Origin of the sequence: Nitrincola sp. (genome assembly GCF_048264025.1) — a bacterium.
GTDB lineage: Bacteria > Pseudomonadota > Gammaproteobacteria > Pseudomonadales > Balneatricaceae > Nitrincola.
Genome location: NZ_JBLXDN010000006.1, coordinates 115344 through 173014, shown reverse-complemented (window position 1 = coordinate 173014; position 57671 = coordinate 115344). Strand labels below are relative to the sequence as shown.

The following is a 57671-nucleotide window of genomic DNA, read 5'->3' as shown; positions in this document are numbered from 1 at the left end:
GACAGCCGGAATGACCTGCCAGCCATAAGCTTCAAAACGTGCCGGGGTGTTATCCGTAAACCAGCCTTCAACTTCGCCATCAATAGAGATGCCGTTATCATCCCAGAAGGCAATCAGCTTACCCAGCCCTAATGTACCGGCCAGTGAACAGGCTTCATGTGAAATACCCTCCATCAGACAACCATCGCCCAAAAACGCATAGGTATGGTGATCAATGATGTCATGTCCATCGCGATTGAATTGAGCGGCCAACACTTTTTCGGCCAATGCCATACCTACAGCATTGGTGATCCCCTGTCCAAGCGGACCGGTGGTTGTTTCAACACCCGGGCAGTAGCTGTATTCCGGATGGCCAGCGGTTTTGCTGTGTAACTGGCGGAAGTTTTTCAAATCCTCAATGCTGACGTCATAACCTGTCAGATGCAGCAGGGAGTAGATCAGCATGGAACCATGGCCGTTGGACAGCACAAAGCGGTCACGGTCGAACCAGTATGGGTTAGCAGGATTGTGCTTCATGAAGTCATTCCATAAGACTTCAGCAATATCCGCCATTCCCATTGGCGCTCCGGGATGCCCGGATTTGGCTTTCTGGACGGCATCCATGCTCAACGCCCGAATGGCATTGGCAAGTTCACGACGAGAGGACATTAATCAACTCCTGGGGCTGGCCCGATTCTGATTTAAGTTCGTAAAAGTTACAGGCGGTGATTTTCGCGCAGATAGCCACGCGCATCAAATGCAATTCCACATAAAGTGGAAATTTCATGTAAAAACACCCGGATTTCACCCTCAACCTCAAATTCAGTTATGAAAAACCTCGACCAAACCGGTAAAATGGCTTGAACAGGGTCATTGACTGACGACAACTTCTCAAGCTATAGGAATTTTCCTGACATGAGCGAATACACCCTCTTCACTTCTGAATCCGTTTCTGAAGGTCACCCGGACAAAATAGCCGATCAGATCTCCGATGCGGTTCTCGACGCCATTATTGCGCGTGACAAGCAAGCGCGCGTAGCCTGCGAGACGCTGGTTAAAACCGGTGTCGCAATTGTAGCTGGTGAGATTTCCACCTCAGCTTGGGTTGACCTGGAAGATCTGGTACGTAGCGTGATCAATGCCATAGGTTATACCTCTTCACACGTTGGCTATGACGGCGCCACCTGCGGCGTAATCAACCTGATCGGCAAACAAAGCATGGATATTGCCCAGGGTGTCGATCGCAGCAACCCGGAAGACCAGGGCGCTGGCGATCAAGGGCTGATGTTTGGCTACGCCACCAATGAAACCGAATCCTTAATGCCCGCGCCCATCCACTACGCTCACCGCCTGGTAGAGCGCCAGGCCGAGCTGCGCAAAAGCGGCATGCTGCCCTGGTTGCGCCCAGACGCCAAGAGCCAGGTAACCATCCGCTACAACGACGCAGGCCAGCCCTGCGGTGTTGACGCCGTTGTACTCTCCACCCAGCATGACCCAGAGATCAATCAAGATGATCTGCGTCGCATGGTGAAGCGGGAAATTATTGAAGCGGTTATTCCCGCAGAATGGCTGTCAGACACCACCCGCTACCATATCAATCCAACCGGCAAGTTTGTGATTGGCGGTCCGGTAGGCGACTGTGGTCTGACTGGACGCAAAATCATTGTCGATACCTATGGGGGTATGGCACGTCATGGTGGCGGTGCCTTCTCAGGTAAGGATCCATCAAAAGTCGATCGTTCCGCCGCTTATGCCGGACGCTATGTTGCCAAGAATATTGTTGCAGCGGGCCTTGCTGATCGTTGCGAAATCCAGGTGTCCTATGCGATTGGTGTGGCCGAACCAACCTCCGTGTCAGTCAACACCTTTGGTACCGGTAAGATCAGTGATGAACAGATTATCCAACTGATTCTGCGTGAGTTCGATCTGCGCCCTTATGCCATCACCACCATGCTGGATCTGCTGCATCCTATGTATCAAATGACCGCCGCCTACGGACACTTTGGGCGTGAGCCTTTTGAAACCAGCTATGAGTGGATTGATCAGGATGGGAAAAAGCAGAGCGAGACCTTCACCGCCTTCCCTTGGGAAAAGACCGATCGAGCTGAGTCACTCCGACAGGCCGCAGGCCTCTGATCAGGCGCACCGATGAGAGTACCACGCTTTTATGAGGCCCAGCCGCTGGCAGGCCTCTCTGAGTTGACGCTCAGCGACAGCAGCTTTCAGCATGCTGGCAAAGCCTTGCGCCTGCGAGAAGGGGATCGGCTCTGTCTATTTAATGGTGATGGCCAGGAATACGATGCGCAGATCACCAGCGCCAGTAAACGCAGCATTCAGGTCAACATCACCGGCGCGCGCGCCGCTGCCACGGAGTCAGCGTTAAACATCGAGATAGGTCAGGCGCTGTCCCGAGGCGAGCGCATGGACTATGCGGTACAGAAAGCCACCGAAATGGGCTGCCACACCCTCACTCCGCTGTTTACCGAGCGCTGTGAGGTTAAGCTCACAGCAGAGCGACAGGATAAGCGTCAGCGCCACTGGCAACAGATCGCCATCAGCGCCTGTGAACAGTCATTACGTAACCGCTTGCCTGAAATCGCCACACCGCAGCCACTGCAGACATGGCTTGAAACCTGCCAGGCGGAGGTTAAGCTGGTATTGCACCATCACAGTGCTACTGCGCTGACCAACATGCCACCACCAACATCGGTAGCGCTGTTGATCGGCCCCGAAGGGGGGTTAACCGAGACTGAGGTAGCACAGGCAATAGCACAAGGTTTTCAACCCCTGGCGCTCGGACCACGGGTAATGCGCACCGAAACAGCGCCGGTGGCTGCCTGCGCAGTTTTACAGTATCTCTGGGGTGATCTAGGTTAAGATAGTCATCCTCACCAGACCAACGACAGGACACATGAATGAGTATTAAAATCGGTATCGTCATGGATCCCATTGAGGCGATCAGTTATAAGAAAGACTCCAGTCTGGCCATGCTCTGGGCCGCACAACGCAAAGGCTGGGAAATCTGGTACATGGAACAATCCGATCTCAGCCTTGTTCAGGGTCAAGCGATGGGCCGCATGGCACCACTACAAGTCGCTATGAACCCAGACCAGTGGTTCAGCCGTGGTGTCTATCAACAGCTGCCACTCAGCACGCTCGACGTTATCCTGATGCGCAAGGATCCGCCGTTTGATAATGAGTTTCTCTACTCTACGCAGCTACTGGCATTGGCCGAGCAGCAGGGCACACTGATCGTCAACCGCACCCAGGGCCTGCGGGATTACAATGAAAAGCTCTTCGCCACTCATTTCCCCCAATGCTGCCCACCGGTACTGGTATCACGTCGTGATGACGCACTACGCGCCTTCCATAGCGAACATCAGGATGTCATTTTCAAACCCCTGGACGGTATGGGCGGCGCATCGATCTTCCGGGTACGCGAAGATGGCTTGAACCTGGGCGTTATCATTGAAACCTTGACTGCTCACGGTACCCAGATGTGCATGGTACAAAAGTATTTGCCAGAAATCAGTGCTGGTGACAAACGTATTCTGATGATCAACGGTGAACCCCTGCCCTATGCACTAGCCCGCATACCGTCAGCCGGAGAAACGCGCGGCAACCTGGCCGCTGGCGGACGAGGTGAAGGGCAGCCTCTGAGTGATCGTGATCGGTGGATCTGCGAACAGGTAGGCCCGACCTTGAAGGCACAAGGACTGTTGTTTGTTGGACTGGATGTCATAGGTGACTATCTCACTGAGATCAATGTCACCAGCCCGACCTGTATTCGCGAACTGGATACGCAGTTTGATCTGGATATCGGCATGCAGCTGATGTATACACTAGAGCAAATCCTTGCTGAACAATGATATCTACGCCGGATCAACGCCACTCCTGGTATAAAACCGCGGCAGACCGCCTTGGCCTTAACTTGTTTCTGGCACTGGCACTGCACGGTTTTTTGATCCTGGCCATTAGCTTCAAACTACCGGAAACACCGCCACCACAGCATACGCTGGACATCACCCTGGTCCAGCAAACCAGTGAAACACCACCAGTAGACGCGGATTTTTTTGCCCAGGCAGACCAACTCGGCAGTGGCGAGAGTGACGAAAAACTGCTTCCCAGCGTCACCGAAGAATCCATCCTGGAAGATGAAGTGGTGGCAGAACAAGCACCCATGCCGCAACCAATCACTCTACCAGACCCCGAGCCAGAGCCAGAGATAGCTGAACCGACACCCGCTCCGCCGGCCCCCGTGGAACCGGAAATCGCTGCACCAGAGCAATCAGGCGCAGAGCAAACACCGGTGGTGACTCAGGCTCCAGCAGCAGAGCAAGCACCCGCTCAACAACAGCGCCAACCAGCAGCCAGCCAGCCACAACCAACCCCTGGACAGTCTGGCTCACTCATGGCTCGCAGCATGGAAATCGCCAGCATCCAGGCGCAGCTTTCAGCTCAACAACAAACACAAGCACGACAACCCAGAGTACGCCGACTCACATCAGCACCCTCCACCATGGCGCACGATGATGCCATTTACCTGGATAACTGGCGCCGACGTATTGAGACCGTCGGCAACATGAACTACCCGGAAGAAGCCCGCCGCAATGATATCAACGGCAGCTTGCGCTTGCTGGTAGCCATCCTGCCAGATGGCAGCGTAACCGATATTGAAGTCTTACAATCTTCAGGCCATGCCATACTGGATGATGCCGCGATACGTATCGTGCAAATGGCTTCGCCCTTCCAGCCTTTCACCAATGAAATGCGACGTGACACCGACCGTCTTGAAATAATTCGTACCTGGAAGTTTGAGAAACGCGCCAGTGTGTACTAAGCCTAAGAAAAGACTTTTTGTTTTGAGTCCGTCGGTAACTTTCTATCCAAGGTGACTCGCATGTCCGATTCAACTTCATTACGCGATCAATTTCTCATCTCCATGCCACATCTGGATGATCGCCACTTTTCCCGCACACTGACGTATATCTGTGATCACAGTGAATATGGCGCCATGGGTATTATCATCAACCGCCCAGCCGGCATTCTGGTGCATGACCTGTTTGATCATATCCAACTTGACTATACCCAAGTAGCTATCGACCCTATGCCGGTATTCAAGGGCGGGCCCATCCACCCGGATCGGGGCTTTGTGTTACATGGCGATGATGGACGGCGCTGGCTATCCAGTCATTCCGTTACCAATGAAATCCAGTTGACTACCTCCATGGATATCCTTGAAGCCATGGCTGTGGGTGAAGGTCCCAAAGACTGTCTGGTCGCACTTGGCTATGCCGGTTGGAGCCCGGGTCAACTGGAACACGAGATATATGAAAACACCTGGTTAAGCTGTCCGGCAAATTCAGATATAATGTTCCGGTTACCAGCTGAGGAGCGACTTCAGGCAGCTGCGGCATCACTGGGCGTCAACCTTCAACTTCTGACGACTCATGCCGGACATGCCTGACCGAAAACTGCATGCAGTCATCTTTTAAAACGGCACTGGGTTTTGATTTTGGCACAGGGCGCATCGGCGTTGCGGCCGGACAAACCGTGACCGCTACGGCAAAACCACTGAACACGGTCAATGCCCGCGACGGCATACCCGACTGGGATGCACTGGCCGCCATCATTGAAACCTGGCAACCAGACTGCCTGGTGGTTGGTATTCCGGTCAATATGGATGGTAGCATCAGCGACATGGCCCGCCGAGCACGTAAATTCGCCAACCGTATGCATGAACGCTTCGGCCACCCCTGCTTCCTTATGGATGAACGCCTCACCACCCGAGAAGCCAAGCAGATCCATTACGCCGCCGGTGGCGGCAGTAATTTTCGCAAAGAACCAGTCGACAGTATTGCCGCACGTCTGATTCTGGAAGACTGGTTTTCCACCACCCAACTCATTCCCAGCCACACCCCACTGGAGACCCTTTATGGTATCGGGCAACCTGAACGTTGAACGCCTGCTTGACTCTATCAGCCAGGATCTCAAAACCCTGATCGCCTATCGAGATATCGACGACCCATTAATGATAGGTATCCGAACCGGTGGTGTCTGGGTAGCGGAACGACTACACCAGCAACTGGGTATTACCAGCCCGCTGGGCATACTGGATATTTCCTTTTACCGCGATGATTTCACCCACTCTGGCCTGAACCCTAAAGTTATGCCATCTAAATTGCCCTGCCCAACAGAAGACCGACACATCCTGCTGGTGGATGATGTCATCATGTCTGGGCGCACCATTCGTGCGGCAATGAATGAGCTATTTGATTACGGCAGACCCGCTTCGATTTCACTGATCACCCTGATCGACCTGCAGCGCCGTGAACTGCCTATTCAGCCGGATGTGTGTGGCGACACCCTGAGCCTGCGCCCGGATCAGCAGATTAAACTCTCCGGCCCTGAGCCGCTGCTACTGGATATTCGTCAACGTCAATCCTGACCCTGAAGACATGAGTATTTTATTATGCTGAGCCAGAACCACTACGATAGTATTCAACTGACTCCCGAAGGACAGCTGAAACACTTCCTGACCATTGAGGGACTCTCGGCCCCTCTGCTCACGGAAATTCTGGACACGGCCGACTCATTTGTCGACATGGGTGCCCAACAGGTTAAGAAAGTCCCGCTGCTGCGCGGCAAAACCGTAGCCAATCTGTTCTTTGAATCCAGCACCCGTACGCTATCTACGTTTGAGCTGGCCGCCAAACGCTTGTCTGCCGATGTTCTCAACCTCAACATCAGCACGTCGTCGACCTCCAAAGGGGAAACCCTGAAGGATACCCTGATGACGTTACGCGCCATGCATTGCGATATGTTTGTCGTGCGCCACTCAGCCAGTGGAGCCGCACACTTCATTGCCGAGCATGTCACCCCCGATGTTGCCGTGATTAATGCCGGTGATGGCCGCCATGCGCACCCCACCCAAGCAATGCTGGACATGCTCACCATACGCCAGCACAAAGGGGACTTTTCCGCCCTGAAAGTCGCCATCGTCGGTGATATATTGCACTCCCGCGTTGCCCGATCCCAGATTCATGCGCTGCGCGTACTTGGGGTGGATGAAATCCGGGTCATTGCCCCCTTGACCCTGCTACCACGCCATATTGAAGCCATGGGCGTCAAGGTATTTACCGAAATGTCGCGTGGACTGCGTGATGTCGACGTCATCATTATGCTGAGGCTGCAAAAGGAGCGGATGCAGTCCGCACTACTGCCGAGTGAATCCGAATTCTACAAGCTCTACGGCCTTACCGAAGCCAAGCTGGCCTATGCCCGTGCGGATGCCATCGTAATGCATCCAGGGCCGATTAACCGCGGCGTAGAAATCGAATCCAGCGTAGCCGATGGTGAACGCTCAGTCATTCTGAATCAGGTCACCAATGGCATTGCCGTACGCATGGCCGTTATGTCGATGGCCATGAGTGGTCAGTTGAAAGATAACCAGCCAAGCGCAAAGGCTTAAGGATACCAGACGATGAACATTATAATTGAAGGCGGCCGCGTTATAGATCCAGCCAGCGCTGTGGACCAGATTACCGACCTGTACATCTCTAATGGAGAAATTCTGGCTCTAGGCGAGGCACCGGCTGGTTTCATCAGCGATGAACGCATTGATGCCCATGGCCAAATTGTCTGCCCCGGCCTGATTGATCTTTGCGCCCACTTGCGCGAGCCAGGCGAAACCCATAAAGGCACCATTGCCAGTGAAACGGCAGCAGCGGCCGCGGGTGGTATCACTACCCTGATCACTCCTCCGACAACCCGACCGGTTGTCGACACACCAGCCGTTGCTGAGCTGATACAGGATCGTGCGGCGGATGCTGGTTTTACCCGTGTGCTGCCAATGGGAGCATTGACTCAAGGCCTGCTGGGTGAGCAACTGGCACCATTGCACGCCTTAGCAAGCTCTGGCTGTGTTGCGTTTACCAATGCCCGCTCTCCAGTGACCAGCTCACTGAGCCTGCTGCGCTGCCTGGAATATGCAGCAACCTTTGATTTACTGGTTATTTTTCAGGCCCAGGATCATAGCCTGGCAGCCAGCGGCTGCATGCATGAAGGCGCCAATGCGACACGCATGGGTCTCAGCGGTATTCCGGAAGCGGCAGAAACCATTGAAGTCGCCCGCTGCCTGCTCTTGGTTGAGCAAACTGGAGTACGTGCTCACTTTGGCCAGATCACCTGCGAGCGCTCAGTTCAGCTGATCAGTGCCGCGCAACAACGTGGACTAAAAGTCACAACAGATGTTGCTGTGCACCACCTGATCCTCAGTGACGAGCAGGTCAACGAATTTAATTCGGCGCTGCATCTGCAACCCCCCTTGCGCAGCGCACTCGATCGAGCCGGACTGTTGCAGGGCTTACTAAGCCAGACCATTACTGCTATCTGCTCTGATCACCAACCTCAGGATTTGATTTCGAAACAAGCGCCCTTCGCGGAAACGGCACCCGGACTGAGTGGACTGGAAACACTACTGCCACTATGTCTGACACTGGTGGAGCGCAAACTGATGGAACTGCCGCAACTGATCGAGAAACTCACCCTGGCCCCCGCCCGTATTCTGGGATTGGACAGCGGTAGTCTGATGCCGGGTCAACAAGCTGATATCTGTATTTTCGATCCGCAGGAAAACTGGACTGTGAGTGCTGAAAATTTGCACTCAGCCGGTAAAAATTCACCGTTTAACGGACAGACACTCACTGGCCGCGTCACTACCACGCTGATCGGTGGCAAGGTGGTATTTCGGCGCCACTAATGACGGCAGCGCTCCTGCAACTGGAATAAATACCCACCTGTAGGAGGCTGCACGAAACGCGCTTTTACATATTTTTGACGTCAGCCACACCACCCAAATTCATGTTGTCATCCTCTTCCTGAAGGGTAAAGGATGGCATGGAGTCATCTCTGACCGGTGCTGTTTTTGACTTACCATGGGTTTCTTCATTGAGCTTGATCATCAGGCGCAGATCGTTGGTGGAGTCAGCATGGCTCAGTGCCACATCGTAGCTAATAACACCTTGTTTATAAAGATTAAATAGCGCCTGATCGAAGGTTTGCATGCCCAGATTAGTGGATTTTTTGATAACATCCTTGATCTCATGTACCGCACCCTTACGAATCATATCCTGAATTAACGGGGTATTGATCAGTACTTCAATGGCTGCCCGACGCCCGGTACCGTCGACGGTAGGCAGGAGTTGCTGCGCCACTATCGCTTTAAGGTTGAGCGAAAGATCCATCCACACCTGCGCATGATGATCTGGTCCAAAGAAGGAAATAATACGATCCAGTGCCTGGTTGGCATTATTGGCATGCAGGGTTGCCATACACAGGTGTCCGGTTTCCGCAAAGCTCAGACCATACTTCATGGTTTCAGCATCACGTATCTCACCCATCAAAATCACATCCGGCGCCTGACGCAGAGTGTTCTTCAGCGCGATTTCGTAGGAGTCTGTATCCAAACCAACTTCACGCTGAGTCACAATGCTCTTACGATGGTTATGGATGTACTCTATCGGATCTTCAATGGTAATGATGTGACCGGCGTGATGCTCATTACGGTAATCAATCATCGACGCGAGTGAAGTGGACTTACCGGTTGAGGTACCCCCCACGAACAAAATGAGACCCCGCTTCGTCATCGATAAATCTTTTAGCACAGCGGGCAAATGCAGCTCTTCCAGGCTGGGAATATAGGTGTTGATCCGCCGCATCACCATGCCGGGCGTATTTCGCTGTACGAAAGCACTGACACGAAAACGGCCAATACCCTGAGCACTGATGGCAAAGTTACACTCATGGGTGCCCTCAAACTCTGCCAGTTGTTTATCGTTCATGGTGCTGTACACCAGTTTTCTGGCCTGCTCCGGCTTCAGCACCTCTTTGGTTAATGGCTTGATGGTGCCATCTACCTTGATTGCGGGTGCGGCCCCAGCGGTGACAAATAAGTCAGAAGCACCGCGATCCGACATCACCTTAAGCAGTTGTGTAAAATCCATAGCCCAATCCTTATAGGTTAGCCATCAAAAGGATGACGGTGTCTTCGATTTTTCGCGCGCCGCATCTCTGGAGATCAAGCCTTTGGACACCAGTTCGGTCAGTGATTGATCCAGTGTTTTCATACCAAAGGATGCACCTGTCTGTATTGCAGAATACATCTGTGCGACCTTGTCTTCACGGATCAGGTTACGTATCGCCGGTGTACCGATCATAATCTCATGGGCCGCTACACGTCCGCCTTTGAGTTTTTTCATCAACATTTGGGAGATAACGCCCTGCAGCGACTCGGACAGCATGGAACGCACCATATCCTTTTCAGCCGCCGGAAATACGTCAATAATACGGTCAATCGTTTTAGCCGCGGAGGTGGTATGCAAGGTGCCAAACACCAAATGCCCGGTTTCTGCCGCTGTGAGTGCCAAGCGAATGGTTTCCAGATCACGCATCTCACCCACCAGGATAATATCCGGGTCTTCACGTAGCGCTGAGCGCAACGCATTGGCGAAGCTATGCGTATCACGATGCACTTCACGCTGGTTTACCAGGCACTTTTTACTCTCATGCACAAACTCGATCGGATCCTCTATGGTCAGGATATGTTCCGAACGTGTGTCGTTGATGTAGTCGATCATCGCTGCCAGCGTGGTACTTTTACCTGAACCGGTAGGCCCAGTAACCAACACCAACCCCCTCGCCTTTTCAGATAGATCCTGAAACACCTTGCCCATACCCAGATCATCGAGGGTAAAGACCTTGCTGGGCACCGTACGGAACACAGCCGCCGCACCACGATGCTGATTGAACGCATTGACACGGAAACGAGACAGCTTGGGAACCTCGAAAGAAAAATCGACCTCGAGGTTTTCTTCATATTCTTTACGCTGACGGTCATTCATAATGTCATACACCAGCGTATGTACCTGCTTATGATCCAATGCAGGTAGTTTGATGCGGCGAACATCACCATCCACACGGATCATGGGTGGCATACCGGACGTCAGGTGTAAATCAGAAGCGCCTTGCTGAACAGCAAAGGACAAGAGTTCTGTAATATCCATAGAATTTATGCTCGCAACTTCTTCCCATTGGAGGTTCTGTTAACGCAGAATACCCTGATCCTTAAATGCACGACAACCAGAATATTGCATATGTCTATCATAGCAGAGAAAACCACACAGGTAGTAAGCGAGATCAATCAAGCATGTCTGACAGCAGGCCGTGACCCGATGGAAGTTGCCCTGCTCGCTGTCAGTAAAACGCGTTCGGCTGATGAAGTGCGCACGGCGTATCAACAGGGACTGACTCGCTTTGGTGAAAATTACCTGCAAGAAGCGCTGGATAAAATCCAGGCACTGGCTGATTTGCCGCTGGAGTGGCATTTCATCGGTCCGGTGCAGTCTAATAAAACCCGCCAGATTGCTGAATCTTTTGACTGGGTACACAGTGTCGATCGGCTGAAGATTGCCCGTCGTCTGTCTGAGCAGCGCCCTGCTGGCTTACCGGATCTGAATATTTGCCTGCAGGTTAACATTGATGATGAAAGCAGCAAGTCCGGCTGCTCGCCAGATGAAACCCTGGAACTGGCGCGAGACATAGCCGCGTTGCCACATATTAGCTTACGTGGGCTTATGGCAATTCCTGCACCCAGTGATGATGAGACGGTGCAACGGCTGGCCTTTGCCAAGGTTCGGGCGTTGGCAGAAACCCTGCGTGCCAGCGGCATTCCGATAGATACCCTGTCTATGGGTATGTCAGGTGATCTTGTTTCTGCCATCGCTGAAGGCAGTACCCTGGTTAGAATTGGTACGGCGTTGTTTGGTCCTCGCGCAGCTAGGGGCTAGTACCACTTGGGTCCGGAAGCTTTCGTGCCACGCTCGACTGCCGCCATCCAGGCGGCAGACGGTCACCTCAAAGCGATACCACCACCCCGCCCAAAGCCCTGTGCCAGCGACGAGTCTACACGGTTGTTTTTCGTAGAATACCCTCCAAGCTTGACAAAAAACTAAAAAATAATTAGCGTAAAAATTACTAACGCAACATGTGACTCTCATCGCATGCCGAAACAGCTGTACATGGAATGACGGACGAGCCAAAAAATAAAAGGATTTAGTTATGACAGAAATATCTGCAAGACTCATTGATTCTCAAGGCAAAACCATTTCCGAACTATGCCCTTTCAGTATTGCCGAAGACAGTAACCAAAACCATTGCGCGCATTTTGTCTCTCATATTATGAACTATGAACTTCAAGGCGCGACTTGTAAAAACTTCACATGGAGTGACAAGCAAAGGGACGAAAAAGGTGCTTCGCTGAGAGTTGATGATGTATTTAAAAACTCACCAAAAACAGGTAGATGGGCTGATAAATCAGCAACGTTGACGAAGTGTCTAATTTTCGTGACCCTAGCATCGAATATCCGTGAAGTAGGCGGTAGATTGCAAATGGGCAACCACCCACGGAAACATATTGGAATCCTAACTAGCGGAAGAGTATGGCACTATAGCAACACCACTAATCGAGTGGTATCTCATCCATTAGTGCACTTTAAAAACACCTTTTCATCTATCTATACTACTGCTGATACCACCGTTGAATTTTACTATGGAAAATTTATATGAAACGCTTCGTTTATCTGATTTTCATAGTTGCTTCTTGTACGATTTCTGCAGCAGATCGAAGTATCGATTCGGAAAGCAATGCTAGCACCTTGTCAGGAAAAGCGCTTTTTAGGACGCTGTTAAAAAATTCAAACCACTCCCTGCAAGACGAATTACTGTGCCAGCCTCCCATAACTGCTGAAGATCCAAAAAGCTACACTCTCGGTGACCAACTGTCATTATTGCTAGCGATGGGACATTACGATGAGACTAGTGCAAAACTGGACTCTACTTGCTCTATTGACATATTCGAGACACCATCAGGCGAAACCGTTGATGTATGGGACTGTCAGATCACAGTGGTCGAAACAAATACTGAGAGTGAGTTTGTCTCTAGTTCAATACTTGCCGTAGCGATTAGCCGCCCTCAAAAAATAATGGTGCCAGGCTCGCTCAGATGTTTATGAAGTCGAGCTGTACGCCTGTTGAGGCGTTGGATCTGGCACGTAAAATAGCGGCGTTACTTCATCTTCATTTGCGTGTGCCAAGAACGACCTGCCTTTGACTTCAGATTCAATTAGGCAAATAAATTCCGCAATAATGAAGGTGAGTGCTATTGTTAAAAATTAAACTGAGGAGGAGTGCCACCATGAAGGTTGCTGAACTGGCTTTCGAAGCTCTTCAATTGGATCCTAACGCTCGCAGAGACAATATGGGAGAGCTTAGAAGACCCATTTGTTTCAGGGAAAGACTCATCGGATGAGGGATCAATTCGTTTCGTCATTCAACGGGATGAGGAAATGATGCCCAACAAGGCACTTCAATCAAAGCCCATCCCTCGCAAGTTTGGCGCAGACATGCGATAACACTGAATATCACCGTTAAAAGGTTCATTCGCCGAGTGAAAATCTCTATACTCTAATTTTCGTTTTCAGCACCGGCTTTATCCGGGCAACAGCTGCATCAAGTTTAAGGGTAGATCATGGATCCGCTATTATTAATTATCCGAACGATTGGCGAAATTTTTGCCTTTATTGCCATCCTGCGCTTTCTGCTGCAGACAATGAAGGTGGACTATTACAACCCCATCTCTCAGGCTGTGGTGAAATTTACGCAACCCCCCTTGATGCCTTTGCAGCGCATCATTCCCAAGCTAGGCCGGATTGATATATCACCGCTGGTACTGGCGTTTCTTATCAAGCTGGCCACGTTGTTTATTTTGGTATCGATTACCGGCAGTTCTCTGGGCATAGCATCGATTGTCATGCTGTCGTTTATCGGCGTACTGGATACCCTGCTGACCATTCTGTTCTGGGCGACTATAGGTTCGGTGATTATCAGTTGGGTTGCTCCCGACTCACCTCACCCAGCGCCGCAACTGCTGCAGCAACTTGTTGAGCCTTTGTTTGCCCTGGTTAGGCGAGTGATTCCTCCTATTGGTGGACTTGATCTGTCTCCAATTGCCATTTTTCTGGTAATACAGATCGTACAGTCGCAATTACCACGCTTGATGTGACCTGAAACTCTCAGCTAACGAACGCTTAGATTTCATACATCAACGAAGAGGTTACAAGGTGAGCGAGTTCCCGGAAGATTCCATAGGTCTGGTCACGCCACAGACACTCCATTTTGATGCCCCGCTGACATTAGCCAGTGGTCGTGTACTGCCACACTATGACTTGGTGATCGAAACCTATGGTCAGCTGAATGCTGATGCCAGCAATGCGGTGCTGATTTGCCATGCTTTGTCTGGCCATCACCATGCCGCAGGCTTTCATTCAGCTGATGAGCAAAAACCCGGCTGGTGGGATTCGGCCATAGGCCCAGGTAAAGCCATCGACACTGAGCGCTTCTTTGTGGTGGCGCTGAATAACCTCGGTGGCTGCCATGGTAGTACTGGGCCAAACACACCGAATCCAGAAACTGGCAAGCCCTACGGGCCGGATTTTCCCATTGTCACCGTGCTTGACTGGGTACATAGCCAGGCACGTTTAGCCGACCGACTCGGCATCAGTCAATGGGCGGCGGTTGTCGGTGGCAGCCTGGGTGGTATGCAAGCGATGCAATGGGCAATCAGCTATCCTGAGCGATTACGTCATTGTGTAGTTATTGCGGCTGCACCCAAGCTCAGCACTCAGAACATCGCCTTTAATGAAGTTGCTCGTCAGGCGATCAGTAAGGACCCGCAGTTTTATAATGGACACTATTATGAGCAGGGCGTTGTACCCAAAACCGGCCTGATGCTGGCTCGCATGGTGGGACATATCACCTATCTTTCAGAAGATGGGATGCGTGAGAAATTCGGTCGTGAGCTTCGCTCCGGCAAGCTCAACTTTGATTTTAATCCGCAGTTTGAAATCGAAACCTACCTGCAGTATCAGGGTGAGCGGTTCTCCTCTACGTTTGATGCCAACACCTATCTGCTAATGACCAAGGCACTGGATTATTTTGATCCGGCGGCCGAGTTTGACAATGATCTGGCGGCGGCGTTGAGCAATGTGCGCTGTGAGTTTTTCATTGCCTCCTTCACCACTGACTGGCGTTTCTCACCTGAACGTTCGCGTGAAATTGTCGACGCCTTGATCGAAGCCGAAAAGCAGGTGACTTATACAGAAATCCAGGCCGCTCATGGTCATGATGCCTTCCTGATCCCTATTCCTCGCTACATGGAGGTATTCGGTGCTTATATGAACCGAATTGCTGCCGAACAGGAGAATCAACATGCGTGCTGATCTGGAAATCATTCGTGAGTGGATCAAGCCCGGCTCTCGCGTTATCGACCTGGGCTGTGGTGAAGGTGAATTGCTGGCGCATCTGATCAAGGAAAAACAGGTCAGCGGCTATGGTATTGAAATTCATCCGGACAACATCACCGCCTGTATCGAAAAAGGCGTCAATGTGATTGAAAAAGACATAGACAACGGCCTCAGTGGTATTCGTAGCAACAGTTTCGACACTGTCGTCATGAGTCATGCTCTACAAACCATGCACCGTCCGGATCAAATCGTTGAAGAGATGCTGCGGATCGGCAAGGAGTGCATTGTGACCTTCCCTAACTTTGCTCACTGGCGCGCACGTGGCTATCTGGCGCTGAAGGGACGTATGCCTGTGTCCAAGTTTCTGTCCTACACTTGGTACAATACCCCCAACATCCACTTCTTCACATTTAAGGATTTTGAGGAACTCTGTGTCGAGCGTAATATCTACATAGTGGACCGTACAGTGATAGATCATGAGCACAAACACCGCTGGTGGATACGTTTATGGCCCAACATGCTCGGCGAGATCGCCATTTACCGTATCACCCGCTGAACCTATATAACAGGAAGACACCACCATGTTGACTCGATACAGCCCTCTGATGCTGGCCGCTTTGCTGTCGTTCACCCTGAGCAGTAATCTACAGGCCGAACAGATGTTCAGCGATGAGCATTATGAAATCCATTACAATGCGTTTAATTCCACCTTGATCCCCGCCGAAGTGGCCTCCAGCTATGGACTCACACGCAGTGGCAACCGCGGTCTGATCAACATTGCCGTGCTTGAAAAGCAGCCAGACGGCAGCACCCGTCCAGCCAGCGCACAAGTAACCGGGGTGTCGCGTAACATAGTTCAACAAACTCAACGTATTGAGTTCCAGGAAATTATCGAAACTGAAGCCATTTATTCCATCGGTAGCTTTCAGTTTACCAATGAAGACCTGCTGACCATTCAACTGCAAGTTCAGCCAGACGCCTCACGTCCGGCCTATCAAATTGAATTCCAGCAAACTTTTTACGTGGATTGAGCTTTGAGTAAACAGCAATTTGTATTAGCCAGCGGTAACGCTGGAAAGTTACGTGAATTCAGCCAGATGCTGGCTGAAAAACACATAGAAGTCTTGCCACAATCAGCCTTCAATGTCAGCGAAGCGGAAGAAACCGGGCTGACCTTTGTGGAAAACGCCATTCTCAAGGCTCGGCATGCCTGCGAATCCACCGGACTAGCCGCCCTCTCGGATGACTCAGGGCTGGAAGTCGATGCACTCAATGGCGCTCCGGGGATCTACTCCGCCCGTTATGCGGGTGTTGGTGCTGGTGACGAAGCCAATATCGATAAGTTGCTGCAGGCCTTGGCTGACAAACCTGAAGCTGAACGTCGTGGACGCTACCAATGTGTATTGGTGTATATGCGCCATGCACTGGACCCTACTCCGCTGATCTGTCAGGCCAGTTGGGAAGGTCGGATATTGACCGAGCGACGCGGAGAGGGTGGTTTTGGTTATGATCCGGTATTCTACATTCCTGCGCTGCAATGCTCAGTGGCACAGCTGAGTCCAGCCGAAAAGCAACAGCATTCGCATCGTGGCAAAGCCATGCGAGAGTTCTTTCAGCGCCTGCACAGTTTGTTACCGGTATGACCCCAGCGGCTCTGCCCCCATTATCGCTGTATGTCCATATTCCCTGGTGTGTGCGTAAGTGCCCTTATTGCGACTTCAACTCGCATGCCAAGCCGGATGGATTACCGGAACAAGACTATATCCAGGCGCTGTCTCAGGACTTGAGCGCTGAACTCGAACGCCTGCAAACACCGCGACCGCTACACTCCATCTTTATCGGTGGCGGTACTCCCAGCTTGTTCAGCGCCGAGGCCATAGGCCAGATTCTGGCTGAGGTAGACCGGCAATGGGGTATTGGCGCAAACACCGAAGTGACCCTGGAAGCCAATCCCGGTACCTTTGAACAACAGCGTTTCGAGGGCTTTCGTCACGCAGGGGTCAACCGCCTGTCACTTGGCATCCAAAGTTTCAATGACACTCACCTGCAATCGCTAGGCCGTATTCATAACGCCGACAATGCGCTCACGGCTGCTCGCAGTGCTCGCCGTATTTTTGACAGACTGAATCTGGATCTGATGCATGGCTTGCCGGGTCAACTCACGGCTGAGGCACTGGCCGACCTGCAACAGGCGATAGATCTGTCCCCGGATCATCTATCCTGGTACCAGTTAACCCTGGAGCCAAACACAGAGTTTCATGCCAGGCCGCCTACCCTGCCGGTAGATGAGGCCTTATGGGATATCCAGGAACAGGGGCAGGAATTATTGGATCAGGCGGGTTTTCGGCAGTATGAAATCTCGGCCTATGCCAGAAACGAGCGCTTCAGCCAACATAACCTGAACTACTGGCAGTTCGGTGATTATCTGGGTATAGGGGCCGGGGCCCATGGTAAAACCAGTCAACAGGCAGGTAACAGCGCCTTAGAGTTTGAGCGCCATCATAAACTGCGCCAACCTAAAGCCTATCTAGCCTCATTGAACAAAACCGCAGGGCGCGAACACATTCCAACCGACGAGCTGAGCTTTGAGTTTATGCTCAATGCGCTACGCCTGTCTGACGGGGTAGCCAGTGAGCTTTTCAGTGCACGGACGGGGTTACCGCTCGCCTTGATCACACCTCAGCTTAGCAAAGCCCGTGAAGTGGGTCTGTTAGAAAGGGATACACATATCTTGCGCCCCACCCAACAGGGGCGCTTATTTCTGAACGATCTACTCGGTTTGTTTCTCTGACTAGCACTTTATAAACACAGCTGTTTGGCCGCTTTGGCACGAATGGCTTCAACGGCAGCTGGAATATGTTCAAGACTGGTCACCTCAACGTCCGCAGGCTGACCGCCCGGCCAGGCGCTCACCTCCAGGTTTACCCAGATTGTCCAGATACGCAGTTGCTGAGCCGCCTGCACATCATTCACTGGGTGATCACCGACATGAATAACCTGCTGTGCATCCAACCCACCATGTCTCAGGGCTGTCTCAAACATCAACGGATGAGGCTTGGCCTGACCAACATGATCAGCATTGAACTGAAAATCGAATAGATCCGCCAGCCCGGTACGGCTGACTTCTGCATTGCCATTACTCAAGGCACCTAATCGGTAGCCCTGCTGGTGCAGATTTTCCAGCATGCTACGTGCGTGAGCGAAAAACTCCACCTCATGGCGGGCTTCAATAAAGGCTTCGAAGGCACTCCATGCCAACTCAACCGCCTCCGCCGTCGTGTAGCCACAATGCGTCAGACATTCTTCGAGTAATTTAAGTCGAATTTGAGTCACACTGTGTGCAATTTCAGGGTGGCGTTGCAACAACCCGGCGCGCAACTCAGACCCTTCGTTCAGGTCAGCCAACACATAGCGCTGCGTCAAGAGTGGAGTATGAGTATGTAGCCAATCCCACAGTGTTCGGTTGGCATGCTGTATTACCGGATCTACTGCCCAGAGGGTATCATCCAGATCAAAAGTGATCGCTTTAATCACGAGGTTTTCTCCTGGCACGTGGATGGGCTTGCTCGTACACCTGCATCAGATGCTGAAAATCAAGATGGGTGTAAATTTGTGTAGTACTGATATCCGTGTGGCCCAGCAACTCCTGGACGGCGCGAAGGTCCTGGCTGGACTCCAGCATATGGCTGGCAAAACTGTGGCGCAGGCGATGCGGATATACCCGACCCTGAGTGCCCATATACTCACCCCAGTAAGCCAACCTTAACTCTACCGCTCGGGTAGTCAGGGGCGTACCCCGCTGACTGATAAATAAGGCGGCCGCACCACGACGGTTCCATAACTGGCGTATCGGCAACCAGTGCTGCAAGGCCTGAATCGCTAGCCGACCAATCGGCAGCACCCGTGTTTTACGCCCCTTACCGGTTACCCGTAGCGTTGCATCGGATAAATCCAGCGCCTGGAGCTCTAATTCCACCAATTCTGAAACACGCAATCCAGACGAATAAATCAGTTCCATCATGGCAAAATCACGCCGGGTAATCGGCTGGTCATTCGGAGGGCTGAGCAACTGCTGCATTTGCTCAGGATCAAGCGTACTTGGCAGTCGGCGCCCCGCTTTAGGAGCCTGTACCGCCAGGGCTGGATTACTGTCCATCCAGCCTTCACGGTTCAGGAAACGATAAAAGGTGCGTGTTGCCGATAGCAGGCGATGCAGGCTTCGGCCTGACAGGCCATTACCATGCAACATAGCAATCGCTTGGCGCAGCTTTTTTTCTGTCAACGCCGACCAACTACCCAATTGCAGTAATTCAAGCTGTTCTGACAAACGCTGCAGATCACGACCATAGTGTTGCAAGGTATGTGAAGACAACTGCCTTTCACCTTGCAAGTAACGCATAAACGCCTCAATCCATTGCTGTTCGGCAGGTTGAGGCGTCATATCAGATACGTGGTTGATGCAGAATATGGGTGACAATTCGACTTAGCACTTCGCCGACATAGCTGAGAAACAACGTGCCCTGGCTGCTCTGAAAGTAATCCGGATCAAAGCTGCCGATTGCCAGCAGTCCAAGTGTTTCACCCTTGACCAAAGGCACTACGGCAGCTGACTGAATACGAGCTGCACTGTCCTGGAACAGAAAACGATTCATCGCTTCGCTCAGTTGGCCACAACTGGGCAAGCTGGTTTCAATCAACGGCTGCACAATACTACAATCAGACTTAGTCAAAATACGGAGACTGTTGACATCAAAAGTGACATCGCTGAATAAAATCAGACGCGCATCGTCACCATAAAAATCCTGGCACAGGCTTTCTTCGATGGCTATGGCAACATCATCAAGCGTCTGGGCTTCCAGCAGCGACAACACCATGCGCTTGGTTTTGTCGAACTGTACATCGTTATGACGGGCGATCTCAATTAGTTCTGAAAGGTGCCCGTGCAGCAATTGATTGCGCTCACGCAGCAAGGAGGTCTGCCGTTCAACCAATGACACCGTTGTACCACGCTGATGCGGCACATAGAGTTTCTCCAGCAACCAGGCATGCTGGTCAAAAAAATCAGGGTGGCTAGCCAGGTAGTCAGCAACCTGCACAGCGCTGATCGAATCAGCCGGTACATCCGTCACAATCTGTTTATCAGTTGCTTGCTGCGTCATAAGTAGATCTGCCCTTCATATACTGTTGTTGCCGGCCCAGTCATCAACACCGGGTGGCCCTTTCCTTTCCAACTGATCTGCAATTTACCACCAGTCAGATGCACATCGACCTGCTCATCCAGCAAACCACGAAGCCGCCCAGCCACGACAGCCGCACAGGCACCGGTTCCACAGGCCTGAGTTTCACCCGCACCCCGTTCAAATACACGTAAATGAATCTGAGAACGCGATACCACCTGCATGAAGCCCACATTGACCCGCTGCGGAAAACGCGCATGACGTTCAATCAAGCGACCCAATTGTTTAACCGGCGCCTGAGCTACATCATTGACCAGCAATACACAGTGCGGATTCCCCATAGATACCGCCGAGACATCATGGTATTGCCCTTCGACATCCAACCGATAGATAGCAGCTTCCTGCTCCGCCGCAAAGGGGATCTCGACCGGCTGCAAAACCGGCTCACCCATATTCACTTCAACCTGACGATCAGGCAACAGGGTCAACAAGGCACTGCCTTTGGCGGTTTCAACACGTATCTGATTTTTAACCGTCAGGCGACGTTCACGCACAAAACGGGCAAAACAGCGGGCACCATTACCACAATGCTCTACCTCTGAACCATCAGCATTATAAATACGGTAACGAAAATCCATATCCGGACGTGTCGGCGGTTCCACCAGCAACAACTGGTCAAAGCCTACACCTGTGTGCCGGTCTGCCAAGCGCTTGACAGTATCGGCATTGAGGCGGACACGCTGTGCCACGGCATCAATCACCATGAAGTCATTCCCCAGACCATGCATTTTACTAAATCTTACCAGCATGTATTTCTCCGCTCAGCAATCGCCGGGCAGTAGTTGTTCGCCCTGCATCAGATCACTGATTTTTTCCCGTTCACGAATGACAAACACCTGATTATCATCAACCATCAATTCAACCGGACGCGGACGACTGTTGTAATTGGACGCCATCACAAAACCATAGGCCCCGGCTGAACAAACCGCCAACAGATCCCCAGCTTCCAGATTCAACGCCCGGTCTTTACCCAGAAAATCGCCAGTTTCACAGATAGGTCCAACCAAATCCCAAAGTCTGGACTCCCCCTGCTCACGCAGGCTAAGCGGAATGATTTCCTGGTAGGCACTGTAAAGCGCGGGGCGGATCAGGTCGTTCATAGCCGCATCAATAATGGCAAAATTTTTCTCACCTGTCTGCTTGAGAAACTCAACCCGGGTCAGTAATACACCCGCATTGGCGACAATCGAGCGACCCGGTTCAAATATCAGCTGTAATGGCCGATCGCCCACGCGCTCCAACATGGCGGCAATAAATGCGTCAGCCGCTGGAGGCGTCTCATCGGTATAGCAAACGCCCAAACCACCACCAAGATCCAGATGAGAAATATGAATACCCTCAACCTGCAACCGATCGATCAATTGTAACAAGCGATCCAAAGCATCCAGGAAGGGACTGATTTCGGTTAACTGACTACCAATATGGCAGTCCATACCAACAACTTCCACACCCGGTAACGCCGCCGCACGACGATACACAGCAACAGCCTGGTCGATATCGATGCCAAATTTGTTTTCTTTAAGTCCGGTAGATATATAAGGATGAGTACCCGCATCGACATCCGGATTCACACGGAACGAAACCCGCGCCACCTTACCTGTCTCCAAAGCCACGGCATTGACACGGTCCAGCTCGGCATCGGATTCAATGTTGAAGCAGAAAATTCCTACCTCCAGTGCCCGGCGGATTTCATCTGCCTGCTTGCCAACACCTGAAAAGACTATTTTGCCTGGCTCTCCACCGGCTCGCAGCACCCGCTCCAGCTCACCGCTAGAGACAATATCAAAACCTGCACCCAGGCGAGCCAACAGATTCAGCAAGGCAATATTGGAGTTGGCCTTGACCGCATAACAAATCAGCGCATCACGCCCCTGTAGCGCGTTGGCATACGCCAGGTAAGCACGTTCTATGGCATCACGTGAGTATACATACGCGGGGGTTCCGTGCGTAGCCGCCAGAGTTTCCAGCGCCACCTCTTCACAGAACAAACGACCATTACGGTATTCAAAACTATCCATCGGTTATCTCATTCGCCCTGTTCGGTTGTCGTATCCGGCTGATCCGGCAAATACAGCGGTCCTTTCTGCCCGCAACCACTCAAAAGTAGCAGGCTGGCAAACACCATTGACCAGAGAATTTTCATACGGCACCACCCTCAGGGCTGATTGTCTGATTAAACCGGTGATTATAACCTGATGTCGCGGGTTATTGGCAGAGGCGAGACAATACAAGCGAGGGCAAGCATTTTAAAATTGCGCAATAACAATGGGGTTACTATTATCTAATATACACAGAATAGATCTACAACCCCTCATTACATCTATGTTGAATAGCATTCCATCCTACACTGGAAATAACGGAGAACAACATGCTTAAGCGACTGAAAATGACTCCAAGGCTCATTTTATTCACCAGCTTACCTCTAGCCATTTGTCTTTTCCTGGCCGCCTATGTTGTTATTCAACATACCAGCCGTACAGTGGCTGCGCAGGGTGAGGAGTCGGCAAGCATGGTTGTATCAAGCAGTGCCGATGGTGTCAGCGCCTGGATTAACTCACGTATGGCTGTCCTTCAAACCCTCGCCAGCACGGCGACACTCACCAGCGGGAATACCGATGACATCTTTGCGTTCATACAGGATTTTGGCAAAAAAATGGATGATAGCTTCCAGGTAATGCTATTTATTGATCTCGAAGGTAACGGCTACCACCACAATGGTAACATTGCCGATCGTGCAAACCGAGACTACTTTCAGAAGTTGGTCGTTGAAAAAAGTCAGGCCACGCTTGTCAGCGATCCTCTGGTCTCAGGCTCTACTGGCGATGCCATCGTTGTGATGGCTCAAGCTGTATACAATTCGTCGGGACAAGTCATCGGTTTACTCGCTGCCACTGTGACACTGGATACTCTAACTCAACTCATTGATGAGGTTTCCACCGATCAGGCCAGTGCCTGGCTGATAGACTCACGCGGTATTTACATTGCTCACCCGGACACAGATCGCAGAATGAAAGACAACGCTCTGGATTCACAACTCCCTGAGTACGCAGCTCTGTCTAAACGAATGGTTGCAGGTGAAACCGGCATAGCGGAACTACAGCTTGATGGCCAACAGCGATCCATTGTTGCCTATCACCCTGTAGAGAATACCCCAGGCTGGGCGCTAGCTGTTGCGCTACCCTATAAACACGTGATGGCGGCGGCACTGGATCTGCGCTTATCCTTAATACTGGCTTTTTCCATTACACTGATTATTTTAGTGATTATTATTGCGCTGGTCTCACGCGTGATTGTTAAACCCATCAATGCTACGCGTTTTGCGCTGGATCAGATTGCCGCTGGAGATGGAGACCTCACACAGCGCCTTAGTGAAGAACGCCAGGATGAGCTAGGAGATCTGGCACGTAGCTTCAACAAGTTCGTGGGCGGTGTACAACTGGTGATCAAACAGGTTTCTGATGCATCCATACAGCTCGGAGCCGCAGCTGAAGAGCTGGCCGCATCTAGCCAGGTTACCAACCAGCAGGTTCATCAACAAAGTCACGAAACGACGCTTGCCGCCTCATCGATGACACAAATGGCGGCATCAGTCACCCAGGTTGCAGGCAATGCAGGCCTAGCAGCACAAGCCGCCGAATCGTGTAACCAGTCAGTCAAAGACGGTGAAGCCGTCGTGCAAAAAAGTTCTAACGAGGTAGGACTACTCGCTCAAGAAGTCCAAAAAGCCGTAGAGGTTATGCAACGTTTGCAGGAAGATACTGAGTCCATTGGTACAGTACTGGCAGTAATCCGTGGTATCGCTGAACAAACAAATCTTCTTGCGCTCAATGCCGCTATCGAAGCCGCTCGCGCTGGCGAGTATGGACGAGGGTTTGCTGTGGTAGCCGATGAGGTTAGAACCCTGGCCACTCGCACTCAGACGTCTACGGAAGAGATCCGTAATATCATTGAAAAACTGCAAAACGCCTCACGCCATGCATCCGACGTTATGCAAAACAGCTATTCCAAAGCGCATGTGGCGGTTGAATGTGCCGGACAGGCATCGGATAAACTTCAGGATATAACCGGCGTTATCGCGACCATCAACGATATGAATATGCAAATAGCCAGTGCTACAGAAGAGCAGTCAGCTGTTGCCGATGATGTCAGCCAGACGCTAGTGCGTATCAGCAGTGGCGTTGAGCAACTCTCCAGTGGCTCAAGCAATATTGCCGCTGCCAGTGATGAACTGGCACAGCTGGCTAATCAGTTACAGGCCAGAGTTGGGCGTTTCAAAGTATAAAAGGAGTTTTTTGAGCAATAAATCAATACAGGGCTGGTGTGGATGTCAGGTTGATAGCTTGCTGTTGCAAGCGTGACAGGAAGCTGTCGCTGGACAGATAAGTCAATTCACGCTGACGAGTCAGCGCCAGCCCGGTTGCACTTTTCCCTGTGGCACCTGGATGACACATAATCAAGCCGCCATCGGGTAACTGATTAATCCATCCATGTAACAGACTGGCGAAATCGGCGTCGGGATTCAGTGAATAAAGTCCTGCAAAAGCCTGCGTCAGTGGTAACTGCTGTCGTCGCATCTGTGTAGCAAAACCAGTGCTCATCAAACGTAACACCAGCGCCTTAAACAAGGCGTCATGGCCTGTCAGACCGGGAGCAACCCGACGCACCCAGGGTTGCTGACCGGTATAACGTGCTTGCAGCACTTCGATCAAAACCTGGCGGACGCCAGGAAAAACCTGAACGTGCTGATGGCCATCGACAAAGTCTGGACGACAGCCTAACACGTTTTCAAAATCATCCAACTGACGCTGCAGTTCATCCCTCACCCACGAGTGATCCAGTCGGCCAGTCAAAGACTGCTGCATCAGACGCCCTAACGGCAAAGCACGAGGTAATTCAGTCAGATTAAAATGCAATCCAATGGCTGTTTTCGCCTGGAAAGCATGCAAGACTGAGGCTGACGAGTTCCAGTGTGGCAGGCAAGTCATGCAGCTGACCGCTGACAAACGCTGCTGCTCCAATAACTGCAAAATCCCCTCATTGATGTCAGCAGCTAGACCAAAATCATCGGCACACAGAACCAGGGATTTCATGCCGCAAAAGCCCAGAAACGGCTGAACAAGTAGGTCAACACTGCCACCACACCGAGTACAATGAACAGCGCCAGGTCATAACGTAAAGGCGAAAAGGTCAGCAGCAAGGCATATAGGCTCTCATTCACGGCAAAGCTGCCCAACGCGACCGAAGCAAAGCGCGGCAAGGTGCGTGAATGGCTCAACTCTTCGGCTCTGAAAGTCAACTTACGATGACCGAAATAGCTAACATTGAACGCGACAGCAAAGCCAAATACATTAGCAATCAGCGGTACCAATCCTAACGGCACCAGCAGTCTAACCACTAGCCAATGAACTATCAGCGCGGCGACACCGACCCCAATAAAACGTGAAATCTGAGCTAGCATCAATCAACAGACTCAGATTTTTGATCAATTTTTTTAGGTACTGTCGTAGGATGGTAGTCTGAAATAAGATACACAGGCCGCGCCTTCACCTCAGAGAAGATCCGCGCCACATATTCCCCCAACACTCCGACCGACAGCAATTGCACGCCACCCAGAAAACCAATACCGGCCACCAAGGTTGGCCATCCGGGAACATCCACGCCCCAGATCATTGTTCTAAGTACTACGATGACCGCATAAGTAATTGCCAGGCAGGAGATCCCGGCACCAATAAACATCCAGATGCGCAAAGGCGTACTACTAAAAGCGGTAATGCCCGTCAGGGCCAGTGAGGAAAGACGGCGGATACCGAAGGTTGTTTCACCACTGAAACGAGGGGCGACCTGAAAAGGCACGCCGATGCTACGAAACCCGACCCAGGCAAACAACCCTTTCATCATCCGCTTACGCTCTGGCAAGGCCCGCAAAGCGCGTACCACCTTGGCATCCATCATACGGAAATCACCAGCATCTGCCTGAATTTCAACATCAGCACTCTGACTGAGCATATGGTAGAAAAAACGGGTCATCCGGCGCTTGATAGGATGTTCATCCGACCGGTCTGCACGTATGCCGTAGATCATGTCATAGCCTTCCAGCCAGTGCTGATAAAAGACTTCCAGCATATCTACCGGGTGCTGCATATCCGAGTCCATCAGGATTACCAGATCCGAATCGGCATGATCAAGACCGGCGCTCATAGCCGCCTCTTTACCGAAGTTGCGCGACAGTCGAATCAGCGACACAGGATACTGTTCAGCCAACTGAATCGCCACAGCAGAGGTGGCATCACGGCTGCCATCATCCACTACCAGCACTTCAAAACGGCTGGATAACCGGAGCAGGTATTCACAGAGTAACGGAATCATCTCCTGCAGGTTTTCTGCTTCATTATAAGCTGGCAGAATGCAGGTGATGGACGGGGGCAGCTCCATCTTGCGCGGCGTTAATGATGGATCCGATTCCGAGGTATGTTGTGTTATTTTTTCGGGCATTATTCTATCCAGTTTCAAGTCCTACAGACTTTGAGAGTTAATGGTAAACTATATCTTTGAATTGCGCACCGGATAGCCAGCAAACCCTATGATAAGTCGTTATATTTACACTCTTGTACTGCACCTGTTATTGCCATCCATTCTGATCCGTTTATGGCTTCGTGGCCAGCGCGCACCGGCTTATCGACAACGCTGGACAGAGCGATTGGGTTTTACCCCACGCTTGGCCTCCACCACAGCTCCCCTGTGGATACACGCCGTCTCAGTCGGAGAGGTACAAGCCGTAGCCACCTTGATCCGCCGTTTTTTACAGCAGCACCCAGAGATTCCGGTTCTCATCACTACCATGACCCCCACTGGAGCCGACCGGGTCAAGCAACTATTCGGCGAACAGGTAGCGCACCGCTACTGCCCTTACGATCTACCCTGGGCCATGAGCCGCTTTATTAACATCACCCGACCACGCGCCTGTATCATAGTGGAAACTGAACTCTGGCCTAACTTCTTAAGACAATGCCAGCGCAAACAGATTCCAACTTTATTAGCCAATGCACGTTTATCGGAACGCTCCGCACGCGGTTACGCACGTTTTTCCAGTCTGACCCGCGACATGCTTAATCGACTCAGTCGGGTTGCCGTACAGGATCACACAGATGGTGAACGTTTCAAGGTACTAGGTCTGGACCCGGCCCGACTCAAGGTGATCGGCAGCATCAAATTTGATGTGGAAATTAACCCACAATGGGCCGATGCCGCTCAGCAACTCCGACAGCACTGGGGTACATCACGCCCGGTACTCCTGGCCGCCAGCACCCATGATGATGAAGAATCCCAGCTTCTGGCAAGCCTGCCGGCGCTGCTGGCGGTCTATCCTGATCTATTGATTGTACTGGTGCCCCGTCATCCCGAGCGATTTAATGCAGTTGCCCAGCTCTGCCTGGCGTCCGGCCTGCGCTATGCCAGACGTAGCCAGGATAGTCTTGCCAGCCCCGCTACTCAGATTTATCTGGCTGATACCATGGGGGAACTGATGTCTTTTTGCAGTGCCGCCGATATTGTATTTGTTGGCGGCTCACTGATTGAGCGTGGAGGACACAATCCGCTGGAACCGGCCTTGTTGGGTAAACCGATAATTACCGGCTTACATACCTTTAATTTCGCCGCCATCACCCAAGGACTGGCTTCGGCTGGCGCACTGGTACAAGTTAACAATGCCAAGGCAGTGATGACACAAGTACAGCATTGGCTAAGCAACTCTGAGAGTGCCACTCAGGCTGGACAAGCCGCCCAACACTATGTTGCCAGCCATGCTGGCGCACTCGGTCGACTTGAAACCGAACTGGAAGCACTGCTGAACACACCACCCAATCAGTCACACGAATAGGCCGGTGCCACAACGGCCCAATGTAACTGCAAAGGCGCCGCCGAACCCATCGGCCAGTCCAAGGTTATCGCCCCCTGTGCAGCAATAGCACCCAGCCAAGCCAAATCAGTGGGTACTTCATCACCCTGCTGCCAAATGAGCAGTGCTCCGGATTGCGTCAAACGCGCCTCATCAATCCACGGACTGTAATCCAGACGCCCATCAATCAGCACTGAAGGCTGTGTGGATGCCCGTAACGCCATCAATCCACCCAGCCAGTATTCAGATGCGACAATATCCAGCGGACAGCCTGTCTGGTCAGCCCAGATCTTCTCCAACTCAACCGCCATGGCCTTATCCGGCCAGGCAATACGTGAGGGCTTATCTTTCAGGTAGGGTAGCAGACTCATATCCATCAACCGCAACATCACTAGCAGCAGCACCATCACCAGGGTATTACGCAGCAGTTTTTTCTGCTGCAGTGCTGCTAAGGGTGTAATCAGCCAAGCCGCCAGCAACAGGCCCGAGAGATTCCACATCGGCGTTCCCCACATATCCCGCAACCCAGTCCCAGTCAAACCGGCACCCAATGCGGTCAACAACGCCGGCCCTAAGCCCAAACAAAAAAGGAACCACTTGGCTTGTACATCAGCCTGATCACGACACCAAAGTGAGCTGGTAAAAAACCCGGAAGCGGCCAGCAACAGCACTAACGGCAGATGATCAAGCAACTGCACCAGCAAAAACTTTAACGGGCCCAGCAGGTGAGCCTCAAGCCCAGCCGCACCGCCGGAGCGTTTTCCAGCATAAGACAGCGGTAAGAAGTCATGTTGAATCAACCATAACAGATGGGGTAGAAAAATCGCAGCCATTAACAATACGCCACTCCAGAGCGGCCAGCGTAACAACTGTTTTCTGGCCTCTTGCTGTGTCAGCAAGTGCAGAAACATCGCCGCCAACAACACCACCATGACGTATTTGGTCAGCAAACCCAGACCAGCAAACAGACCGACTAACAGCCAACTGCGATAGCGTCCATCGGTTATAGCACAGTGATAAAAGTAGGTGGCAGCGGCCCAGAAAGGCATTTGAGCGATATTATGATTGTATTCCGGCGTCGGCCAAGTGAAATAGTAAACACCCAGCAGCAACAAGGTTCCTAACGCGGCTTTTTCACCGCCCAGTAAGCGCAAACCCAGCAACCAGACAAACAACAGAGTTGTTAATATAGTCAACTGACTGAGCAAAAAAGGACCCAAATCGGCCAAGGCCAACCAGGACAATTGCACCAGCCAGGACGGCAGTGGTGGGTGTTTATAATAGCCCCACTGCCATTCCTGCCCCCAGAATAACCCTTCGACCACATCCAGTGGCAAGCTGTAGGCGCTCAGCCAAGGCAGCAGCGCCCAGAGCAGCGCATTGATCAGCAGTAACAGCCAGACTTTGCCAGCGGTATCACCCAGCGCTGAAATACCCTTCATCAATCTCATCGCTCAAGGCTGATTAAATTGCATATTATAAAGACGCGCATAACTGCCACCTTGCGCCAGCAGTTCGGTATGGTTGCCCTGCTCGATCACTACACCATTTTCCATAACCAGGATGCGATCGGCGCGTTCTATGGTTGATAGACGATGAGCAATCACTAGCGTGGTCCGGTCCTTAACCACATGCTCAAGTGCTGTTTGAATATAACGCTCTGACTCGGTATCCAGAGCTGAGGTCGCTTCGTCCAATATAAGCAAGGGCGCGTCTTTAAGAATGGCTCGTGCTATGGCAATACGCTGACGCTGCCCACCAGACAGTAACAGCCCATTCTCACCAACCAGGGTATTCAGCCCCAGAGGCAAACGATCCGCAAACTCTAATACCATGGCGGCATCCGCTGCCGCACGAATCGCCTCATCAGAAGCCCCCGCCAACGCCCCATAGGCTATATTTTCAGCGATACTGCCTTCAAATAGCACCACATGCTGATTCACCAAGGCAATCTGACTGCGCAGGCTGTCCAACGTATAGTCGGATAGCGGCCGATCATCCAGCAAAATTTCGCCGTCAACCACATCATAAAAACGTGGTAGCAAACCAGCGAGGGTTGACTTGCCGCTGCCTGAACGCCCCACCAGTGCGACAGTTTCACCTGGCTCAATACAAAAACTGACCTGCTTCAATGCAGGCTCTTCACTCTGTGGGTAAGTAAAGGAAACAGATTTAAATTCAATACGTCCCTGTGCAGCAGTCAGCGTTTGCGAACCGGTATTATGCTCTGGGAGTTCATCAAACAACGAAAAAAAACTTTCTGCCGCCGCGATCCCTTTTTGCACCGTACTATTGATTTCGGTTAGCTGTCGGATCGGCTTGGCCATCAATGATGCCGCCGAGATAAAGGCGATAAATTGCCCTGTCGTCATGGAGGCCACCAAAGCCGGAGACATGGCAATGTAGGTCAATAAGGCTACCACGGCTGCCACCAACATCTGCACCACCGGCGTCGTGATCGATTGAGTGACCACCATCTTCATAAACTGGCGGCGGTTGCGTTCAGATACACGGTTAAAGCGGGTACGCTCAGCCTCAGCGCCACCAAATATGCGCACTACCTGATAGCCTTTGATCGCTTCTGAAGCGGCTGAAGAAATATCGCCCACTGAATCCTGAATACCATGACTGAGACGACGCAGACGTTTGGAAGCCAAGGCAACTACAGCACCCACCAAAGGTGCCACCACCACAAACAGCATGGTCAGCTTCCAGTTAAGAAACAACATATAGCCGAACAAGCCAACCACTGTGAGCCCTTCACGCACAGCCGTTTTCAAGGCGTCGGTCGCCGCACCTGTTACCTGCTCCACATTGTAGGTTAAGCGTGACAACAGCTCCGCCGAGGTATGCTGCTGGTAAAAGGCACAGGGCAGCACTAACAAGTGATCAAACATCTGACACCGCAGACGACTCACCACGGCACGGGCAACATAGGAGAAGCCATAGTTACCCAGCAGCGTTCCTAGACCTCGTATCAAAAAGATAAAAATGATTGCTAAAGCCAGCCAGAAACGGTGATCCAGATTACCCTTCTCCACCGCATCAATGAAGCTTTCCAGCCACTTGGCTGCCGCTGTCTGCGACCCGGCATAAAGCACAAAACCGGTAAATGCGAGTATAAACATTGGCCAATGACCACGCACATAACTGAGCAGTCGCTTATACACGTCCCAACCCGATGCAACCTGGTTATTAGTATTTCTCTGCATACTTCTCTCTCACCGGTGACTCACACAAAAGCCGTAGTATAACTGCACACGCCACAGATATCAGGTTAGAATGTAACACCAGTTGTTCTGAATCAGTGAAAAAACGTGGCGACCCATAAGAAACCCTTACAGTTACTTAAACAACCTAACCTATGGCCAACACTGCTCTGGGTTGGCTTGCTGCGCTTACTTGTACTCCTGCCGTATCGCTGGCAACTGCATATTGGTGCTGGTTTTGGCTGGCTGCTTAGCCACCTGGCCCGTGAACGACGCCATGTCACTCATACAAACCTACACCTGTGCTTTCCTGATCTAAGTGATGCTGAACATCAAAAAATGTTCAAAAAAGTATTTCATCATAACGGCATTGGCCTAATGGAAGCCGCTATGGCCTGGTGGGCTCCGGAGTCATGGTTCAAGCAACGTGTTACCCTGAAAGGCCAGGAACATCTGGATGCCGCACTGGCCAAAGGTAAGGGTGTCATCATGCTTGGAGCACACTTTTCAACCCTCGATCTGGGAGGGTTGTTATTCTCATTTCACTATCCACTCAATACACTTTACCGCCCCAACAACAACCCGCTGCTTGATCGCATCATTTACAATGGACGCGCCCGTTTCACACATAATATTGACCGTTCCGACTTTCGCAGCGTGATCCGTAAATTGAAAAATAATGAGATTATCTGGTATGCACCGGATCAAGACTTTGGCATGAAACAGTCAGTATTTGTACCTTTCTTCGGTGTTCCCGCCGCCACATTAACGGCCACCACTCGGCTGGCGAAGCTGAATGATTCCCCCCTACTCATGTTGGCACAGCATCGTACCGAAAGCGGCCAATATGAACTGGAACTTTACCCCGCCATTGAGCCCTTCCCGACGGGTGACCTGCAAGATGATGCCAGCCTGATCAATCAGGCTATCGAAACCGCCATACGTAAAGACCCAGCCCAATATATGTGGGTACACCGGCGTTTCAAGAGCCACCCGAAGGGTAAGAATTATTTATACCGGTCCCCGTCACAAACTGAGAGTAAGACGTCATGAAGGTCCTCCAGATCTGCGGTGCACAACATGCTGGCGGTGCCGAAGCACACTTTTTGCGCTTCTGTATTGAGCTGAACCGCTTTGAGGGCATTGAAGTGATTGCCTTGGTACGCAAGGGCTCCTGGCTGGAAGAGCAACTGGGCCGTAGCGACATCAAGACCTACCCCCTGGGCTTTCGCTCCAGTTTTGATCTGATTACTCGGTATCGGATCAAAAAAATCTCCTATCTGGAGAAAGCTGACATTATTCAATGCTGGATGAACCGTGCAGCCAGCTTGACCCCCAAAACCGGCCATGGCGCTAAAATAGGTCGACTGGGTGGCTACTATGCCCTGAAATACTACAAAAGCATGGACTGGCTGGTCGGCGCCACAGAGGACCTATGCCAGCACATTAAAGAAGCTGGCTGGAACCCGGCGCATCTTTCATGCATACCTAACTTCGTTAACCTACCGGCAGCAAAAGACCCAATGGAGTCTGAACAACTCAGAAAAACGATGGGATTAACCGGTAAAACAGTTATCATCACGCCGGCCAGGTTACATAGTGTCAAAGGACTGGACACGGCCATTCAAGCTATCAAGCTGCTGCCGGAACACTACGTTTACCTGATCGTCGGTACGGGTCCGGAAGAAAGTCATCTGAAACAGTTAACCGAAACCTTAGGTGTTCAGCATCGCGTTATCTTTACCGGCTGGCAGAACAACATCTCTGACTTCTGTTATGGCAGTGATATTTTCCTGGTACCCTCACGGCATGAACCCTTTGGCAGTGTGTTGCTGGAAGCCTGGTCACATCAGTTACCGCTGATAACCTCTGACTCACAGGGAGCGCTTGCCATCACGGAGCATAATCGAACCTGTTTGATGTATGACAAACACAGCGCCACGGCCTTAAAAGAGGCGGTAATGACACTGGCAGCCGATGACGCACTCATGCAGGCTCTAATCACACAAGGCTATCAAGAACTGCTAGCCCGATACACGGCTAAACCTGTGCTAAACCAATACATTGATACGTACGCAAAAGCCTCACATGCCGAACAAACAGGGAGAGGTGAATAACACTATGAAAAAGCTGCCAATCAGCGTCATTATCATCACTCTGAATGAAGCCGACAGGATAGAAGCGGCCATCCGCAGTGTGATTGACTGGGTAGATGAGGTGGTGTTGATAGACTCGGGTAGTCAGGATAATACGGTTGAGCTGGCTACCGAGCTGGGAGCTCGAGTAATGTTCAATACCTGGCCAGGTTACGGGCAACAAAAACGTTTTGCCGAAGAGCAGGCACGCAATGACTGGCTGCTCAATCTGGATGCCGATGAACGTATCACGGAGCCATTACGCAGTGAGATAGCCGCACATTTTATGCAGCCACAGATGCTAGCTGACGGCTACCAAATTGCCATACACGACATTATCTACCCTACCGATGAGCTGAATCCTAATACGCCCTATAAACCGGTGCGTCTGTATCGAAAATCCAAAGGCCGCTACAGCGATAGTCCTGTACATGATCGTGTGATCATGCAACCTGACAGTAAGGTGGAAAAACTTCGCGGCAAAATAGCCCATGCCTCTATACGCAGTTTTTCCCATCGGGTAGAAAAAATGAACGCCTACTCTGACGCTCAGGTACAGGATTTGGTCGCCAAAGGGCGCAAACCTTCTGTAGCACGAATTCTAATGGAGTTCTGGCTATCGTTCATTAAACGCTATTTTTTCAAAGGCTATTGGCGCAAGGGTTTGATTGGCTATATCTATGCGATGAATTATGCTTACAGCCGGTTTCTAAGGCAGATAAAACTTTATGAGCATTACAAGAAAACACAAAAGTGACCACCAAAACCACGCCCCGCAAAACCCAAACATTTAATCCAGTACATTTTTATTATACAAAGCAAACAGTCTTTTATTTCTCCTCTTAACCTTTAACAACCTAAAGAATCTAACTTTACTTAGAGGAAGCCATTCTTTAATAGTTATAACTTTAGTGTCACAAGAGATCAATTTCTCACCATCAGAGGTTTTTATAATCAATAAATTCTCAGGATTCACAGCACAGGTAAGCAAAGCATCCTTTTCAAGCTGATTCATTATATTTTTAATTTGTAGAATCAAAAAACGTGGTATTTTTTTATCTCGATACTTATCAAACAAATGAATTGGCTCACTACCATCAACACTAGAAATTTTTTTAAATACCAGCCCTTGACCAAAATTTGTTTCTTCCATACCTACTAACGTCGGAAAATAGTCGAGACAACCTGTAATCTTCGAATGAAACTCCAGCTCTCTGTTATGAGGTGAATCAATACAGTTATTATCCGCTCCACTTAAATGCTGAACCTTTATTACACAATCAACATTATTTGGATGCTCATAACATTTCCTGAATCTGCTTTCACCAACAAGCTTAGCTGTACTCAAATCCAACATCCCATCACTCCAATATAACCAACAGACTCAACTATGCTTTGCTTTCATCAAAATTTCTTCAAAATCAAAAAGCCTATTACTCATTAAATAATGCTGTGCACGCAAATAGGCCGCGTTACGTATATCCGGCCATTGCGGCTGGTTTGTTATTGCAGTAACAATTTTTGCAGCCAGACTTTGGGGTGATCCAGGCTCAGCTAGCCAGCCATCCACACCATCACATATCTGACTGGCTGGCCCGGCAACTGTTGTTGAGATTACCGGACAACCATAGGCAGCCGCTTCTAGCACCACAATTCCGAACGGCTCATACCTTGAGGGCAGGACCGCAAGGTCTATTTCCGATAACCATCCTGCAATGTCCTCTATCCAACCTGCGAAATGAACCTTCTCTAAAACGCCCAACTGGCCGGCAAGCTTTTGAATAGCCGACTGGTCTGGCCCACTACCCGCCACATACAATTCCAGAGAACAACTGTCCTTTAGCAATGCCATTGCCTGAAGCAAATCTTCTAACCCTTTCTCTTCATTCAAGCGTCCAATAAATCCCAAGCGCACAGGCGCCGTATCCAGCCGTTCGGTATAGGATGGCAGCTCAGGTATACGCTCTATTACATTTGGAAAAACACTAATCGCTTCAGCTTCGCGTCCTGACGCAACAAAGTGCTGTTTCATCTCCTCGGTGAGCACAACCAGATGATCCGCAGATTTAAATCTATGGGTTTTATTACTATGAGAAAACGCCAAGTGCGGAATATTTAGCCCAAATGAAGCTCTACCCAGTATACAAGTTGCACGGGAATTATGCGTCACAATTAAATCAGGAGCCACTTTCCTCAGCAAAAAATGACATTGCAGCCATGCATTTGGACTGTAGTAGCCAGCCTTTTTGAAGTCATGATGAGGCAGAGGATAATCTAACTCATGTAGAAATGGCGCTTGCCTCGGAACTAATAACTCAACCTGATGACCCAAATCCAACATAGCTTTAGTCGCATTGATAAATGCACGTTCCAGGCCACCTTTTCTATCTGAATATAAAGCATGCAATATTTTCATATTTTCAACATCGCTTTAATTGCTTAACCAAGCACCCATTGTTATTCACAAAGCCTTCTCATACAAAGCAAGTGTCTCTGCTATCATCCTGCCCTTTAAAAAAATCGTATTTTCTTGGATTTCATCTGAGCCATTGCGCTTAAAATCAACAATTTTTTGTACAAGCTTTTCGATATCTAGCGTATTAACTCTTCCAAAAGGAAACAGCTCACCAAGGGTTTCACTCACCGCCCCATGGGCATACCCCACTACGGGGGTTCCAATCGACAGGCACTCAACAACGGTTCGGCCAAAGGCTTCGGCTGTTGTACTGGTCAGCGATAGCATTACATCGCTGATAGCATAGAGCTCTTTCATATCGGAGCGGGTACCAAGAAAGGTAAAGTATTCACTCAGTGATCGCGCGTCTATTGCGGCCTTAACTTCTGTCAGAAAGGATCCTTTTGGGTCGCTACCTACCACCAGAACATGCACATTGGGCAGATGCACCTTAAGCTGGTCTATCACCTCCACCAGATCCAGGTGCCCTTTCCAGCGGGTAATGCGACCTGGGAAGCAGATCAGATATTTATCCCGCGCTTGCGGGTTGTCAGCATAGAACTGCTCCAGCCAAGTATCGGTTGGGCGGTAACCTCGCGGGAACTCCTCGGGATCAATCCCCCGATGGATGACCGTCACTTTCGCCGGATCGACGTCTGGAAAATTATCTAACAAATAGCGTTTAGCCGTTTCAGAAACAGCGATTACTCGCTCGCCCTTACCCATAATGGCGCTGTAGCGATTGACGGAATGCATTCCGTGCAGGGTGGTAACGAAATGAGGCCGGGTAGCCGGGTCCATGCGCCGCCAGGCCAGCCAGACTATCCAGGCCGGCATTCTAGAGCGCACATGGACAATATCTGGCCGCTCCTGCTCCAGCCAGCGTCGAAAAGGACGTACCTGCAACAATGTCAGCAGAGACTTTTTTCCCAGATCCCAGTGATGGTGACGGCTACCGGCACGCTCAAGCTCAGTGACTAAACGACCACCTGCCGATACCACCACAGATTCATGACCGGCGTCAACTAGCCCCTTGGCAATTTCCAGGGTGCCACGTTCTACTCCACCCAGCTCCAGTGCCGGCAGAACTTGTACGACTTTCATAACCAGCCTCTATCTATAATCATCTGCGCACAGCGCTGTGCTTCATTGAACACTTCAGCCGGACGCGGCAAGCTCAAATCATCCGTATTACTGTAGACACTTACCTGCCCCTGCTCCACCAATGTATTTAAGCCTCGCACCAGGCGATTGGGTTTACCCGCGGCTGCACGCGGCACATTGAGTATCCCTACAGCACAGCCTGCGGTCAGCGCTTCATAAATCATTGACACACTGTCTTCTGTTACCCAAACATACTCAGCGCTAGCCAGTTGCTCTGCCACCCACCCAGGAGCAGTAGACTCAAAAGGAATAAATTCGACAGTGTTAAGTGCGCCAAGCCGGTTTTGTGTCGATTCAGGTGTTCGCCGGGAAGTGGTCAGGGTCCAGTGCACGTCGGTTGCTTGGATAATTTTCCCAAGTTGCTGCATTAGGCTGTGCTCATCCCAACGGTGATGCTTTGATGGCCCACCAATAAGAATAACGCCCTGCCCCGATTTTTTTAGACCAGGACGCATGGGGTTCAATGCGCCCTGAGTACAAATAATATTATCGGCTTCGGCAGGTTGGTCATGTGCCGGTATCAGGCAAAGATCGAACAGCTGGCAAGGCAAGCTGGGCTTCATCAGTAACAGGGTCTTCGCTCCCAACACCCACCCCAACACCAACAGCGTAAAATGGGTTGCATGGCCCGCTGCAATCAACAGATCTGGAGCACCTCGGTGCCGAAGAGACGCCATTTCCGGCGGCACGTTACGCGTCAGCAGAATTTTTAGCAGTTGAGCCGCGGGCAGCCTGTCGAGGGTTTCAACCTTCAACTCAGGAACGAGTTCAAGCAGCGCGTTCGACAGGCCTTCACACTGACTGAAATGCCCGGGCTTAGCGTCACGAATTATCCAAACTACGCTCACAGCATTGTCCATTTTGCTTTTAATTTGTATCTAATCATAACAGCCCGGCCTAAAAAGCCCCAGAGTCAACGTAAATTTAGTCATAAGGACATTCAGGCAATTCCCTTTAGTGGGCGGTATGATTACAATCGATAGCTTCTTTGTTCGGTTTTTTTCCGCACTCATCCAGTAACACGTTCTTGAGGATTTATTCATGGCTGCTGCATTCGGTACCGTTTTCATGCCTGAGATGGCGATCACCTGGTTTGATGGATCAGACTGGAGTGTGCCGGAAATGGTCAGCAGTGACAGCATTACCCTGCACCCAGGCGCACATGTGCTGCATTACTCCAGCACCTGCTTTGAAGGTTTAAAGGCCTTTCGTCATACCGACGGTTCGGTGAATATTTTCCGCATGGACCGCAACATTGCACGTTTGTCTCAGAGCTCTCGCCTGTTGGGCTTACCTGCTTTAGATGATGCTACGGTTGCTCAGATGATCAAGGATACCGTGGCGCGTTTTGCCGATGAAGTTCCTGCACCACCGGGATCACTGTATATTCGTCCAACGCATTTCGGCACAGAACCCGCCATCGGCAAAGCCGCTGTACCTTCTGTAACCTCGTGCTTTTATGTGCTGGCTTCACCGGTAGGCGATTATTTTGCCGGTGGCGACAAGGCATTACGTTTGCTGCTGGAAGATCAGGGCATGCGCTGCGCACCACACATGGGCATGATCAAAAGCGGCGGTAACTATGCCAGCGCACTCCAACCGATCATGCGGGCACGTGATTCCGTACAGGCCGACCAGGTACTCTTCTGCCCAGGTGGTGATGTACAAGAAACCGGCGCGGCCAACTTTTTGTTGATCGATGGTAATGAAATTATCACCAAAGCCTTGGATGAAAGCTTCCTGCATGGTGTAACCCGTGAGTCCATCCTGACCCTGGCCAAAGACTTGGGTATGCAGGTGAGTGAGCGTGAAATCACCGTCGATGAACTGCTGCAACGTGCCGCCAAGCCCGGCTGTGAAGCCGCACTTTCTGGTACAGCCGCGGTACTGGCACCGGTAGGCACCTTCATCTATCAGGGCAAGGAACACGCTGTAGGCCACGGCGGCGTTGGAGAGACCACGCGTAAACTGCGTCAGGCACTCAACGCTATTCAATGGGGCCAGGCTGAAGACACCCACGGCTGGCTGACACGGGTCTGAGACGCAACCTAATCTACTGAAGTGGACGGATTATCTATCCGTCCACTTCAGCCTGAAATCGCTCAGCACATCACTTCATCCCAGATACCGGCCACCTGCTGCCGGTATTGGGTTAACTCTTCATCGGCTACTACGCTGCTGGATTGCTCCTGCAATGCCTGACGGTGGCCGACAGAGCGCAACACCCGATAAGCATCGCGTAACAATTCGGTCTTTTCTGCTGACATCAACCCATTCGCTTCAATCCCGTCGAGGATACGGATATTGTCGGTATAGGTCAGTAAATCTGGGTATTCACAGGCATGATTCAGTACCATAAACTGCACCATAAACTCGATATCAACAATGCCGCCTCGATCCTGCTTCAGATCAAAACTGCCACTGGTATCCGTCGCTCGACTACCCAGATGTTCACGCATTTTCTCACGCATACTGCACACTTGTTCCAACAACACCGCCCGGTCACGTGGCTGTGACAACAGTTCAGCCCTGGCCTGCTTAAAACGCTTAGCCAAGCTGGGACTTCCGGCAACGACCCGGGCCCTGACAAGCGCTTGATGCTCCCAGGTCCAGGCTTCTTTTTGCTGATACTGTTTAAACGCGCGCAGCCCTGACACCAACAATCCGGAGTTACCCGATGGCCGTAAACGCATGTCAATTTCATACAACTGACCTGACGGGGTGAAGGTGTTGAGGAAGTGAATCATTTTCTGCCCCAAGCGATTGAAAAATACCGGATTGGGTACTGATTTATCACCATTGGTATTCAAGTCCGGGTCAGCATCGTGAATAAATACCAGATCCAGATCCGAGCCATAAGAGAGCTCTATGCCACCCATTTTACCGTAACCCACAACGATAAAATCAGGATCACAAGGCTCTCCAACTACTCGCATTGGCACCCCGTGCTTCTCTGTCAGCATCCGCCAGGCACTTTGCAGCACGGCCTCCAACAGGGTTTCGGCCAGCCAGGTCAGATAGTCGCTGACTTTCATTAGGGGTAGCGCCCCAGTGATATCCGAGGCCGCCACACGCAACACATGCGCATGATGAAAATAGCGCAGCGTTTCCATCAACTGCTCCATATCATCTTCAGGCACACGCAACAGCTGTTGAGCCAGCTCAGCCTGCAGGCGGGCTTTATCGGGAGGAGTAAACAGTGTGCGCGGATCGATCAGTTCGTCCAGCAACACCGGTTGTTTGGACAATTGTGCAGCAAACCAGGCACTGGATGAACACAACCTGACCAACTGCTGCATCGCGCCGGGATTTTCGGCTAGCAACACCAGGTAGGCTGAACGGCGCAAAACGGCTTGAATCAGCAACAACACCCGTTCCAAGGTCACTTCGGCATTGCTGCACTGCCCTGCCGCCTCCAGCAATGCTGGCAAGACATGCAGCAAGCGGGTTTTAGCCACCTGCTGCAACATCTGCATGGCACGGGACTGCTGCAAGGACTGCAATTGCTGCAGTGCCGACGGTGCATCGGCAAAACCTTTTCGAGTCAAGAAACTCAGGGCCTGATCCTGATCCAATTCATCATTGATCAAGGCCTTCCATTCCCCCTCATCGACGGCTTCACTCAGCTCACCTTCGGCTTCAGCAGGGGCAATCACATCGGCAAAATGCTGGGATACTGCCTGGCGGTGCCGTACCAGTTGCTGCTGAAAGCTGTCCCAGTCTGCAAATCCCATCGCCAGAGCAATACGTGCCTGTCCTTGAGGATCATCGGGTAATTCCTGTGTCTGCTTATCCGCGATCGCCTGAATCGCATGTTCGGTATTGCGCAGAAACACATAGGCTTCAACCAGCTCCTGTACAGCACTTTCCGGCATGCCTACATACTCCGGCAGCAACGGCAGGATATTCAACAGTTCTCGCTGCTGCAGCGCCAGATCACGGCCACCCCGGATCAGCTGAAATGCCTGGGCAATAAACTCCACTTCACGTATACCGCCGGAACCCAGCTTCACGTTTTGCTCTAAGCCTTTGCGGCGCACTTCTCGGTTGATCATCAACTTCATTTCCCGCAGCGACTCAAATGCGCTGAAGTCGATGTACTTGCGATAGACAAACGGCCGCAACTGCTGCAACAGTTGCTCACCTGCGACAATATCTCCCGCAACAGGCCGCGCCTTGATCATCGCGTAGCGCTCCCAGTCCCGCCCCTGATCCTGATAATAATGCTCCATGGCGGTAAAACTCACTGCCAATGGACCCGCTGAGCCAAACGGACGCAGTCGCATATCTACCCGAAATACGAAGCCTTCGGCGCTATGGTTATCCAGTGCCTGAATCAGCTTCTGTCCCAGGCGGATAAAGAAATCCTGATTCTCCAGGGACTGTGTCGGGTGGTCTGTTTCACCGCTGGAGGGAAAGCAGAACATCAGATCAATATCCGAAGACAGGTTGAGCTCATTCGCTCCCAGCTTGCCCATACCCATCACCACCAGTTGCTGCGGCTGGGCATCCGCTCCGGATAAAGGCACACCCCAGCGTTTTGTTGCACGCGGGTAAAGCCATTTAAGGGTTTCATCAATACAGGCATCAGCAAGACTGGATAAGTCGCGGGTTGTTTCACGCATATCCGCACGCCGGGTCAGGTCCCGCCAGATAAGGCGCACCATTTCATAATTACGAAAGCGACGCAGCAACAGCTGCATCTGTGTTTCATCATCTACTTCCGACAGCCGTGATGCCAATTTGTCGGCGTAACACCCCTGTGGATAAGAGGTAGTTATATCTCCCTGTTCCACCAGGATTTCCAGCCACTCAGGGCGCCGCGTCAAATGATCCGCGACAAAATCACTGATAGCCAGCACCCGACACAGCTCCTGTGCCAGTGATGAGTCTTGCAGTGAAGGGTGAGACGCCAACTGACTCCAGGGCTCTGCGGCAACTGACTGAAGCCTATCGGGCAACTGAGAAAGTGGATTGTTATCGGACACGTCGCGACTCCCGCTATCAAACGCTTATAAGTAATACACAGCATATCAGACCAACTGCCTTTGCAGCAGCCCGAAAGGTGATCTGACAGAACAACCAACGCATTGCAAATTTATGACGTTTTTACTACAGAATTATGACCACAACCCTTATAATCGGCGTGTCTTTTTACAAATACAGGTGAGCCCCTATGGTGAGCAACAACCCGATCCTGCAAATGTTTGCCCGATCGCCGTTCAAGCCAATGCAGGAACACATAGCCAAAGCGCAGGAAGCCGCCGCTGAACTCAAGCCGTTTTTCGAGGCTGTACTGATTAACGACTGGGATACAGCTGCCGCTGTACAGCATCGTATTGCCGTCATTGAAGGCGAAGCTGATGATATGAAACGTGCCATACGTCAGAATCTGCCCAGCAATCTATTTCTTCCTGTACCCCGCACCGATCTGCTCGACCTGTTACGCATGCAGGATAAAGTCGCCAATCGTGCCAAGGATATCGCTGGCATGATGCTGGGTCGCAAAATGCAGATACCCGAGACCATTCAAGCTGAAATGGTTAATTTTCTCAACACCGCGATTCAAACCACTGAACAAGCTGTTATTGCACTGAATGAGCTGGATGAACTTCTGGCTGCCGGGTTTCGTGGCCATGAAGTCAAAGTGGTTGAAAAGCTGATCGATGAGCTGGACCGCCTTGAGCATGAGAATGACGAGCAGGAACGCAAACTGCGCACGTCGTTATTTGCCGTCGAGAGAGATCTGTATGCTGTTGATGTAATTTTCCTCTACCGCATCATCGATGACATAGGCGATCTCGCCAACTACGCGCAACATGTCGGCAGTCGACTACAACTGCTACTGGCCCGCTAACCTGAATATACGCGAGACGTTATGGACGTATTAGCACAACACGGCACAATTCTGATTGTTCTGGCCTGTATTTTTGCCTTTTTTATGGCCTGGGGCGTCGGTGCCAACGATGTCGCCAATGCCATGGGCACATCGGTCGGCTCTAAAGCCATCACCCTGAAACAGGCGATTATTATCGCCATCATCTTTGAGTTTGCGGGTGCCTATCTGGCGGGTGGTGCAGTCACATCAACCATTCGCAGTGGCATTACTGACGCGGGACTGCTATCTGACTCGCCCGACCTGTTAGTCTTCGGAATGATGTCTGCACTGCTGGCGGCGGGTATCTGGCTGCTGATAGCCACACATTTCGGTTGGCCAGTATCCACTACCCACTCTATTATCGGAGCCATTGTCGGCTTCGCCGCCGTAGGCATCTCGGTTGATGCAGTACAGTGGGACAAGATCTGGACCATTATTGCCAGTTGGGTGATTTCCCCTCTGACCGCCGGGTTCATTTCCTTTTGGCTGTTCCGTAGTGTGCAGTATCTGATTCTGAGCACCGACGATCCTTTTTCCAATGCCAAACGCGTCGTGCCCTTCTATATTTTTCTGGTCGGATTCATCATTTCCATGGTGACCTTCACCAAAGGCTTAAAACATGTCGGCCTTGACCTGAGCTTTATCGAAAGCAGCATGGCCTCAGTTGTTGTAGGGATCATAGCCATGCTGGTTGGGGTGATGATGATCCGTAAGGTCAAGTACTCAGCCGCTGACGATAAAGACTTCCACTTTACCAATGTTGAGAAAATATTTGGCATTTTGATGCTGTTTACTGCCTGCGCCATGGCCTTTGCACATGGCTCCAATGATGTCGCCAATGCCGTGGGTCCATTGGCCGCCGTTGTAGGGGTAGTGCAGTCTGGAGGTGAAGTCGCCGCCCGCTCGGTGATGCCCGCCTGGATACTGCTGCTCGGCGGCATCGGTATAGTGGCTGGACTGATCATGTATGGCCATAAGGTCATTGCTACGGTCGGTCAGAACATTACTGAGCTGACCCCCAGTCGCGGGTTTGCCGCGACGCTGGCGGCAGCGGCTACCGTCGTGGTAGCGTCTGGTACCGGCTTGCCTATCTCAACCACCCATACTCTGGTAGGCGCGGTATTGGGTGTTGGACTTGCCAGAGGCATGGCCGCACTCAATCTGCGTATTATCGGTACCATCTTTATTTCCTGGATCGTTACGCTGCCAGCCGGTGCCTTTCTGTCGATTATTATCTTCTTTATTCTCAGTGCCATCTTCCTTTGAAGCAGCATTTGCGTTTAAGCTGATAGACCTGAAACACAAAAGTCTGCATTATATTTGCAGACTTTTGTGTTTATAAACGACGGATAACAATCAGGTTCCAGTGTGAGCAAAGACAACAGCGACCAGTATATCGATTGGTTCAGACATTCATCCCCTTACATTAATGCCCATCGCGGCAAGACCTTCGTGCTAATGATTGGCGGAGAGGCGCTGGCCGACCCGAACCTGACCAATATTGTCCATGATATTGCCTTGCTCAGCAGTCTCGGTGTTCGCCTGGTACTGGTATTTGGCTCCCGCCCCCAGATAGATGAACGTCTGCAAGCCTTGAGCCTGCCAACACGCTTGCACCACCACCAACGCATAACTGATGCCACCACCTTGCAATGCGCAATAGAAGCCGCAGGTGTACTGCGTACCCGCCTTGAAGCGCTGTTTTCCATGGGCCTTTCCAACACCCCTATGCATGGCGCCAGAATCCGGGTCTGCAGTGGCAATTTTGTCACCGCACGGCCTGCAGGTGTTGTCGATGGCTTCGACTTGGGGCACACAGGTGAACTGCGTCGTGTCGATCAGGTCGCTATTCGTAATCAGCTGGATCTCAATAATATTGTCTTCATCTCCAACCTGGGTTTTTCGCCCACCGGGGAAGTGTTCAATCTATCGGTTGAAGAAGTCGCCACGCGTACAGCCATAGCATTGAATGCGGACAAGCTGATTCTGTTTGGCAGTGAAGCTGGCATCACCGATAGTCATGGTGACCTGCGCAGTGAACTGCTGGCGGCCACAGCCAAACGTTGGGTCAGTCAATATCTGGCCGGACTGGATGACCCCTCCCAGGCCCATACCGAAACCGCTCGTCTGTTACAGGCGGCGGCTGAAGCCTGCGAAGAAGGTGTACCGCGCTGTCACCTGATCAGCTATCAGCGTGATGGTGCGCTGATTGCTGAACTGCTCACACGTGATGGTTCTGGCACCATGGTAGTGCGCGAGTCCTATGAACAGATACGTACGGCGGGCATTGACGATGTGGGCGGCATACTGGAACTGATAGCCCCATTGGAGGCCAAAGGCATCCTGGTGCGTCGTTCAAGAGAACGACTGGAAACCGAAATTGAACGCTTTACCGTGATAGAACGCGATGGTGCCATTATTGGTTGTGCTGCGCTCTATCCCTTTGATGAAGAGCAGGTCGGTGAGCTGGCCTGCGTGGCTATCGATAACAGTTACAGGGGTGGCGAGCGAGGTGACCGCTTACTTGCATCGCTAGAAGCCCACGCACGAGAGAAAGGACTCACACAGCTCTTTGTGTTGACCACGCGGACCGCGCACTGGTTTATTGAGCGTGGTTTTCGTGAGGCCTCGCTGGATGCTCTGCCTAACGAGAAGAAAGCCCTGTACAACTTTCAACGCAACTCCAAGGTGTTCTTTAAGTCACTCTAATTTCAAATGGGCGTAGAATTCAGGCGGGCATAGGCAACAACATCCGGAAGCGCGCACCCTTGAGTTCCGGAGAGCTGTCCACTTCGAGCGCACCACCATAGCTACTGAGTATATCCACCACCACGGCCAGGCCGATCCCCTGGCCAGAAATGGAACTGTCAATACGCTGACCCCGCTCCAGTATCACCTTGGACTGGGTCGGCAGCACACCCGGGCCATCATCTTCGACCATCAACAATAAGCCGCTGCGAGCACCGCATGAGGTGATCTGTACACGGGCCATGCCATACTTACAGGCGTTTTCCATCAGATTACCCAGCAACTCCATCAGATCACGCTCATCACCATAAAATTGCGCGCCCTCCTCGACGCGGTTGTCGATCTGTATCAACTTATCCGCATAAACCTTGTAGAGCACTTCGGATACCCGTTGAACCAAGGGTTTCACCAGTACAGGCTTGGCGGCCAACCCTCCTTTAGATTTAACCGCACGTGATAACTGGTACTGCACTATCTGATTCATGCGCTGGCTTTGCTCTTCCACCAGTTTACGGTACACCTCAGGAGACAGGTTTTCTGAGCTGGCGCCGGTAATTACCGCCAAGGGGGTTTTCAGGCTATGTGCCAAATCGGCCAGGGTGTTGCGATAACGCTCTCGCTGTTGGCGCTCAGTTAAAATCAGCTGATTGAGGTTTTCAGTCACCGGCTGCACTTCTCGCGGATAATTGCCGGAAAGACTATCAGACTCGCCTTTTTCGATGTGACGCAAATCAGCCGCCAGACGACCCAGTGGGCGCAACCCCCAACGTAAGATCAGGTATTGCATACTTAAAGCCAATACCAGCACACCAATTAAGGACCCCCAAAGCCGAGCACTGAAAGCCCGCATTTGCTCGCGAAGACGCTCATCACTACGCAGCACTGAAATCATGAAGAAGCGTTCTTCTCCTGAACCTTCCCAGATGATTGGGTATTGCAGCATATAGAAACGGCTATCAGCCAAATAGCGAAACAGCACCTCACCGGGAGTAGGAACGCTGTCGAGCACCACCGCCATTTGTGTGGCAGGCAAGAGTGCCGATGAATCAGATTGCCACAACAACTCCTTACGCTCATTGCTAATAAAAGCATAAGCACCGGAGCCGGGTTGTGAAAAACTGGGCTCCGGCAACATCTCTGGCAACTTCAACTCACCTGCATCCAGCTCAGCCAAGCCGAGCAACAGATAGACCTGCAGTTGTGCCTGAGAACGCTCAGAAGCCACCAAACTGTCATAATGGGCACGTTGCAATATGACTACCGCCGCCACAATAATCAGCGGCAGCAGCACCAGGGAAGCCACAAACAGGCGGGATTTGAGTGAACGAGGCAAAAACCGACGCATCAGGCGTCTTTCAGATCCGGATTAAATCGATAGCCCAACCCTCGGACTGTCAAAATAGGCTGCAACTGCTGATCCGGATCTAGCTTCTGCCGCAAACGGCGGATAAACACTTCGAGCACATTACTGTCACGATCAAAATCCTGATGATAAAGATGCTCAGTCAATTCAGTTTTGGAGATGGTCTTACCGGCATTCAGCATCAAATACTCAACCGTACGGTATTCATAGCTGGTTAAACGGACTTCCTCACCCTGCAGGCGCACCACTCGACTGACGGTATCCAGCATCAATGGTCCAAAGGTCAATTTGGGTTTGGCATGACCTGCTGCTCGGCGTACCAGAGCATTAAGGCGCGCGGTCAGCTCTTCGGGCTGAAACGGCTTGACCAGATAGTCATCCGCACCACTTTCAAGGCCTTCTACCTTGTCTTGCCAGTGACCTCGCGCGGTCAGAATCAGAACGGGAAAGTCCCGATGAGCCTCGCGCCAGCCCTTGATCACCTCCAGGCCAGACAGGCCCGGCAGACCCAGGTCAACCACAGCCACATCAAACTCATATTCCTTTCCCATGAACAAGGCTTCTTTACCTTCCTCACATTCCTCAACGGTATAGCCCTTCTCGGTTAACTGAAGACTCAGTTGACGGCGAAGATCCTGATCATCTTCAACAACTAGTGCTTTCATGCCAAGGTCCTTTTACGGGTTAAGTATTTCACCATCATCAGGGTTAACCATCACATCCCGGACCCGCCCATCATTGACGATGCGGATCAAAAATACCGGCTTATGATCAACTTCAGCCTCTTCTGCCTTAACCACCTGCCCGCCAAAAGCGTCCTGCGCGATCTCTGATGCACGCTTCAAACTAGTCACAGGTTCAGCCACCAAAGGGCTCGACAGCAATAAACCACTCAACAGCAACGCCAACAATGGACGTAGAGTTAAAAAACTTCGACCCCTGCACATAGGGCTCCTCCGGGGTTTATGGTTGGTATTACCGTGACTCGGCAACACACTCACCTTACGCCAATAGAAATGAACTGATGATTAACAAAATCTACGCTTACAAAATCAGCGTTTGCTATTTTCCTCAGCCTGCTGACGTTTAACCTCGCGTATTGACAGCATCACAAAGCGAATGTTGTAAGCCAGACCTATCACGATGGCCAACGCCGTCGAAAAGACAAACAGCATACCCAGTGCCATCGAGCCAGCATATTGCCCTATCCAAAGACTGATAACGGCCATAATACTGAGCGGGATACCGGTTTTCATACAGATTCGCAGGAAAGGATCCTGCCGAATTACTTTTTTATCAACTATTATTGTCATAGGGCTCTGTGCTTCTGTTTGACGTTGAGGCAGAGCAGGATAGAACGCCGATGATTTTTGTTCAAGGTTCAACCTGTCGACAGCCTGACAGCCAGATAGAATCTGATATACTCAAGCCATACCAGACTCAACCACCCGATCAAAGGACCCCTCAATGCCAGAGTATCGTTCCAGAACGTCTACCGCCGGTCGTAATATGGCAGGTGCCCGTGCACTGTGGCGCGCCACAGGCATGAAAGATGATGATTTCCACAAGCCGATTGTTGCTATTGCCAACTCATTCACCCAGTTTGTACCCGGCCACGTGCACCTGAAAGACATGGGTCAACTGGTTGCCCGAGAAGTGGAGAAAGCCGGTGGTGTAGCAAAAGAGTTTAATACCATCGCTGTCGATGACGGTATCGCCATGGGCCATGACGGCATGCTCTACTCTTTACCCTCGCGCGATATTATTGCCGACTCGGTTGAATACATGGTCAATGCCCACTGTGCTGATGCGCTGATCTGTATCTCTAACTGCGACAAAATCACCCCGGGAATGCTGATGGCGGCCATGCGCCTTAACATTCCGGTGATTTTTGTCTCTGGCGGCCCGATGGAAGCCGGCAAAACCAAGCTATCCGAACACAAGCTAGACTTGATCGATGCCATGGTGGTTGCCGCGGACGACTCGGCTTCTGACGAAAAGGTTGCTGAATACGAGCGCTCAGCCTGCCCAACCTGCGGCTCTTGCTCCGGGATGTTCACCGCCAACTCGATGAACTGTCTGACCGAAGCGTTAGGCCTGTCATTGCCAGGCAACGGTACTACCCTGGCTACGCACAGTGATCGTCGTCGTCTGTTTGAAGAAGCCGGTCACCGGATAGTGGAACTGGCCAAGCGCCATTATGAACAGGATGACTATACTGTTCTGCCACGCTCTATTGCCAACTTTAAAGCCTTTGAAAATGCCATGTCGCTAGACATCGCCATGGGCGGCTCCACCAATACCATTTTGCACTTGTTGGCAATTGCGCTGGAAGGTGAAATCGACTTTACCCTGAAAGACATTGACCGTCTGTCCCGGCATGTACCACAGCTATGTAAAGTGGCCCCGAATACACCCAAATACCATATTGAAGATGTACACCGTGCAGGGGGTATTTTTGCCATTCTCGGCGAGCTGGATCGTGCCGGCAATCTGCACAGTGATATCCCCACAGTCCATAGCAGCAGTATGGCTGAAGCACTGGAGACCTGGGATATCATGCGCAATCCTACACCAGCGGTAATGGAATTTTACAAAGCCGGGCCTGCAGGCATTCCAACCCAGACCGCGTTTAGTCAGTCCACGCGCTGGCCAACACTGGACGGTGACCGTGAAAATGGCTGCATCCGCAACCTCGAACATGCCTTCTCACTTGAAGGCGGTCTGGCGGTGCTGTTTGGCAATATTGCTGAAGATGGTTGTGTGGTTAAAACGGCGGGTGTGGATGACTCAATCCTGCGCTTTGAAGGCCCTGCTCATATCACTGAATCTCAGGATCAGGCCGTTGAGCATATTTTGCAGGACAAGGTTAAACCAGGTGACATCGTCATCGTTCGCTACGAAGGCCCCAAAGGTGGCCCGGGCATGCAGGAAATGCTCTACCCGACGTCTTACCTGAAGTCCAAAGGTATGGGCAAGGACTGCGCCCTGCTGACTGACGGGCGCTTTTCCGGTGGAACTTCCGGTCTGTCAATTGGCCATGCCTCGCCTGAGGCCGCCGCTGGGGGTGCCATAGGGCTCATCAGAAATGGTGACCCTATCTGTATCGACATCCCCAACCGCAGCATCAATGTACTGCTGTCTGACGAAGAACTGGCCAAGCGCCGTGCTGAACAGGATGCGATTGGCTGGAAACCCGCCATGGAACGCCCCAGAAAAGTGTCTTCAGCGCTTAAGGCGTATGCCAAGCTGGTAACATCAGCCGATAAGGGTGCTGTCAGAGATCTTAGTCAATTGGACTAATGGGTGTGGAGGGATGTGTAGACAGACATGTCCCTCTTCTCAATAAAGATAGGCTTTACTGCAAGGCTTCTAGCACCTGTTCAGCCCACTTAAGGCTATGCCGATAGGCGACTTCGTAAAACTGTGAGGGCAGCAATTTCTTCAGTTGCTCAAACTCTCCGCGCTCGTAGACCTCAACTTCACTCAGAACCAGCCCCGCCTGCCCTTCACGCTTAGTCAGCGCATCCTTAACCGAGGGCTGCAGCGGCACTTCATTCAAGAGCACATCCATTTCCATATCCATCATCACATCCATTTGAGACAATAAACCGACAATAAAGCACTCCATTGGTGCCGGAAACTCCAGCATTTCACCTAACAACTCACACATCCGTCCGCGGATGAGCATATTGCGGGTCAACTCAGTGGGTTTGCCATTGTCACTCTTGGCCAGAAATAACATCACCCAACGCCGGATCTGATCCATACCCAGCAGCGCAATCGCATGAGACAGAGAATTAACTTCACGGCGCAAATTAACCGCGGCCGAGTTGACCACACGCAAAATTTTGTAAGTCAGCTCAGGGTCTTTCAGGGCAATCTGTTCAACAGATTCAGCGGTGGCATGCTTATTCTGCAGTTCTTGCAAAAGCTGCAGCAACAACACTTTATTGCCTGGCAGCTTTTTACCCCGCACCAAGTCTGGCTTGCTGAGAAAATATCCCATATAGAGAGCAAAGCCCATTTCCAGACACTGGCGAAACTGATCTTGTGTTTCAACCTTATCCGCCAGCAGCTCCAGGTTAAAGGGCTTCAGCTTTTGCACCAGCGCTGGAATCCTGGCAAGACCAATCAATTGAATATCCAGCTTCAACACATGCACCACTTTAAGCAAAGGATGCAGTTTGGTATCACCCGGATCAAAGCCGGACAATGCCAATCGATACCCCTGTCCTGCCAAGTCGATAAGACGGTCTATCAGCGCTTGGGTAACCCGCGTATGCGGCAACAACTCCAGCACAAACAAGTGCCGAGGAAAATCAGGCAACTCATCATCCAGCAACACCTTGTCAGTCACCTTCAGGAAAAACGGTAACTGCGCTTTAGTCCCTTTACTGAAGGAGGCATAGGAGTTAACCAACACCGCCAGGGTTGCATCGTCATCTTTCAGTCCCATGACAAAATTGCCCTGCTCATCTCTGAACAACAATTCGTAAGCGGCCACATCCTGACTTTTGGTATAGATTGCCTGCCGCGCCATCAGCACGGGCAATCCCTGATCATCGTGTGTTATGGCAATTTTGCTCACGGGGTATAGCTCCAAGGGTGTGAAAGCAGTTACATACAAGGCCTAAGCATATACAAAACTCTGGGTTAAAGTCACCTTATCATCTGTCAACGCCGGACCGATCCTCCTTATCAATTGATAATTTAATCTGGCGTATATCATGCCCTGTTGGCGACTGATGCAAGCGCAAACCAAATACCGGCATCACCGCCAGCACATGATCGAACAGGTCAGCCTGAATACCCTCATACTCTACCCAGGCAGTGGTATTGGTAAAGGCATAAACCTGAATGGGTACCCCTTCACTAGTCGCCTCAAGCTGTCTGACCATCATGATCATCTGCTGATGAATACGCGGATGGGTCTTCAGGTAGGCGGCCAGATAAGCACGAAACGTACCAATATTGGTCAAACGTCGGCCATTTAACGGGCTACTAAGATCCAGGTCATGTTCAGTATTATAGCGTTCAACTTCCGCAAGACGTTGCTCTATATAGCTGTTCAATAAACTGGATTTGCGTAACGCATTTATATCCTCTGGAGTCAAAAAGCGCACACTGCTGACATCAATCCGGACACCACGCATGATGCGCCGACCACCAGACTCTTGCATACCACGCCAGTTTTTGAACGAATCAGAAATCAGTGCGTAGGTAGGAATGGTGGTAATGGTGTTATCCCAGTTCTGCACCTTCACTGTAGTCAGATTGATATCCACCACCGCACCATCGGCGCCATAACGGCTCATTTCCAGCCAGTCACCCACAGACAGCATTTTATTCGCAGATAGCTGAATACCCGCTACCAGACCCATCAGGGGGTCTTTGAACACCAGTAGCAATACCGCCGTCATCGCACCCAAACCACTAAACAGAATCAGTGGAGACTTGCCAATCAGGATGGAAATGGCGATAACAGCCGCCAGTACAATCGTAGCTAATTTAATCCCCTGAAAAATACCCCGCAGCGGTAGTTCTCGAGTTGCACGGCTATACTGAGACAACTCAAGCAACACATCCAGTATGACAAACAACACCAGCACACTGAAAATCAGAATCCACAGTTGGGTAAGGCTATTGATGAGTAACAGGGATACAGAACCTGGCTCCAGCCAATGCTGCGCCTGGACCTGCACAATCAGTGCCTGAACAATAAAAGACAGGCGCTTGAACAGCTGCTTTTCAAACAGTGCACGATTCCAGATATGCTGCGCACTTCCGGCCAACCGCTCCATGACCCGGCGCACCAAATGATGCAGAATAAAATGCGTCACAATCGCCACTAAAGCAATCAGACCCAGCGCAACAATCAACTGCGTCAACGCCGTTGGCTCAATCGATAATTTAGCCAGCCAATCCGTGACCGAATCCACCCACATTAACCCACCTCAATCGCTGTTCTATTTTAATTTAAATGCCGCACCTGTGATTAACCAGGCAAGGTGCAGACTTACACCTGTACTTGAGTTTAAGGTACACTGCTCAAGCAAAATTATAGCAGCCAGAGTACCCCAGTGCATGACCTTTCAAACAGATAACCCCGCCAGCGAACTACACACACTGCGTGATTATATTCGCTGGGCCATGAGCAGTTTTCAACAGGCCAGTCTGTTTTACGGGCATGGCACGGACAACCCCTGGGATGAAGCCGTACAACTGGTATTAAATGCTGTACATCTACCCTGGGATGCCAGTCCGGAAGTACTGGATGCCCGCCTGACCAGTTCAGAAAAGCAACGCATTCTAACCTACATTCGCCGACGTACTGAAGAGCGCATACCGCTACCCTATATCACAGGCGAAGCCTGGTATATGGGCATGCCATTTTATGTAGATGAGCGTGTACTGATTCCACGTTCGCCTATTGCTGAGCTGACAGAACAGCTGTTTTCTCCCTGGCTCAGGCCTGGCCCTGTAGAGCAGATTCTGGATCTCTGCACTGGCAGTGGCTGCATTGGTATCGGCTGTGCCTATCAGTTTCCGGAGGCACAGGTTGATCTGGTCGATATCTCTAGCGATGCACTGGCGGTTGCCACCAAAAATATCAAACGCCATGAGTTAGAGCATCGAGTTAGCACTATTCAAAGCGACCTGTTCAATAACCTTGAAGGCAAGCGCTACGACCTGATCGTCAGCAACCCACCCTATGTAGATCAAGCTGACTTCAAAAACATGCCCAAAGAATATCAGCATGAGCCACAACTGGCGCTGACATCGGGTGTTGATGGCCTGGAAATTACCCGTCGCCTGCTGAAAATAGCCAGTCGATTTTTGGCAGACGAAGGGTTACTGGTCGTTGAAGTTGGCAACAGTGAAGCGCATTTGATAGAAACCTATCCGGAAGTACCCTTTACCTGGGCTGAGTTTGAAAAAGGGGGCAATGGTGTGTTTTTGCTGACCGCTGAAGAACTACAGCACTATCAGGACTACTTTTGAAACAAGTATTACCCCATACTAATAGGCTATCTACTTGACAAAGATCATGTTTAAAGCGAGATTCATACGTTAATCTACAGCCCGCTGTAAAAACAGCCTCAGGCCGAAGACAGATTACCCAGTAACAAGGTCCGCTCTCAGGAAATCAGTGCGGGTAAACAGTATCAGCAAGGACAGCTTACCGGACCCTATTTGGGAGCAACACCTTGCTCAGTTGGCTAAACTCGCTCAGGAACGTAAAGCAAATACCCGATCGTGCTGGCCTGTGCATCAGCCGTGATGCTTTATGTCTTGTGCAGGCCAACCCTGCCAGCCACGCTGACGCTTTCAGCCTGACGCATTCCTTACAAGCCGCCACCGACTCTCCCGAACAAGCCTTAGAATTATTAAAGAACTGGGTCAGTGAGCTGGGTTTACAGCATGCTGGTGTCATACTTACACTCGAGCAGGAAGCATTTGAGCTGATTCAGATGGATAAACCCGACGTGCCTGACGTCGATCTGAAAGCCGCTACCCATTGGAAACTTCAGGAATACCTTGAATACCCGGTAACCGAAGCTATCAGTGATATTTTTGAAGTTCCCGAAGGTCGTCATGGCCACTCTAACCAACTGTTCGTTGCCGTCACCCGACGCAGCCTGTTGGAAAAGCGAGTCAAGCTGATCAGGGATGCTGGTCTCAAACCTACCTACATTGATATTGCTCAGCTGGCCATGCGTAATCTGGTTGAAAGACGCCTGCAAACCAGCGACACCGTCGGCATCGTTCACTTCCATCCGAATGACAGTCGCTTGTACATCTGTCGCGATGGCCAGTTTTATATTACCCGGGTTATCAACCTGGGCCTGAACAGCCTGATAACTGATGATGAAATGCAGCAACTACAGCTGGTTGATCAGTTCTCACTCGAAGTACAACGGACCATGGATTATTACGATAGCCACTTTGGTCAGTCACCCGTACGACAGCTACATTTTCTTGATCGAACCGGTCAGCTCACCTGGCTTCCGGATGCCGTAACCAACATGTTAGGCATCCAGACGGCTCAAGTGGATATGCCACAGAATACGAACCAGCAAGGGCTTATACAACCTGACCTTGCCCCTTTGGCCTGGGGTGGACTCATCGGGAGATGGAACCGATGAGTCAACGCCAGGAAGTAAACCTGTATCAGGCTGAACTGCATGAAAAGCGAGAACAACTGACCGCCCGCCATATGGCAAGCCTTGTCGGTATAGTACTGCTATTGATGCTGCTCTATAGCGGCTGGACCGCCTACTCATTAAACAGTTTGAAGCATGAAAACCAACAACTGACAACACAGTTGAATCAACAACGTCAGACAGTGACGGAACTGGCTTCAATGGCCCGACCTGAAGCAGACCCCAGACTATTGCAACACACCCGCAGACTGGAAAACGAAATACGCCACTTGCGTGCGTTGCGAGAAACAGCGTTGATTCCTCTGGATGCAACTGAACCAGAGCAGTACCTGCGTGGACTGGCCCGACAGAAACCCGATGGACTCTGGATCACTGGTATTCATCTGGCGGCGCTAGGCCAGGATATCCTGCTGCAAGGCCGGGTTATTAATGCCGAGCTACTGCCTATCTACATTGATCTTCTTGGCATTGAGCCCGCCTTTACAGGCCTGGTATTTCACACCCTGGAGATCAACCAACCCACCGATGAAACCAGCGGTGATGACGCTGATGCGCTCACCTTCAGACTGATAGCCGGATGCAAAACGCAAAGCTGTTCCCTGGACAATAGCGAGGCTACACCATGAACATCTGGGCAGGCTTTTCCCGACAGATAGACAAGCGCTCGCTACGTGAACGTGGCATTATTCTGGTTGTGGCACTCCTAATAGTACTGCTACTGACAGATACCTTGCTGACTGATCCGGACCGTCGTCAAATACAGCAACAAGCTCAACTACTCAGCAACCAGCAATCCGAACTGGCTACACTAAAGGCACAAGAGGTTGAATTGCTTCAAAGCCTGTCGGCGGATCCCAATATTGCGCTGCGCGAACGAGCTACACACCTGGAGGCGGAAGCCCTGCATGCGCGTGAATCCCTAGACCAGGAATTTGCCCGCTTTATTTCCCCCGACCAAATGAACAGTGCACTCAGGGCGCTTGTTGGCGTTACCGAAGGTGTCAGCCTGCACTCTCTGCGTAGCCTCCCCACTGAGATCGTTTTCTCGGCACCTGAAACAGCTACTGACGATAATACCGACACGGATACAGAACAAGCCAGCCTACCTGCGGAGGTTGCTTCCGGTGTCTATCGGCGAGGTGTAGAGCTGGAACTGACCGGCAACTACCATGGCTTGGTACGCTACCTTGATATGCTCAGCGAACTGCCCTGGGTGATCAGTTGGGAGCAGGTACAGATCCTCAGTGACAACTATCCAGACACACTGTTTCGCCTGCGGCTTTATACGCTGACACTGGATGAGGGCTGGCTACGTGTGTAAACAAGTTTTTTCCGCTTACCTATTCGGACTCTGCCTGTTCCTCGGCCCCCCGCTATCGGCTCAGGAACGTGATTTAAATTTCACTGATCCCTTGCGGCCTTTCAGTCATGCACAGACGTTAACACCGGCACAAGAAGCCCAGGCACGCCTACACTTGCAAGCGGTGCTGACCGGTAACCGTGGTTCCTATGCGGTGATCAACAACCAGCCTGTTTCCGTGGGTGATGAAGTGGATGGCTACACCATCTTGCAAATCGGTGATGGCACCGTACTGCTGGGTAAGGATAATGGCCAAAAAATCGTGATGCAGCCACACATGCTGACCTTCGATCCTTCCGCTGCTACTCAATCCAGTCGGAGCGAACCATGACAGATCAGACCAACACAGGCACACAGCCCGCTGCACCACGCCGCCAGAAAATCCGTTTGGGCGATCTGCTGGTAGAAAAGAAAGTCATCACCCCGGCACAACTGGATAAAGCCCTGGCAGAGCAGAAAAAAACCGGCACCCGCTTGGGAAGAATGCTGATTTCTCTGGGCTTTATCAATGAGCAGGGGCTATTGGACTTTCTGGCGGAACAGCTAAAAATTCCTTATGTCGATCTGCGCCATTTTCAACTGCGCCCCGCTACGGTCAAACTGCTGCCAGAAACACTGGCTAGACGTTTTCGTGCCATAGTGCTGGAAGATAAACCGGATGGCCTGCTGGTAGGCTTGTCGGACCCGACCGATATTTTCATCCAGGATGAGATCAGTCGGCT

The 57671-nt window shown here is 51.3% G+C and carries 59 protein-coding genes (2 of these 59 cut by a window edge); 34 read left to right on the top strand and 25 right to left on the bottom strand.

Translation table 11 applies throughout. The features are described from left to right. On the bottom strand, nt 1–648 hold the 5' end (the start) of the coding sequence (gene tkt / locus ACN0R1_RS06940) for a transketolase (RefSeq protein WP_417581267.1). Its footprint begins 1347 nt before the window's first position; 648 of the gene's 1995 nt are visible here — the first part of the coding sequence; it begins with the start codon at nt 646–648; its stop codon lies beyond the left edge, outside the window. Between the two features lie 246 nt (nt 649–894). Between tkt and metK the strand changes: the two genes are divergently transcribed. The 9 genes from metK to ACN0R1_RS06895 are packed head-to-tail and all read left to right on the top strand — an operon-like array spanning nt 895 to nt 8740. Further along, nucleotides 895–2115, top strand: a complete 1221-nt coding sequence (metK, locus tag ACN0R1_RS06935; RefSeq protein WP_417581265.1) for a methionine adenosyltransferase — start codon at nt 895–897, stop codon at nt 2113–2115. 12 nt (nt 2116–2127) lie between these two features. Further along, on the top strand, nt 2128–2856 hold the full coding sequence (locus ACN0R1_RS06930; protein ID WP_417581263.1) for a 16S rRNA (uracil(1498)-N(3))-methyltransferase: 729 nt from the start codon (nt 2128–2130) through the stop codon (nt 2854–2856). Nucleotides 2857–2894: 38 nt separating this feature from the next. Continuing rightward, nucleotides 2895–3848 (top strand): glutathione synthase, encoded by a 954-nt coding sequence (gshB, locus tag ACN0R1_RS06925; RefSeq protein WP_417581261.1) that lies wholly within the window; start codon nt 2895–2897, stop codon nt 3846–3848. Then, nucleotides 3845–4819, top strand: a complete 975-nt coding sequence (locus ACN0R1_RS06920) for an energy transducer TonB (RefSeq protein WP_417581259.1) — start codon at nt 3845–3847, stop codon at nt 4817–4819. The genes gshB and ACN0R1_RS06920 overlap by 4 nt, the downstream gene beginning before the upstream one ends. Before the next feature lie 60 nt (nt 4820–4879). Next, a complete protein-coding gene (locus ACN0R1_RS06915; protein ID WP_417581257.1) occupies nt 4880–5446 on the top strand; it encodes a YqgE/AlgH family protein in 567 nt (188 codons plus the stop codon). 11 nt (nt 5447–5457) lie between these two features. Then, nucleotides 5458–5940: a Holliday junction resolvase RuvX gene (ruvX, locus tag ACN0R1_RS06910; protein WP_417581255.1), complete on the top strand. Its 483-nt coding sequence runs from the start codon at nt 5458–5460 to the stop codon at nt 5938–5940. Beyond that, nucleotides 5915–6427, top strand: a complete 513-nt coding sequence (gene pyrR / locus ACN0R1_RS06905) for a bifunctional pyr operon transcriptional regulator/uracil phosphoribosyltransferase PyrR (protein WP_417581253.1) — start codon at nt 5915–5917, stop codon at nt 6425–6427. Before ruvX ends, pyrR begins: the two co-directional genes overlap by 26 nt. A 24-nt stretch (nt 6428–6451) precedes the next feature. After that, nucleotides 6452–7450 carry an aspartate carbamoyltransferase catalytic subunit gene (locus tag ACN0R1_RS06900; RefSeq protein ID WP_417581251.1) on the top strand — a complete coding sequence of 333 codons (999 nt, stop codon included), beginning with the start codon at nt 6452–6454 and terminating at the stop codon, nt 7448–7450. 12 nt (nt 7451–7462) lie between these two features. Next, a complete protein-coding gene (locus ACN0R1_RS06895) occupies nt 7463–8740 on the top strand; it encodes a dihydroorotase (RefSeq protein ID WP_417581249.1) in 1278 nt (425 codons plus the stop codon). 64 nt (nt 8741–8804) lie between these two features. On the opposite strand, the gene ACN0R1_RS06890 is transcribed toward ACN0R1_RS06895, so the two are convergent. Next, nucleotides 8805–9983, bottom strand: coding sequence for a PilT/PilU family type 4a pilus ATPase (locus ACN0R1_RS06890; RefSeq protein ID WP_417581247.1), 1179 nt, complete (start codon nt 9981–9983; stop codon nt 8805–8807). Between the two features lie 24 nt (nt 9984–10007). Then, nucleotides 10008–11042 carry a type IV pilus twitching motility protein PilT gene (locus ACN0R1_RS06885; RefSeq protein WP_417581245.1) on the bottom strand — a complete coding sequence of 345 codons (1035 nt, stop codon included), beginning with the start codon at nt 11040–11042 and terminating at the stop codon, nt 10008–10010. A 90-nt stretch (nt 11043–11132) separates the two neighbouring features. Between ACN0R1_RS06885 and ACN0R1_RS06880 the strand changes: the two genes are divergently transcribed. From ACN0R1_RS06880 to hemW, 9 genes are all read left to right on the top strand, one after another. Further along, on the top strand, nt 11133–11825 hold the full coding sequence (locus tag ACN0R1_RS06880; protein ID WP_417581243.1) for a YggS family pyridoxal phosphate-dependent enzyme: 693 nt from the start codon (nt 11133–11135) through the stop codon (nt 11823–11825). Nucleotides 11826–12096: 271 nt separating this feature from the next. Next, nucleotides 12097–12603 (top strand): hypothetical protein, encoded by a 507-nt coding sequence (locus ACN0R1_RS06875; RefSeq protein ID WP_417581241.1) that lies wholly within the window; start codon nt 12097–12099, stop codon nt 12601–12603. Beyond that, nucleotides 12600–13049 (top strand): hypothetical protein, encoded by a 450-nt coding sequence (locus tag ACN0R1_RS06870; protein WP_417581239.1) that lies wholly within the window; start codon nt 12600–12602, stop codon nt 13047–13049. The genes ACN0R1_RS06875 and ACN0R1_RS06870 overlap by 4 nt, the downstream gene beginning before the upstream one ends. A 515-nt stretch (nt 13050–13564) precedes the next feature. Next, nucleotides 13565–14098, top strand: a complete 534-nt coding sequence (locus ACN0R1_RS06865; RefSeq protein ID WP_417581237.1) for a YggT family protein — start codon at nt 13565–13567, stop codon at nt 14096–14098. Nucleotides 14099–14156: 58 nt separating this feature from the next. Next, nucleotides 14157–15314, top strand: coding sequence for a homoserine O-succinyltransferase MetX (metX, locus tag ACN0R1_RS06860; protein ID WP_417581235.1), 1158 nt, complete (start codon nt 14157–14159; stop codon nt 15312–15314). Beyond that, complete coding sequence (gene metW / locus ACN0R1_RS06855; RefSeq protein ID WP_417581233.1) at nt 15304–15894, top strand: methionine biosynthesis protein MetW; 591 nt, start codon at nt 15304–15306, stop codon at nt 15892–15894. Before metX ends, metW begins: the two co-directional genes overlap by 11 nt. A 25-nt stretch (nt 15895–15919) precedes the next feature. Further along, nucleotides 15920–16369: a DUF4426 domain-containing protein gene (locus ACN0R1_RS06850; protein ID WP_417581231.1), complete on the top strand. Its 450-nt coding sequence runs from the start codon at nt 15920–15922 to the stop codon at nt 16367–16369. 3 nt (nt 16370–16372) lie between these two features. Further along, nucleotides 16373–16981, top strand: a complete 609-nt coding sequence (gene rdgB / locus ACN0R1_RS06845; protein WP_417581229.1) for an RdgB/HAM1 family non-canonical purine NTP pyrophosphatase — start codon at nt 16373–16375, stop codon at nt 16979–16981. Continuing rightward, nucleotides 16978–18129, top strand: a complete 1152-nt coding sequence (gene hemW / locus ACN0R1_RS06840; RefSeq protein WP_417581227.1) for a radical SAM family heme chaperone HemW — start codon at nt 16978–16980, stop codon at nt 18127–18129. The genes rdgB and hemW overlap by 4 nt, the downstream gene beginning before the upstream one ends. Before the next feature lie 8 nt (nt 18130–18137). Here hemW and ACN0R1_RS06835 read toward each other — a convergent pair whose 3' ends face one another. From ACN0R1_RS06835 to lptM, 6 genes are read right to left on the bottom strand one after another with little or no spacing between them, the layout of a single operon-like run. After that, a complete protein-coding gene (locus ACN0R1_RS06835; RefSeq protein ID WP_417581225.1) occupies nt 18138–18872 on the bottom strand; it encodes an HAD family hydrolase in 735 nt (244 codons plus the stop codon). Continuing rightward, nucleotides 18865–19779 carry a tyrosine recombinase XerC gene (gene xerC, locus ACN0R1_RS06830; RefSeq protein WP_417581223.1) on the bottom strand — a complete coding sequence of 305 codons (915 nt, stop codon included), beginning with the start codon at nt 19777–19779 and terminating at the stop codon, nt 18865–18867. The genes ACN0R1_RS06835 and xerC overlap by 8 nt, the downstream gene beginning before the upstream one ends. A gap of 1 nt (nt 19780) precedes the next feature. After that, nucleotides 19781–20497, bottom strand: a complete 717-nt coding sequence (locus tag ACN0R1_RS06825; RefSeq protein ID WP_417581221.1) for a DUF484 family protein — start codon at nt 20495–20497, stop codon at nt 19781–19783. Continuing rightward, on the bottom strand, nt 20494–21324 hold the full coding sequence (dapF, locus tag ACN0R1_RS06820; RefSeq protein ID WP_417581219.1) for a diaminopimelate epimerase: 831 nt from the start codon (nt 21322–21324) through the stop codon (nt 20494–20496). Before dapF ends, ACN0R1_RS06825 begins: the two co-directional genes overlap by 4 nt. 12 nt (nt 21325–21336) lie before the next feature. Continuing rightward, nucleotides 21337–22593, bottom strand: a complete 1257-nt coding sequence (lysA, locus tag ACN0R1_RS06815) for a diaminopimelate decarboxylase (RefSeq protein WP_417581217.1) — start codon at nt 22591–22593, stop codon at nt 21337–21339. A gap of 8 nt (nt 22594–22601) precedes the next feature. After that, on the bottom strand, nt 22602–22718 hold the full coding sequence (gene lptM / locus ACN0R1_RS06810) for an LPS translocon maturation chaperone LptM (RefSeq protein WP_417581215.1): 117 nt from the start codon (nt 22716–22718) through the stop codon (nt 22602–22604). Between the two features lie 225 nt (nt 22719–22943). Here lptM and ACN0R1_RS06805 point away from each other — a divergent pair, with 225 nt between their 5' ends. After that, nucleotides 22944–24857 carry a methyl-accepting chemotaxis protein gene (locus ACN0R1_RS06805; RefSeq protein ID WP_417581213.1) on the top strand — a complete coding sequence of 638 codons (1914 nt, stop codon included), beginning with the start codon at nt 22944–22946 and terminating at the stop codon, nt 24855–24857. A gap of 22 nt (nt 24858–24879) precedes the next feature. On the opposite strand, the gene ACN0R1_RS06800 is transcribed toward ACN0R1_RS06805, so the two are convergent. The 3 genes from ACN0R1_RS06800 to ACN0R1_RS06790 are packed head-to-tail and all read right to left on the bottom strand — an operon-like array spanning nt 24880 to nt 27067. Then, complete coding sequence (locus ACN0R1_RS06800) at nt 24880–25665, bottom strand: ChbG/HpnK family deacetylase (RefSeq protein WP_417581211.1); 786 nt, start codon at nt 25663–25665, stop codon at nt 24880–24882. Beyond that, complete coding sequence (locus ACN0R1_RS06795; protein WP_417581209.1) at nt 25662–26033, bottom strand: GtrA family protein; 372 nt, start codon at nt 26031–26033, stop codon at nt 25662–25664. The genes ACN0R1_RS06800 and ACN0R1_RS06795 overlap by 4 nt, the downstream gene beginning before the upstream one ends. Further along, a complete protein-coding gene (locus tag ACN0R1_RS06790; RefSeq protein ID WP_417581207.1) occupies nt 26033–27067 on the bottom strand; it encodes a glycosyltransferase family 2 protein in 1035 nt (344 codons plus the stop codon). The genes ACN0R1_RS06795 and ACN0R1_RS06790 overlap by 1 nt, the downstream gene beginning before the upstream one ends. An 88-nt stretch (nt 27068–27155) precedes the next feature. Here ACN0R1_RS06790 and waaA point away from each other — a divergent pair, with 88 nt between their 5' ends. Next, nucleotides 27156–28451: a lipid IV(A) 3-deoxy-D-manno-octulosonic acid transferase gene (gene waaA / locus ACN0R1_RS06785; protein ID WP_417581206.1), complete on the top strand. Its 1296-nt coding sequence runs from the start codon at nt 27156–27158 to the stop codon at nt 28449–28451. Here the strand turns inward: waaA and ACN0R1_RS06780 are convergent. Together ACN0R1_RS06780 and msbA are read right to left on the bottom strand one after the other, a co-directional pair. Then, nucleotides 28436–29911 (bottom strand): glycosyltransferase family 39 protein, encoded by a 1476-nt coding sequence (locus tag ACN0R1_RS06780; protein ID WP_417581204.1) that lies wholly within the window; start codon nt 29909–29911, stop codon nt 28436–28438. The genes waaA and ACN0R1_RS06780 overlap by 16 nt on opposite strands. A gap of 12 nt (nt 29912–29923) precedes the next feature. Continuing rightward, nucleotides 29924–31681, bottom strand: coding sequence for a lipid A export permease/ATP-binding protein MsbA (gene msbA / locus ACN0R1_RS06775; protein ID WP_417581202.1), 1758 nt, complete (start codon nt 31679–31681; stop codon nt 29924–29926). Between the two features lie 105 nt (nt 31682–31786). On the opposite strand from msbA, the gene ACN0R1_RS06770 reads away from it, so the two are divergent. Genes ACN0R1_RS06770 through ACN0R1_RS06760 form a run of 3 tightly spaced genes read left to right on the top strand, consistent with a single transcriptional unit; the run spans nt 31787 to nt 34570 of the window. Further along, entirely contained in the window at nt 31787–32731 is a 945-nt protein-coding gene (locus ACN0R1_RS06770) for a lysophospholipid acyltransferase family protein (RefSeq protein WP_417581200.1), read from the top strand. After that, a complete protein-coding gene (locus ACN0R1_RS06765) occupies nt 32728–33795 on the top strand; it encodes a glycosyltransferase (protein WP_417581198.1) in 1068 nt (355 codons plus the stop codon). Before ACN0R1_RS06770 ends, ACN0R1_RS06765 begins: the two co-directional genes overlap by 4 nt. A 4-nt stretch (nt 33796–33799) precedes the next feature. Continuing rightward, nucleotides 33800–34570 (top strand): glycosyltransferase family 2 protein, encoded by a 771-nt coding sequence (locus ACN0R1_RS06760; protein ID WP_417581196.1) that lies wholly within the window; start codon nt 33800–33802, stop codon nt 34568–34570. A 33-nt stretch (nt 34571–34603) separates the two neighbouring features. Here ACN0R1_RS06760 and ACN0R1_RS06755 read toward each other — a convergent pair whose 3' ends face one another. The 4 genes from ACN0R1_RS06755 to ACN0R1_RS06740 are packed head-to-tail and all read right to left on the bottom strand — an operon-like array spanning nt 34604 to nt 38280. Next, a complete protein-coding gene (locus ACN0R1_RS06755; protein ID WP_417581194.1) occupies nt 34604–35170 on the bottom strand; it encodes a YrbL family protein in 567 nt (188 codons plus the stop codon). A gap of 27 nt (nt 35171–35197) precedes the next feature. Then, entirely contained in the window at nt 35198–36229 is a 1032-nt protein-coding gene (locus ACN0R1_RS06750; RefSeq protein WP_417581192.1) for a glycosyltransferase, read from the bottom strand. A gap of 45 nt (nt 36230–36274) precedes the next feature. After that, entirely contained in the window at nt 36275–37372 is a 1098-nt protein-coding gene (locus ACN0R1_RS06745; protein WP_417581190.1) for a glycosyltransferase family 4 protein, read from the bottom strand. After that, entirely contained in the window at nt 37369–38280 is a 912-nt protein-coding gene (locus ACN0R1_RS06740) for a mitochondrial fission ELM1 family protein (protein WP_417581188.1), read from the bottom strand. Before ACN0R1_RS06740 ends, ACN0R1_RS06745 begins: the two co-directional genes overlap by 4 nt. A 193-nt stretch (nt 38281–38473) precedes the next feature. Between ACN0R1_RS06740 and ACN0R1_RS06735 the strand changes: the two genes are divergently transcribed. Then, nucleotides 38474–39472 (top strand): branched-chain amino acid aminotransferase, encoded by a 999-nt coding sequence (locus tag ACN0R1_RS06735; protein WP_417581186.1) that lies wholly within the window; start codon nt 38474–38476, stop codon nt 39470–39472. Between the two features lie 62 nt (nt 39473–39534). Here ACN0R1_RS06735 and glnE read toward each other — a convergent pair whose 3' ends face one another. Next, a complete protein-coding gene (gene glnE / locus ACN0R1_RS06730; protein WP_417581184.1) occupies nt 39535–42420 on the bottom strand; it encodes a bifunctional [glutamate--ammonia ligase]-adenylyl-L-tyrosine phosphorylase/[glutamate--ammonia-ligase] adenylyltransferase in 2886 nt (961 codons plus the stop codon). 188 nt (nt 42421–42608) lie between these two features. On the opposite strand from glnE, the gene ACN0R1_RS06725 reads away from it, so the two are divergent. From ACN0R1_RS06725 to argA, 3 genes are all read left to right on the top strand, one after another. Then, entirely contained in the window at nt 42609–43289 is a 681-nt protein-coding gene (locus tag ACN0R1_RS06725) for a TIGR00153 family protein (RefSeq protein ID WP_417581182.1), read from the top strand. A gap of 21 nt (nt 43290–43310) precedes the next feature. After that, complete coding sequence (locus ACN0R1_RS06720) at nt 43311–44576, top strand: inorganic phosphate transporter (RefSeq protein WP_417581180.1); 1266 nt, start codon at nt 43311–43313, stop codon at nt 44574–44576. A gap of 102 nt (nt 44577–44678) precedes the next feature. Then, nucleotides 44679–46019 (top strand): amino-acid N-acetyltransferase, encoded by a 1341-nt coding sequence (gene argA, locus ACN0R1_RS06715; RefSeq protein WP_417581178.1) that lies wholly within the window; start codon nt 44679–44681, stop codon nt 46017–46019. 19 nt (nt 46020–46038) lie between these two features. Here the strand turns inward: argA and ACN0R1_RS06710 are convergent, their stop codons facing one another. The 4 genes from ACN0R1_RS06710 to ACN0R1_RS06695 form a co-directional block, all read right to left on the bottom strand. Next, nucleotides 46039–47403 carry an ATP-binding protein gene (locus ACN0R1_RS06710; protein WP_417581177.1) on the bottom strand — a complete coding sequence of 455 codons (1365 nt, stop codon included), beginning with the start codon at nt 47401–47403 and terminating at the stop codon, nt 46039–46041. Next, nucleotides 47403–48086 carry a response regulator transcription factor gene (locus tag ACN0R1_RS06705; protein WP_417581175.1) on the bottom strand — a complete coding sequence of 228 codons (684 nt, stop codon included), beginning with the start codon at nt 48084–48086 and terminating at the stop codon, nt 47403–47405. Before ACN0R1_RS06705 ends, ACN0R1_RS06710 begins: the two co-directional genes overlap by 1 nt. A 12-nt stretch (nt 48087–48098) precedes the next feature. After that, complete coding sequence (locus ACN0R1_RS06700; RefSeq protein WP_417581173.1) at nt 48099–48368, bottom strand: PepSY domain-containing protein; 270 nt, start codon at nt 48366–48368, stop codon at nt 48099–48101. A 105-nt stretch (nt 48369–48473) separates the two neighbouring features. Next, entirely contained in the window at nt 48474–48734 is a 261-nt protein-coding gene (locus ACN0R1_RS06695) for a hypothetical protein (RefSeq protein ID WP_417581171.1), read from the bottom strand. A gap of 154 nt (nt 48735–48888) precedes the next feature. Between ACN0R1_RS06695 and ilvD the strand changes: the two genes are divergently transcribed. Further along, a complete protein-coding gene (gene ilvD / locus ACN0R1_RS06690) occupies nt 48889–50724 on the top strand; it encodes a dihydroxy-acid dehydratase (RefSeq protein ID WP_417581169.1) in 1836 nt (611 codons plus the stop codon). A 55-nt stretch (nt 50725–50779) separates the two neighbouring features. On the opposite strand, the gene ACN0R1_RS06685 is transcribed toward ilvD, so the two are convergent. Both ACN0R1_RS06685 and ACN0R1_RS06680 read right to left on the bottom strand, forming a co-directional pair. Further along, a complete protein-coding gene (locus tag ACN0R1_RS06685; RefSeq protein WP_417581167.1) occupies nt 50780–52012 on the bottom strand; it encodes an EAL and HDOD domain-containing protein in 1233 nt (410 codons plus the stop codon). Between the two features lie 79 nt (nt 52013–52091). Further along, entirely contained in the window at nt 52092–53369 is a 1278-nt protein-coding gene (locus tag ACN0R1_RS06680) for a mechanosensitive ion channel family protein (protein ID WP_417581165.1), read from the bottom strand. Between the two features lie 139 nt (nt 53370–53508). Here ACN0R1_RS06680 and prmB point away from each other — a divergent pair, with 139 nt between their 5' ends. From prmB to ACN0R1_RS06650, 6 genes are all read left to right on the top strand, one after another. Then, nucleotides 53509–54426, top strand: a complete 918-nt coding sequence (gene prmB / locus ACN0R1_RS06675) for a 50S ribosomal protein L3 N(5)-glutamine methyltransferase (RefSeq protein ID WP_417581163.1) — start codon at nt 53509–53511, stop codon at nt 54424–54426. 206 nt (nt 54427–54632) lie between these two features. Further along, nucleotides 54633–55571, top strand: a complete 939-nt coding sequence (gene pilM, locus ACN0R1_RS06670) for a pilus assembly protein PilM (protein WP_417581161.1) — start codon at nt 54633–54635, stop codon at nt 55569–55571. Continuing rightward, nucleotides 55568–56215 carry a hypothetical protein gene (locus ACN0R1_RS06665; protein WP_417581159.1) on the top strand — a complete coding sequence of 216 codons (648 nt, stop codon included), beginning with the start codon at nt 55568–55570 and terminating at the stop codon, nt 56213–56215. The genes pilM and ACN0R1_RS06665 overlap by 4 nt, the downstream gene beginning before the upstream one ends. Beyond that, the gene (locus ACN0R1_RS06660) at nt 56212–56910 is read left to right on the top strand and encodes a hypothetical protein (protein WP_417581157.1); all 699 of its coding nucleotides are present in this window, start codon (nt 56212–56214) and stop codon (nt 56908–56910) included. Before ACN0R1_RS06665 ends, ACN0R1_RS06660 begins: the two co-directional genes overlap by 4 nt. Next, nucleotides 56903–57280, top strand: a complete 378-nt coding sequence (locus ACN0R1_RS06655; RefSeq protein ID WP_417581155.1) for a hypothetical protein — start codon at nt 56903–56905, stop codon at nt 57278–57280. The genes ACN0R1_RS06660 and ACN0R1_RS06655 overlap by 8 nt, the downstream gene beginning before the upstream one ends. Next, a protein-coding gene (locus ACN0R1_RS06650; protein WP_417581153.1) for a GspE/PulE family protein crosses the window boundary here: on the top strand, nt 57277–57671 show its start. Its footprint extends 1366 nt past the window's final position; 395 of the gene's 1761 nt are visible here — the first part of the coding sequence; it begins with the start codon at nt 57277–57279; its stop codon lies beyond the right edge, outside the window. The genes ACN0R1_RS06655 and ACN0R1_RS06650 overlap by 4 nt, the downstream gene beginning before the upstream one ends.

Excerpts from the sequence above, each read along its gene's own strand:
- metK (WP_417581265.1), top strand. The coding sequence starts at position 895 with ATGAGCGAATACACCCTCTTCACTTCTGAATCCGTTTCTGAAGGTCAC.
- ACN0R1_RS06930 (WP_417581263.1), top strand. The coding sequence starts at position 2,128 with ATGAGAGTACCACGCTTTTATGAGGCCCAGCCGCTGGCAGGCCTCTCT.
- gshB (WP_417581261.1), top strand. The coding sequence starts at position 2,895 with ATGAGTATTAAAATCGGTATCGTCATGGATCCCATTGAGGCGATCAGT.
- ACN0R1_RS06920 (WP_417581259.1), top strand. The coding sequence starts at position 3,845 with ATGATATCTACGCCGGATCAACGCCACTCCTGGTATAAAACCGCGGCA.
- ACN0R1_RS06915 (WP_417581257.1), top strand. The coding sequence starts at position 4,880 with ATGTCCGATTCAACTTCATTACGCGATCAATTTCTCATCTCCATGCCA.
- ruvX (WP_417581255.1), top strand. The coding sequence starts at position 5,458 with ATGCAGTCATCTTTTAAAACGGCACTGGGTTTTGATTTTGGCACAGGG.
- pyrR (WP_417581253.1), top strand. The coding sequence starts at position 5,915 with ATGGTATCGGGCAACCTGAACGTTGAACGCCTGCTTGACTCTATCAGC.
- ACN0R1_RS06900 (WP_417581251.1), top strand. The coding sequence starts at position 6,452 with ATGCTGAGCCAGAACCACTACGATAGTATTCAACTGACTCCCGAAGGA.
- ACN0R1_RS06895 (WP_417581249.1), top strand. The coding sequence starts at position 7,463 with ATGAACATTATAATTGAAGGCGGCCGCGTTATAGATCCAGCCAGCGCT.
- ACN0R1_RS06890 (WP_417581247.1), bottom strand. The coding sequence starts at position 9,983 with ATGGATTTTACACAACTGCTTAAGGTGATGTCGGATCGCGGTGCTTCT.
- ACN0R1_RS06885 (WP_417581245.1), bottom strand. The coding sequence starts at position 11,042 with ATGGATATTACAGAACTCTTGTCCTTTGCTGTTCAGCAAGGCGCTTCT.
- ACN0R1_RS06880 (WP_417581243.1), top strand. The coding sequence starts at position 11,133 with ATGTCTATCATAGCAGAGAAAACCACACAGGTAGTAAGCGAGATCAAT.
- ACN0R1_RS06875 (WP_417581241.1), top strand. The coding sequence starts at position 12,097 with ATGACAGAAATATCTGCAAGACTCATTGATTCTCAAGGCAAAACCATT.
- ACN0R1_RS06870 (WP_417581239.1), top strand. The coding sequence starts at position 12,600 with ATGAAACGCTTCGTTTATCTGATTTTCATAGTTGCTTCTTGTACGATT.
- ACN0R1_RS06865 (WP_417581237.1), top strand. The coding sequence starts at position 13,565 with ATGGATCCGCTATTATTAATTATCCGAACGATTGGCGAAATTTTTGCC.
- metW (WP_417581233.1), top strand. The coding sequence starts at position 15,304 with ATGCGTGCTGATCTGGAAATCATTCGTGAGTGGATCAAGCCCGGCTCT.
- ACN0R1_RS06850 (WP_417581231.1), top strand. The coding sequence starts at position 15,920 with ATGTTGACTCGATACAGCCCTCTGATGCTGGCCGCTTTGCTGTCGTTC.
- hemW (WP_417581227.1), top strand. The coding sequence starts at position 16,978 with ATGACCCCAGCGGCTCTGCCCCCATTATCGCTGTATGTCCATATTCCC.
- xerC (WP_417581223.1), bottom strand. The coding sequence starts at position 19,779 with ATGACGCCTCAACCTGCCGAACAGCAATGGATTGAGGCGTTTATGCGT.
- ACN0R1_RS06825 (WP_417581221.1), bottom strand. The coding sequence starts at position 20,497 with ATGACGCAGCAAGCAACTGATAAACAGATTGTGACGGATGTACCGGCT.
- dapF (WP_417581219.1), bottom strand. The coding sequence starts at position 21,324 with ATGCTGGTAAGATTTAGTAAAATGCATGGTCTGGGGAATGACTTCATG.
- lysA (WP_417581217.1), bottom strand. The coding sequence starts at position 22,593 with ATGGATAGTTTTGAATACCGTAATGGTCGTTTGTTCTGTGAAGAGGTG.
- lptM (WP_417581215.1), bottom strand. The coding sequence starts at position 22,718 with ATGAAAATTCTCTGGTCAATGGTGTTTGCCAGCCTGCTACTTTTGAGT.
- ACN0R1_RS06805 (WP_417581213.1), top strand. The coding sequence starts at position 22,944 with ATGCTTAAGCGACTGAAAATGACTCCAAGGCTCATTTTATTCACCAGC.
- ACN0R1_RS06800 (WP_417581211.1), bottom strand. The coding sequence starts at position 25,665 with ATGAAATCCCTGGTTCTGTGTGCCGATGATTTTGGTCTAGCTGCTGAC.
- ACN0R1_RS06795 (WP_417581209.1), bottom strand. The coding sequence starts at position 26,033 with ATGCTAGCTCAGATTTCACGTTTTATTGGGGTCGGTGTCGCCGCGCTG.
- ACN0R1_RS06790 (WP_417581207.1), bottom strand. The coding sequence starts at position 27,067 with ATGCCCGAAAAAATAACACAACATACCTCGGAATCGGATCCATCATTA.
- waaA (WP_417581206.1), top strand. The coding sequence starts at position 27,156 with ATGATAAGTCGTTATATTTACACTCTTGTACTGCACCTGTTATTGCCA.
- ACN0R1_RS06780 (WP_417581204.1), bottom strand. The coding sequence starts at position 29,911 with ATGAAGGGTATTTCAGCGCTGGGTGATACCGCTGGCAAAGTCTGGCTG.
- msbA (WP_417581202.1), bottom strand. The coding sequence starts at position 31,681 with ATGCAGAGAAATACTAATAACCAGGTTGCATCGGGTTGGGACGTGTAT.
- ACN0R1_RS06765 (WP_417581198.1), top strand. The coding sequence starts at position 32,728 with ATGAAGGTCCTCCAGATCTGCGGTGCACAACATGCTGGCGGTGCCGAA.
- ACN0R1_RS06760 (WP_417581196.1), top strand. The coding sequence starts at position 33,800 with ATGAAAAAGCTGCCAATCAGCGTCATTATCATCACTCTGAATGAAGCC.
- ACN0R1_RS06755 (WP_417581194.1), bottom strand. The coding sequence starts at position 35,170 with ATGTTGGATTTGAGTACAGCTAAGCTTGTTGGTGAAAGCAGATTCAGG.
- ACN0R1_RS06750 (WP_417581192.1), bottom strand. The coding sequence starts at position 36,229 with ATGAAAATATTGCATGCTTTATATTCAGATAGAAAAGGTGGCCTGGAA.
- ACN0R1_RS06745 (WP_417581190.1), bottom strand. The coding sequence starts at position 37,372 with ATGAAAGTCGTACAAGTTCTGCCGGCACTGGAGCTGGGTGGAGTAGAA.
- ACN0R1_RS06735 (WP_417581186.1), top strand. The coding sequence starts at position 38,474 with ATGGCTGCTGCATTCGGTACCGTTTTCATGCCTGAGATGGCGATCACC.
- ACN0R1_RS06725 (WP_417581182.1), top strand. The coding sequence starts at position 42,609 with ATGGTGAGCAACAACCCGATCCTGCAAATGTTTGCCCGATCGCCGTTC.
- ACN0R1_RS06720 (WP_417581180.1), top strand. The coding sequence starts at position 43,311 with ATGGACGTATTAGCACAACACGGCACAATTCTGATTGTTCTGGCCTGT.
- ACN0R1_RS06710 (WP_417581177.1), bottom strand. The coding sequence starts at position 47,403 with ATGCGTCGGTTTTTGCCTCGTTCACTCAAATCCCGCCTGTTTGTGGCT.
- ACN0R1_RS06705 (WP_417581175.1), bottom strand. The coding sequence starts at position 48,086 with ATGAAAGCACTAGTTGTTGAAGATGATCAGGATCTTCGCCGTCAACTG.
- ACN0R1_RS06700 (WP_417581173.1), bottom strand. The coding sequence starts at position 48,368 with ATGTGCAGGGGTCGAAGTTTTTTAACTCTACGTCCATTGTTGGCGTTG.
- ACN0R1_RS06695 (WP_417581171.1), bottom strand. The coding sequence starts at position 48,734 with ATGACAATAATAGTTGATAAAAAAGTAATTCGGCAGGATCCTTTCCTG.
- ilvD (WP_417581169.1), top strand. The coding sequence starts at position 48,889 with ATGCCAGAGTATCGTTCCAGAACGTCTACCGCCGGTCGTAATATGGCA.
- ACN0R1_RS06680 (WP_417581165.1), bottom strand. The coding sequence starts at position 53,369 with ATGTGGGTGGATTCGGTCACGGATTGGCTGGCTAAATTATCGATTGAG.
- prmB (WP_417581163.1), top strand. The coding sequence starts at position 53,509 with ATGACCTTTCAAACAGATAACCCCGCCAGCGAACTACACACACTGCGT.
- ACN0R1_RS06665 (WP_417581159.1), top strand. The coding sequence starts at position 55,568 with ATGAGTCAACGCCAGGAAGTAAACCTGTATCAGGCTGAACTGCATGAA.
- ACN0R1_RS06660 (WP_417581157.1), top strand. The coding sequence starts at position 56,212 with ATGAACATCTGGGCAGGCTTTTCCCGACAGATAGACAAGCGCTCGCTA.